Source organism: Cryobacterium sp. SO2, assembly GCF_026151165.2.
In the GTDB taxonomy this organism is placed as follows: domain Bacteria; phylum Actinomycetota; class Actinomycetes; order Actinomycetales; family Microbacteriaceae; genus Cryobacterium.
Window position 1 is genome coordinate 3,747,086 of the sequence record NZ_CP117849.1, and the last position, 54,261, is coordinate 3,801,346.

Annotated in this window: 54 protein-coding genes and 1 pseudogene (2 of these 55 only partly in view); 35 read left to right on the top strand and 20 right to left on the bottom strand. The window is 68.8% G+C overall.

The window, feature by feature from the left end; translation table 11 throughout:
• The 4 genes from BJQ94_RS17645 to BJQ94_RS17660 form a co-directional block, all read left to right on the top strand.
• Positions 1–102, top strand: partial view of a Clp protease N-terminal domain-containing protein gene (locus BJQ94_RS17645; RefSeq protein ID WP_265398321.1) — the end only. 372 nt of this gene lie to the left of the window's left edge; only the last 102 of its 474 coding nucleotides appear in the window; its start codon lies beyond the left edge, outside the window; it ends in the stop codon at positions 100–102.
• Positions 103–221: 119 nt separating this feature from the next.
• The gene (locus tag BJQ94_RS17650) at positions 222–1,244 is read left to right on the top strand and encodes an ATP-binding cassette domain-containing protein (RefSeq protein ID WP_265399049.1); all 1,023 of its coding nucleotides are present in this window, start codon (positions 222–224) and stop codon (positions 1,242–1,244) included.
• Entirely contained in the window at positions 1,241–2,071 is an 831-nt protein-coding gene (locus tag BJQ94_RS17655; protein ID WP_265399047.1) for an ABC transporter permease, read from the top strand. The genes BJQ94_RS17650 and BJQ94_RS17655 overlap by 4 nt, the downstream gene beginning before the upstream one ends.
• Positions 2,072–2,124: 53 nt before the next feature.
• Positions 2,125–3,774 (top strand): sodium:proton antiporter, encoded by a 1,650-nt coding sequence (locus tag BJQ94_RS17660; protein ID WP_265399048.1) that lies wholly within the window; start codon positions 2,125–2,127, stop codon positions 3,772–3,774.
• 151 nt (positions 3,775–3,925) lie between these two features.
• Here the strand turns inward: BJQ94_RS17660 and BJQ94_RS17665 are convergent, their stop codons facing one another.
• Positions 3,926–4,477 carry an isochorismatase family cysteine hydrolase gene (locus BJQ94_RS17665; RefSeq protein WP_265398322.1) on the bottom strand — a complete coding sequence of 184 codons (552 nt, stop codon included), beginning with the start codon at positions 4,475–4,477 and terminating at the stop codon, positions 3,926–3,928.
• Positions 4,474–4,872: a helix-turn-helix domain-containing protein gene (locus BJQ94_RS17670; RefSeq protein ID WP_265398323.1), complete on the bottom strand. Its 399-nt coding sequence runs from the start codon at positions 4,870–4,872 to the stop codon at positions 4,474–4,476. Before BJQ94_RS17670 ends, BJQ94_RS17665 begins: the two co-directional genes overlap by 4 nt.
• Positions 4,873–4,995: 123 nt before the next feature.
• On the opposite strand from BJQ94_RS17670, the gene BJQ94_RS17675 reads away from it, so the two are divergent.
• Genes BJQ94_RS17675 through BJQ94_RS17690 form a run of 4 tightly spaced genes read left to right on the top strand, consistent with a single transcriptional unit; the run spans position 4,996 to position 8,114 of the window.
• On the top strand, positions 4,996–5,400 hold the full coding sequence (locus BJQ94_RS17675; protein WP_265398324.1) for a TOBE domain-containing protein: 405 nt from the start codon (positions 4,996–4,998) through the stop codon (positions 5,398–5,400).
• Between the two features lie 2 nt (positions 5,401–5,402).
• Positions 5,403–6,200, top strand: a complete 798-nt coding sequence (gene modA, locus BJQ94_RS17680) for a molybdate ABC transporter substrate-binding protein (RefSeq protein WP_265398325.1) — start codon at positions 5,403–5,405, stop codon at positions 6,198–6,200.
• A gap of 4 nt (positions 6,201–6,204) precedes the next feature.
• A complete protein-coding gene (locus BJQ94_RS17685) occupies positions 6,205–7,023 on the top strand; it encodes an ABC transporter permease (protein WP_265398326.1) in 819 nt (272 codons plus the stop codon).
• Positions 7,020–8,114 carry an ABC transporter ATP-binding protein gene (locus BJQ94_RS17690; RefSeq protein WP_265398327.1) on the top strand — a complete coding sequence of 365 codons (1,095 nt, stop codon included), beginning with the start codon at positions 7,020–7,022 and terminating at the stop codon, positions 8,112–8,114. The genes BJQ94_RS17685 and BJQ94_RS17690 overlap by 4 nt, the downstream gene beginning before the upstream one ends.
• Positions 8,115–8,131: 17 nt before the next feature.
• On the opposite strand, the gene BJQ94_RS17695 is transcribed toward BJQ94_RS17690, so the two are convergent.
• The 3 genes from BJQ94_RS17695 to BJQ94_RS17705 form a co-directional block, all read right to left on the bottom strand.
• Positions 8,132–9,205, bottom strand: a complete 1,074-nt coding sequence (locus BJQ94_RS17695; protein ID WP_265398328.1) for an EAL domain-containing protein — start codon at positions 9,203–9,205, stop codon at positions 8,132–8,134.
• A 32-nt stretch (positions 9,206–9,237) separates the two neighbouring features.
• Positions 9,238–9,414, bottom strand: a complete 177-nt coding sequence (locus BJQ94_RS17700; RefSeq protein WP_265398329.1) for a DUF1059 domain-containing protein — start codon at positions 9,412–9,414, stop codon at positions 9,238–9,240.
• Between the two features lie 88 nt (positions 9,415–9,502).
• Positions 9,503–11,140 carry a peptide chain release factor 3 gene (locus tag BJQ94_RS17705; protein WP_265398330.1) on the bottom strand — a complete coding sequence of 546 codons (1,638 nt, stop codon included), beginning with the start codon at positions 11,138–11,140 and terminating at the stop codon, positions 9,503–9,505.
• Positions 11,141–11,319: 179 nt separating this feature from the next.
• On the opposite strand from BJQ94_RS17705, the gene BJQ94_RS17710 reads away from it, so the two are divergent.
• The 4 genes from BJQ94_RS17710 to BJQ94_RS17725 all read left to right on the top strand — a co-directional run bounded on the left by BJQ94_RS17710 (position 11,320) and on the right by BJQ94_RS17725 (position 15,297).
• A complete protein-coding gene (locus tag BJQ94_RS17710; protein WP_265398331.1) occupies positions 11,320–11,688 on the top strand; it encodes a hypothetical protein in 369 nt (122 codons plus the stop codon).
• Between the two features lie 353 nt (positions 11,689–12,041).
• Positions 12,042–12,944: an HAD family hydrolase gene (locus tag BJQ94_RS17715; RefSeq protein WP_265398332.1), complete on the top strand. Its 903-nt coding sequence runs from the start codon at positions 12,042–12,044 to the stop codon at positions 12,942–12,944.
• Positions 12,941–13,732 (top strand): aquaporin, encoded by a 792-nt coding sequence (locus BJQ94_RS17720; RefSeq protein WP_265398333.1) that lies wholly within the window; start codon positions 12,941–12,943, stop codon positions 13,730–13,732. Before BJQ94_RS17715 ends, BJQ94_RS17720 begins: the two co-directional genes overlap by 4 nt.
• 644 nt (positions 13,733–14,376) lie before the next feature.
• Positions 14,377–15,297 (top strand): aminoglycoside phosphotransferase family protein, encoded by a 921-nt coding sequence (locus tag BJQ94_RS17725; protein ID WP_265398334.1) that lies wholly within the window; start codon positions 14,377–14,379, stop codon positions 15,295–15,297.
• A gap of 54 nt (positions 15,298–15,351) precedes the next feature.
• Here the strand turns inward: BJQ94_RS17725 and BJQ94_RS17730 are convergent, their stop codons facing one another.
• The 3 genes from BJQ94_RS17730 to BJQ94_RS17740 all read right to left on the bottom strand — a co-directional run bounded on the left by BJQ94_RS17730 (position 15,352) and on the right by BJQ94_RS17740 (position 17,691).
• Positions 15,352–16,110, bottom strand: a complete 759-nt coding sequence (locus BJQ94_RS17730) for a DNA alkylation repair protein (RefSeq protein WP_265398335.1) — start codon at positions 16,108–16,110, stop codon at positions 15,352–15,354.
• A gap of 21 nt (positions 16,111–16,131) precedes the next feature.
• Entirely contained in the window at positions 16,132–16,884 is a 753-nt protein-coding gene (locus BJQ94_RS17735) for a hypothetical protein (protein ID WP_265398336.1), read from the bottom strand.
• Between the two features lie 153 nt (positions 16,885–17,037).
• A complete protein-coding gene (locus BJQ94_RS17740) occupies positions 17,038–17,691 on the bottom strand; it encodes a nucleoside/nucleotide kinase family protein (RefSeq protein WP_265398337.1) in 654 nt (217 codons plus the stop codon).
• A gap of 262 nt (positions 17,692–17,953) precedes the next feature.
• Here BJQ94_RS17740 and BJQ94_RS17745 point away from each other — a divergent pair, with 262 nt between their 5' ends.
• From BJQ94_RS17745 to BJQ94_RS17760, 4 genes and pseudogenes are all read left to right on the top strand, one after another.
• Positions 17,954–19,336: a DUF6421 family protein gene (locus BJQ94_RS17745; protein ID WP_265398338.1), complete on the top strand. Its 1,383-nt coding sequence runs from the start codon at positions 17,954–17,956 to the stop codon at positions 19,334–19,336.
• Positions 19,329–20,006 (top strand): SDR family NAD(P)-dependent oxidoreductase, encoded by a 678-nt coding sequence (locus BJQ94_RS17750; RefSeq protein WP_265398339.1) that lies wholly within the window; start codon positions 19,329–19,331, stop codon positions 20,004–20,006. Before BJQ94_RS17745 ends, BJQ94_RS17750 begins: the two co-directional genes overlap by 8 nt.
• A gap of 67 nt (positions 20,007–20,073) precedes the next feature.
• Positions 20,074–20,190 (top strand): annotated as a pseudogene (locus BJQ94_RS17755) (transcriptional regulator); the annotation flags it as partial.
• A 17-nt stretch (positions 20,191–20,207) separates the two neighbouring features.
• Positions 20,208–20,369 (top strand): hypothetical protein, encoded by a 162-nt coding sequence (locus BJQ94_RS17760; RefSeq protein WP_265398340.1) that lies wholly within the window; start codon positions 20,208–20,210, stop codon positions 20,367–20,369.
• A gap of 24 nt (positions 20,370–20,393) precedes the next feature.
• Here BJQ94_RS17760 and BJQ94_RS17765 read toward each other — a convergent pair whose 3' ends face one another.
• The 3 genes from BJQ94_RS17765 to BJQ94_RS17775 form a co-directional block, all read right to left on the bottom strand.
• Complete coding sequence (locus BJQ94_RS17765; protein ID WP_265398341.1) at positions 20,394–21,374, bottom strand: squalene cyclase; 981 nt, start codon at positions 21,372–21,374, stop codon at positions 20,394–20,396.
• Positions 21,375–21,469: 95 nt separating this feature from the next.
• Positions 21,470–24,004: an MMPL family transporter gene (locus tag BJQ94_RS17770; protein WP_265398342.1), complete on the bottom strand. Its 2,535-nt coding sequence runs from the start codon at positions 24,002–24,004 to the stop codon at positions 21,470–21,472.
• Positions 24,005–24,110: 106 nt separating this feature from the next.
• On the bottom strand, positions 24,111–24,752 hold the full coding sequence (locus tag BJQ94_RS17775) for a TetR/AcrR family transcriptional regulator (protein ID WP_265398343.1): 642 nt from the start codon (positions 24,750–24,752) through the stop codon (positions 24,111–24,113).
• Between the two features lie 126 nt (positions 24,753–24,878).
• Here BJQ94_RS17775 and BJQ94_RS17780 point away from each other — a divergent pair, with 126 nt between their 5' ends.
• The 9 genes from BJQ94_RS17780 to BJQ94_RS17820 all read left to right on the top strand — a co-directional run bounded on the left by BJQ94_RS17780 (position 24,879) and on the right by BJQ94_RS17820 (position 34,787).
• Positions 24,879–26,282: a sensor histidine kinase gene (locus BJQ94_RS17780; protein ID WP_265398344.1), complete on the top strand. Its 1,404-nt coding sequence runs from the start codon at positions 24,879–24,881 to the stop codon at positions 26,280–26,282.
• The gene (locus BJQ94_RS17785) at positions 26,279–26,992 is read left to right on the top strand and encodes a response regulator transcription factor (RefSeq protein ID WP_265398345.1); all 714 of its coding nucleotides are present in this window, start codon (positions 26,279–26,281) and stop codon (positions 26,990–26,992) included. The genes BJQ94_RS17780 and BJQ94_RS17785 overlap by 4 nt, the downstream gene beginning before the upstream one ends.
• A 128-nt stretch (positions 26,993–27,120) precedes the next feature.
• Positions 27,121–28,458 (top strand): HNH endonuclease signature motif containing protein, encoded by a 1,338-nt coding sequence (locus BJQ94_RS17790; RefSeq protein ID WP_275875522.1) that lies wholly within the window; start codon positions 27,121–27,123, stop codon positions 28,456–28,458.
• Between the two features lie 109 nt (positions 28,459–28,567).
• Positions 28,568–29,074: a universal stress protein gene (locus BJQ94_RS17795; RefSeq protein WP_265397757.1), complete on the top strand. Its 507-nt coding sequence runs from the start codon at positions 28,568–28,570 to the stop codon at positions 29,072–29,074.
• A 121-nt stretch (positions 29,075–29,195) separates the two neighbouring features.
• Complete coding sequence (locus BJQ94_RS17800) at positions 29,196–30,080, top strand: ATP-binding cassette domain-containing protein (protein WP_265397758.1); 885 nt, start codon at positions 29,196–29,198, stop codon at positions 30,078–30,080.
• A complete protein-coding gene (locus BJQ94_RS17805; RefSeq protein ID WP_265397759.1) occupies positions 30,077–31,186 on the top strand; it encodes an ABC transporter permease in 1,110 nt (369 codons plus the stop codon). The genes BJQ94_RS17800 and BJQ94_RS17805 overlap by 4 nt, the downstream gene beginning before the upstream one ends.
• Positions 31,187–31,298: 112 nt before the next feature.
• Entirely contained in the window at positions 31,299–32,369 is a 1,071-nt protein-coding gene (locus BJQ94_RS17810; RefSeq protein ID WP_265397760.1) for a low specificity L-threonine aldolase, read from the top strand.
• Positions 32,366–34,090 carry a long-chain-fatty-acid--CoA ligase gene (locus tag BJQ94_RS17815; protein WP_265397761.1) on the top strand — a complete coding sequence of 575 codons (1,725 nt, stop codon included), beginning with the start codon at positions 32,366–32,368 and terminating at the stop codon, positions 34,088–34,090. The genes BJQ94_RS17810 and BJQ94_RS17815 overlap by 4 nt, the downstream gene beginning before the upstream one ends.
• Positions 34,091–34,211: 121 nt before the next feature.
• Entirely contained in the window at positions 34,212–34,787 is a 576-nt protein-coding gene (locus BJQ94_RS17820; protein ID WP_265397762.1) for a nitroreductase family protein, read from the top strand.
• An 83-nt stretch (positions 34,788–34,870) separates the two neighbouring features.
• On the opposite strand, the gene BJQ94_RS17825 is transcribed toward BJQ94_RS17820, so the two are convergent.
• A complete protein-coding gene (locus tag BJQ94_RS17825; protein WP_265397763.1) occupies positions 34,871–35,920 on the bottom strand; it encodes a zinc-dependent alcohol dehydrogenase family protein in 1,050 nt (349 codons plus the stop codon).
• Between the two features lie 107 nt (positions 35,921–36,027).
• Positions 36,028–37,425 carry an LLM class flavin-dependent oxidoreductase gene (locus tag BJQ94_RS17830; RefSeq protein ID WP_265397764.1) on the bottom strand — a complete coding sequence of 466 codons (1,398 nt, stop codon included), beginning with the start codon at positions 37,423–37,425 and terminating at the stop codon, positions 36,028–36,030.
• A 77-nt stretch (positions 37,426–37,502) separates the two neighbouring features.
• Here BJQ94_RS17830 and BJQ94_RS17835 point away from each other — a divergent pair, with 77 nt between their 5' ends.
• The 8 genes from BJQ94_RS17835 to BJQ94_RS17870 are packed head-to-tail and all read left to right on the top strand — an operon-like array spanning position 37,503 to position 44,368.
• The gene (locus BJQ94_RS17835) at positions 37,503–38,546 is read left to right on the top strand and encodes an LLM class flavin-dependent oxidoreductase (RefSeq protein WP_265397765.1); all 1,044 of its coding nucleotides are present in this window, start codon (positions 37,503–37,505) and stop codon (positions 38,544–38,546) included.
• A 28-nt stretch (positions 38,547–38,574) separates the two neighbouring features.
• Entirely contained in the window at positions 38,575–39,618 is a 1,044-nt protein-coding gene (locus tag BJQ94_RS17840; RefSeq protein ID WP_265397766.1) for an LLM class flavin-dependent oxidoreductase, read from the top strand.
• Positions 39,619–39,675: 57 nt separating this feature from the next.
• Entirely contained in the window at positions 39,676–40,518 is an 843-nt protein-coding gene (locus BJQ94_RS17845; protein ID WP_265397767.1) for a hypothetical protein, read from the top strand.
• Positions 40,515–42,143 carry an AAA family ATPase gene (locus BJQ94_RS17850; RefSeq protein WP_265397768.1) on the top strand — a complete coding sequence of 543 codons (1,629 nt, stop codon included), beginning with the start codon at positions 40,515–40,517 and terminating at the stop codon, positions 42,141–42,143. Before BJQ94_RS17845 ends, BJQ94_RS17850 begins: the two co-directional genes overlap by 4 nt.
• Positions 42,144–42,167: 24 nt before the next feature.
• Complete coding sequence (locus BJQ94_RS17855; protein WP_265397769.1) at positions 42,168–42,380, top strand: DUF2997 domain-containing protein; 213 nt, start codon at positions 42,168–42,170, stop codon at positions 42,378–42,380.
• Complete coding sequence (locus tag BJQ94_RS17860) at positions 42,377–43,087, top strand: 4Fe-4S single cluster domain-containing protein (protein ID WP_265397770.1); 711 nt, start codon at positions 42,377–42,379, stop codon at positions 43,085–43,087. Before BJQ94_RS17855 ends, BJQ94_RS17860 begins: the two co-directional genes overlap by 4 nt.
• Positions 43,084–43,587, top strand: a complete 504-nt coding sequence (locus tag BJQ94_RS17865; RefSeq protein WP_265397771.1) for a hypothetical protein — start codon at positions 43,084–43,086, stop codon at positions 43,585–43,587. The genes BJQ94_RS17860 and BJQ94_RS17865 overlap by 4 nt, the downstream gene beginning before the upstream one ends.
• Positions 43,588–43,594: 7 nt before the next feature.
• The gene (locus BJQ94_RS17870; protein WP_265397772.1) at positions 43,595–44,368 is read left to right on the top strand and encodes a helix-hairpin-helix domain-containing protein; all 774 of its coding nucleotides are present in this window, start codon (positions 43,595–43,597) and stop codon (positions 44,366–44,368) included.
• 29 nt (positions 44,369–44,397) lie between these two features.
• Here BJQ94_RS17870 and BJQ94_RS17875 read toward each other — a convergent pair whose 3' ends face one another.
• The 3 genes from BJQ94_RS17875 to BJQ94_RS17885 form a co-directional block, all read right to left on the bottom strand.
• Positions 44,398–46,080 carry a HAMP domain-containing sensor histidine kinase gene (locus BJQ94_RS17875; RefSeq protein WP_265397773.1) on the bottom strand — a complete coding sequence of 561 codons (1,683 nt, stop codon included), beginning with the start codon at positions 46,078–46,080 and terminating at the stop codon, positions 44,398–44,400.
• Between the two features lie 114 nt (positions 46,081–46,194).
• Positions 46,195–48,357: an AAA family ATPase gene (locus tag BJQ94_RS17880; RefSeq protein ID WP_275875523.1), complete on the bottom strand. Its 2,163-nt coding sequence runs from the start codon at positions 48,355–48,357 to the stop codon at positions 46,195–46,197.
• A gap of 85 nt (positions 48,358–48,442) precedes the next feature.
• Complete coding sequence (locus BJQ94_RS17885; protein WP_265397802.1) at positions 48,443–49,423, bottom strand: aldo/keto reductase; 981 nt, start codon at positions 49,421–49,423, stop codon at positions 48,443–48,445.
• Positions 49,424–49,527: 104 nt separating this feature from the next.
• Between BJQ94_RS17885 and BJQ94_RS17890 the strand changes: the two genes are divergently transcribed.
• Positions 49,528–50,412, top strand: coding sequence for a helix-turn-helix transcriptional regulator (locus tag BJQ94_RS17890; protein WP_265397775.1), 885 nt, complete (start codon positions 49,528–49,530; stop codon positions 50,410–50,412).
• A gap of 141 nt (positions 50,413–50,553) precedes the next feature.
• Here the strand turns inward: BJQ94_RS17890 and BJQ94_RS17895 are convergent, their stop codons facing one another.
• The 4 genes from BJQ94_RS17895 to BJQ94_RS17910 are packed head-to-tail and all read right to left on the bottom strand — an operon-like array spanning position 50,554 to position 53,631.
• Complete coding sequence (locus BJQ94_RS17895) at positions 50,554–51,000, bottom strand: DUF1232 domain-containing protein (RefSeq protein WP_265397776.1); 447 nt, start codon at positions 50,998–51,000, stop codon at positions 50,554–50,556.
• A gap of 20 nt (positions 51,001–51,020) precedes the next feature.
• On the bottom strand, positions 51,021–52,073 hold the full coding sequence (locus BJQ94_RS17900; RefSeq protein WP_265397777.1) for an LLM class flavin-dependent oxidoreductase: 1,053 nt from the start codon (positions 52,071–52,073) through the stop codon (positions 51,021–51,023).
• Positions 52,070–52,720, bottom strand: a complete 651-nt coding sequence (locus BJQ94_RS17905; protein WP_265397778.1) for a phospholipase — start codon at positions 52,718–52,720, stop codon at positions 52,070–52,072. The genes BJQ94_RS17900 and BJQ94_RS17905 overlap by 4 nt, the downstream gene beginning before the upstream one ends.
• The gene (locus tag BJQ94_RS17910; RefSeq protein ID WP_265397779.1) at positions 52,717–53,631 is read right to left on the bottom strand and encodes a VOC family protein; all 915 of its coding nucleotides are present in this window, start codon (positions 53,629–53,631) and stop codon (positions 52,717–52,719) included. Before BJQ94_RS17910 ends, BJQ94_RS17905 begins: the two co-directional genes overlap by 4 nt.
• A gap of 180 nt (positions 53,632–53,811) precedes the next feature.
• Between BJQ94_RS17910 and BJQ94_RS17915 the strand changes: the two genes are divergently transcribed.
• A protein-coding gene (locus tag BJQ94_RS17915) for an SDR family oxidoreductase (RefSeq protein ID WP_265397803.1) crosses the window boundary here: on the top strand, positions 53,812–54,261 show its 5' portion. 306 nt of this gene lie beyond the right edge of the window; only the first 450 of its 756 coding nucleotides appear in the window; it begins with the start codon at positions 53,812–53,814; the stop codon falls past the right edge of the window.

Here is a 54,261-nt window from a genome sequence, read left to right on the forward strand (position 1 = left end):
TTCGTCGCGATCTTGCGCACCGAGCTCGGCACGGTGCCCAGGGCTCTCGACCTGGCCGGCATTGACCGGGCCGCGCTGATCACCCGGCTGAGCCAGGCCTAACCCGCGCGGCCGGCCGGCCGCGCCCGCCACCGCCGACAGACACCCCTGTCGCCGGGCTATTCGTCGCGCCCGCAGACCGGCCGCGTCGCCCCTCCCCACCACTCCCGAAAGGAATCCCCATGACCACCCCCTCCCCCGCCAGGCCCCGCACCGACTGGGCCATCGAAGCCACCGGCCTCGTCAAGACCTTCGGCGCCAATCGCGCCGTCGACGGTGTCGACCTCCGTGTGCGCACCGGCACCGTCTACGGCGTGCTCGGCCCCAACGGCGCCGGCAAGTCCACCACCATCAGCATGCTCGCCACCCTGCTGCGCCCCGACGGCGGCGAGGCCCGCATCTTCGGCCACGACGTGGTGAAGGAAGCGCAGATCGTGCGCCAACTCATCGGCGTGACCGCGCAGTTCGCCTCGGTCGACGAAAGCCTCAGTGCCACCGAGAACCTGGTGATCTTCGGCCGCCTGCTCGGGCTGAACCGTCGGGAAGCCGCCGCCAAGGCCACCGCGCTGCTCGAGGAATTCAACCTCACCGAGGCGGCCCGCCGGCCACTCAAACGGTTCTCCGGCGGCATGCGCCGCAGGCTCGACCTCGCCGCCAGCCTCATCGCCCAGCCACCGCTGATCTTCCTCGACGAACCCACCACCGGGCTCGACCCGCGCACCCGCACCCAGATGTGGGAGACCGTGCGCCGGCTGGTCGCCAACGGGTCGACCGTGCTGCTCACGACCCAGATGCTCGACGAGGCCGACCAGCTCGCCGACCGCATCGCCGTGATCGACCGTGGCCGGGTCGTCGCCGAGGGCACCGCCGATGAGCTCAAGGCCTCGGTGGGCACAGCATCCCTTCAGCTGCGTCTGGAAAACCCGGCAGACACCAGCGACGCTCTCCGCGCCATCCAGTCCGTGCTCGGCCACCCGGGCACCGCGGCACCGCAGGCCGGGCGCATCACCGTGCCGATGACGGATGTCGACAGGGTCACCGACCTGCTCCTCACCCTGCGCGACGCCGGCGTGCACCTCACCGAGATGAGCGTTCAGAAGCCCACCCTCGACGAGGTCTTCCTCACCATCACCGGGCGCGGCGTCGATGACGCGGCCTCGACCACCTCGACCACCCCCGACCACGAAGTGAGCGCCGCCGCATGAGCATCTCCACTGTCAGCACCTCAAGCATCACCCCCGGCCTCGACCGGCCCCTGAAAAACCGCAACAGCATCCGCCAGACCGTGAGCAACTCGCTCACCATGGCCTACCGCGGGCTGCTCAAGATCAAACGGACGCCGGAGCAACTCGTCGACGTGACCGTGCAGCCCATCCTGTTCACGGTGATGTTCACCGTGCTGTTCGGCGGCGCCATCTCCGGCGACATGGCCAGCTACCTGCCGCTGCTCATTCCCGGCATCCTGGTGCAGACCGTGCTCACCACCTCCGTCGTCACTGGCGTGCAGCTGCGCGAAGACATGGACAAGGGCGTCTTCGACAGGTTCAAATCGCTGCCCATCGCCCGCATCTCCCCACTGGTGGGAGCGCTTCTGGCCGACACCGTGCGCTACGCGATCGCGACCACCATCACCTGGATCGTCGGGTACGCCCTGGGCTACTGGCCCGAAGCCGGTCTCGGCTACGTCGTGCTCGCCTCGCTGCTGGTCATCGCCTGCGCCTGGTCGATCAGCTGGATCTTCGCGTTCTTCGGTGTGATCGCCCGCAGCGCTTCGAGCGTGCAGGGCATCTCGATGAGCGTCCTGTTCCCGCTCACCTTCCTCTCCAATGCGTTCGTGCCCATCGACACCCTGCCCGGCTGGCTGCAGCCGCTGGTGAGCCTGAACCCGATCTCGCACCTGATCACCGCGGTGCGCGGACTGGCCGACACCGGAACCGTCGGCATCGATGTGGTCCTCGCCCTCGTCGGCGCCGCCGTGATGGTACTGATCTTCGCCCCGCTCACCGTGCGCGCCTACATGCGCAAGGCCTGAGCATCCCGATAGGGAAGACTGGCACGACACCGATTTCGACAAAGGCAGGCACCATGGACGTCCAGCTGCTCCTCGTGATGACCGGCGCGTTGATCATTGCCGCCTTCGCCCACTTGCGCGGGCTGCAGGCCGGCATCGTCACGGTCACGCTGGCGGCGGCGATCTCGTTCATCCCCGGCCTGCCCCGGCTGGACCTCGACCCCGAGCTGATCCTCGGGGTCGTGATCCCGCCGCTGCTCTACTCGGCCACGCTCAACTTCTCCTTCTTCGCGTTCGTCAAGAACCTGCGCAGCATCCTCGGCCTCGGCGTGGGTCTGGTGGTCTTCACCACCGTGGTGGTCGGCTTCCTCACCTCGTGGATCGCCCCCGAGCTGGGGCTGGCCGGCGCGCTCGTGCTCGCCGCCGTGGTCTCTCCGCCTGACTCGGTCACCACGGTGAGCCACGGCCGGGAGATCGGCCTGCCCCGGCGCACGATCTCGATCCTCACCGGGGAGAGCCTCGTCAACGACGCGGCCGCCCTCACCCTGTTCGCGGTGGCGGTGGCCGCCGTCACCGGCGACAGCGAGTTCATCGAGAACCCGTTCCTGCTCTTCGGCTGGGAAGCCCTGATCGGGCTGGTCCTCGGTGTGGTCATCGGCAGGGTCGTCATCGCCGTTCGCAGCAAGGTGGGCAATCCCACCATCGAGAGCGGCCTCAACCTCCTGGTGCCGTTCCTGGCCTACTTCGCCGCCGAACAACTGCACGCCTCGGGCATCATCGCCGTCGTCGCGGCCGGTTTCACGGTGAGCATGTCGCATTTCCACACCCGGGTATCCGCCGTGCCGTCCACCACATACCGCACCCGGCTGCAGGAGGCCGCACTCTGGCCGGTCGTGGACCTCATCCTCGAGGCATTCGTCTTCGCCTACATGGGGCTGCAGTTCAGATTTGTGCTCGAAGACCTCGCCGAGTCGAGCACGCCCACCTGGTCCACCATCGGCCTGGGCCTGATCGTGCTCCTGGCGGTCATTCTCTGCCGGTTCGCCTGGGTCTACTTCAGCTACAGCCGCGCCCAACTCGCCCTGCTGATCTACGCGAAGCGGATGGCCGCCACCCTCGACCCCACCGCCCGACGCCGGCAACGCCGCCGCGGCGGGCCGGGCCGCCCCCTCGAGGGCCGATCGGACGGGCCGGACAACCCGGGCCGGCGGGTCGGCGGCCGTAATGGCCGCCCCGGGCCGCTCGGCCGGCAGGGCGGGCGCGATCGCGGCCACGTCACCGTGCTCAGCGCCCCTGAGAGCCTGCTCGTCTCCTGGACCGGCATGCGCGGCATCATCACGCTGGCCGCCGCCGGTGGCATCCCGCTCACCATCGCCTCTGGGGCGCCGTTCCCCGGCCGCACCATCATCCAGACGGTGGCGTTCATCGTGGCCATCGGCACCCTGTTGCTGCAGGGCTCGACCCTGCCGTGGCTGGCCAAGACGCTCAAGATCGACACGACCGCAGAGGACGCCGAGATCGAGGAGGGCCGGACGGAGGCCCGAACGGTGGCCGCCGCCGCGGTGACCGGACGCGCCGACAGCACCAGCGGCGAGTACTTCGACCTTCAGCGGGCCGCCCTGACCGATGCCGTGCTGGCACGGCAGATCCTGCCGAGCAGTGCCGGCGACGTGCGCCACGAGATCGACTCTCTGCAGGCCGGGGTCACGCCGCTTCTCGACTAGCGGATGCGCCTGCCGCCCCCGCGCACCCGGCCCGCCCCGCAGCCCGCTCAGCCACCCCGACTTCGCCCAAAGACCCCCTTCAGCCACCCCCATGGGGATGTTTGCGGCAAGTCGGCGCACACTCATCCGCCACCCAGGGCGACCAAACGGGTCAACCGAGCAGCGCGATGACCTCGGCCGCCGACCCGGTCTGGCCCAGGGCCGGGAAGACCCGGGCGACACTGGCGTCGTGGGCATCCGCGCTGCGGTCGGTGATCGCGTCGATCGCAAGCGCCACGCTGTAGCCGCGGTCGTAGGCGTCCCTGGCGGTGGACTCGACCCCGAAGCTGGTGGCGATGCCCGCGAGCACGATCTGGGTGATGCCGCGCTCGGTGAGGATGGCGTCCAGGTCGGTGCCGGCGAAGGCGCTCCAGGTGGCACGGGTGAGGGTGACATCGCCGGGCTGCTGACCGAGTTCGGGCACGAGGGCGCTGAAGGCTGCCGGGAACTCGCGCGCGCCCTCGCCGTACTGGGTGCGACCGGCCGGGGTGCCGTCGACGTTCGCGAGCACGACGAGGCGTCCCTGCGCGCGGAAGGCGGCGAGCAGCTCGGCGGCGCGGGCAACGATCTCCCCGGCCGGATGGGCGGTGGGGCCGCCGAGGGTGCCTGCCTGCAGGTCGATCACGATCAGGGCCGTCGTGCTGTCGAGCGTGGTGATGGTCACAGAGATTCTCCTTGGGCTGGTGGTACCGGGCGGTCCTGGTGGTGCGCGATGATGCCGGGTAGTTGAGCATGAATGGTGTCGATCAGGTCGCGCACGCTCCGGGCGATGGGGCGACCGAGGTCGGTGAGCGCATAGTCCACCCGCAGCGGCACCGTCGGGTGCGGCGTGCGGGAGATCAGGCCGTGCGCCTCGAGTCGCTGCAGCGTCTGGGCCAGCATCCGGTCGGAGATGCCGCGCACGGCCCGGCCCAGCTCGGCGAACCGCAACGGCCCGTCGACCAGCGCCACGAGGGTCAGGGCGCCCCAGCGGCCGGTGGAGTGCTCGAGCACCTCTCGCGAGGTGCCCTGAGGGTCGAGTCCGGTCGACTGCCCGGGCGGGCCGAACGCTGTCGTCATGGCTACAGGGTAGGTCGAATTCGATGCTTACGCAAAGTAAGCACTTGACTTGCCGATTCCCAATTCGCGAATGCGGACACAAGGGATGGCCGACTCCGCGAGATCGGTAATAGAGTTTCTTCCATGCCTCAAATACGGATAAAGGACGCGGCAGCGTTCCTGAGCGTCAGTGACGACACCGTGCGCCGCTGGATCGACAACGGAATGCTCCCCAGTTCCAAGGACGCCTCCTCCCGCACCGTCGTGGACGGCCTGGCGCTGGCGCAGCTGGCCCGCAAGAACGCGGTGTTGCCCGACGATCCGTCCGGCATCGGGCGCTCCGCTCGCAACCGGTTCGTGGGCCTCGTGATCGGCATCACCATGGACACCGTCATGGCCCAGGTCGAGATCCAGTGCGGCCCCCACCGGGTGGTGTCCCTGATGAGCAGCGAAGCCGTGCGCGAACTCGGCCTCGAACTGGGCTCCGTTGCCATCGCCCTGGTCAAAGCCACCACGGTGATGGTCGAAACCCCGCTCGGAAAGGTCTGACGATGACGCGCACGCCCCGCACCCGCCCCCTCCTCGCCGCGGCCGGCCTGGTGATCTTCGCGCTGGCCGGATGCGCCCAGGCGACGCCGGCCGCATCCACCCCCACCTCCTCGGCGGCCGCCCTCGACGGCGACATCACGGTCTTCGCCGCCGCGTCCCTCAAGGCCACGTTCACCGAGCTGGCTGCCTCCTTCGAGGCCGAGAACCCCGGCACCACCGTGGCCCTGAACTTCGCCGGGTCATCGGACCTCGTCACCCAGATCGTTGAGGGCGCCCCGGCCGATGTATTCGCTTCGGCCGACACCAAGAACATGACCAAGCTCACGGATGCCGGCCTCGCTGACGGCGAGCCGGTCGACTTCGCGACCAATGTGCTCGAGATCGCCGTGCCGCCGGGCAACCCCGCGGGCATCACCGACTTCGCCAGCCTGGCCGGCCCCGACGTGAAGCTCGTCGTCTGCGCCCCCGAGGTACCTTGCGGCTCGGCGACGGTGGCCGTGGAAACGGCCGCCGGCATCACGCTCTCACCGGTGAGCGAAGAATCGTCGGTCACCGACGTGCTCGGCAAGGTCACCTCGGATGAAGCGGATGCGGGCCTCGTCTACGTCACCGACGTCACCGCCGCCGGCGACGCGGTCGAGGGCATCGAATTCGACGAATCCGCCGAGGCCGTGAACACCTACCCGATCGTGGCGCTGAAGGATTCGGCATCCGCCGCTGTGGCCCAGGCTTTCGTCGACTACATCGCCAGCAGCGCCGGCGAAGACGTGCTCCAGGCCGCGGGCTTCGGGGCGCCCTAATCGCATGAGAGCACTGTCGGCCGGCTACTCGGGTGTGCCCCGCTGGGTGATCGCCCTGGCCGCCATCGGCGCCGCCTTTGTGCTGTTGCCGTTGGCGGCAATGGTGCTGCGGGTGAACTGGGCCGAGTTCGTGCCGCTGATCACGTCGGAGTCGTCGGTCGCCGCCCTGCTACTCAGCCTGCGGACGTCGCTCGCGGCCACGGCGCTGTGTGTGGTGTTCGGGGTGCCGATGGCGCTGGTTCTGGCCCGCACCGATTTCTGGGGCCAGAAGGTCCTCCGGTCCCTGGTGCTGCTGCCGCTGGTGCTGCCCCCGGTGGTCGGCGGCATCGCCCTGCTCTACACCTTCGGCCGGCGCGGGCTGCTCGGGCAGACCTTTGAGGCCTTCGGCATCACCATCGCCTTCTCCACCACGGCCGTCGTGATCGCCCAGACTTTCGTCGCCCTGCCGTTCCTGGTGCTCAGCCTGGAGGGCGCCCTGCGCACGGTGGGCAGCCGGTACGAGGCGATCGGCGCCACCCTCGGCGCCAGCCCCACCACGGTGTTGCGCCGAATCACCCTGCCCCTGGTGCTGCCGGCTGTGGTGTCGGGCGCTGTGCTGTCGTTCGCCAGGGCGCTGGGTGAGTTCGGGGCCACCCTTACCTTCGCGGGCAGCCTGCAGGGCACCACGCGCACCCTGCCGCTGGAGATCTACCTGCAGCGCGAGACCGACCCCGACACCGCCGTGGCCCTGTCGTTGGTGCTCGTGGTCGTCGCCGTCGTGATCGTGAGCCTCGCCCACCGCACCGGCGGAACCTCGCGGCGGCGCCCGGGGGTCACCTCGTGACCTTCTCCCTCAGCATGCGGGTCGCCGAGCGCGACGTGGACCTGCGCCTCGACGTTGCGGCCGGCGAGACCGTCGCCATTCTCGGACCCAACGGGGCAGGCAAGTCCACCCTGCTCACCGCGATCGCGGGGCTGCTCCGGCCCGATCACGGACACTGCGAGTTGAATGGCAGCGTGCTGTTCGACATTCCGGCTTCGGGGCGAACCGCCACGGTCTGGCGGCCGCCGCACCGGCGCGGTGTCTCCCTCCTCGCCCAGGAGGCCCTGCTCTTCCCGCACCTGACCGTGCTCGAGAACGTCGCTTTCGGGCCGCGCAGCGCCGGCATCCCGGCGAAGCAGGCGCGCGAGACCGCGCTGCACTGGCTGCGCGAAGTGGATGCGGAGCCGCTCGCGCCACGCCGCCCGGCCGAGCTCTCCGGCGGGCAGGCCCAGCGCATCGCGGTGGCGCGGGCGCTCGCATCCGACCCCGGTCTGCTGCTGCTGGACGAACCGATGGCCGCCCTGGATGTCTCGGTGGCGCCGGCGATGCGGCGGATGCTGCGGCGGGTGCTGGCCGGTCGCAGTGCGGTGATCGTGACCCACGATGTGCTCGACGCCTATACCCTCGCCGACCGGGTGGTGATCGTCGAAGAGGGCAGAGTCGTCGATGAGGGCACCCCCGCCGAGGTCTTCGACCGTCCCCGGAGCGCCTTCGCGGCCGGCCTGGCCGGCGTGAACCTGCTCACCGGCATCCGCAGGGGCGACACCCTCGAGGTGGCCGAGCCGGCGGCCACGATTTCCGTCGACACCCGGTTGCTCGGCACCGAAGCTGCCGACGGCGCGCCGATCTCACTCGCGGTGCGCCCGGCCGCCGTGTCGGTCGCCGTCGAGGCTCCGGCCGACCCAGCGCTCACCAGCGTGCGCGCCGAGATGATCGACCTCGAGCCCAGGGGCGATTATGTGCGGGTGCGCAGCGCTCTCCTCTCGGCCGATGTGAGCCCGAAGCTGGCCGCAGAGCTCGATTCCGCCGTGGGCTCGTCGGTCTGGTTCTCGTTCTCGCCGAACGCGGCCACCGTGTACCCGAGTGTGCGAGCCGCCCGACTTCCCGGGTGATCACGGCCGCCGGATGGTCACCGCACGGCAGTGGTGATGAGCCGTTCCAGTCGCACGATGCCGGCGTAGCGGCCGGCGTTGTCGGTGACGATCAGCGGGTCGTAGCGGTGCGTGCTGTCGCGGGTGATCGCGCGCAGCAGGGCATCCCGCACCGGGGTGTCGAGGTTCACCCGCACGGCATCGGACGCGATGCCGAGGTGGGCGCTCTCGCTGTCCAGAACCGAGACGGGTCGACCGTGGTGGTCGATGAGCACCACGGTGCGCACCTCCCCGTGTTCGGTGAAGATCCTCGCGGCGGCCGGCACCGACTCCACGGCGGGCACGACGTCCAGCAGATCGCGCACGATGGGAGAATTCGGCTGCGCGGCCGGCAGTGCACTCGGCAGCACCAGCCTGCCCAGGGTGGGCCACGCCGGTCCGGGCCGGGCGAGGTGGTAGCCCTGGGCGAGTGGCACCCCGAGGGCGGTGATGGTGTCGTATTCGGCGGCCGTTTCTATGCCCTCGGCCAACACCCAGGAGTCGATGCGGCTGGCGAAGGTGCCGATCATCTCCACCAGCGCCCGTTTCGCTTCGTCGGTGTCGATGCCCTGGATGAGTTCCCGGTCGAGTTTGATCATCGCCGGCTTGAGCGCGAGCAGGCGGCTGAGGCCGGCGTAGCCAGAGCCGAGGTCGTCGACCGCGATGAGGGCGCCGGCCGCACGGATGCCGTCGAGCTCCGGCTCGAGGTCCGTGGCGGAGTCGATGGCGGACTGTTCGGTGAGCTCCACGAAGACGCCCTGCAGGTCGGGATGGTCTCGCCACACCGCTCGGATCCTGTCCTCCCGGAGCACGTGCGGCGACACATTCACGGTGAGGAAGCAGTTAGCCGGGATCGAGGCGCGGTCAGCCAGGACCACGCGCAGGCAGCGTGCCTCGACCTCAGCGGACCGGTGCGTGGCGCGGGCCTGGGCGAACAGGTCCTCCACGCTGATCCCGGTGGGCATCTCGAATCGGGCCAGGCCCTCGTAGCCCACCACGGTTCCGCGGGCGGTATCCACGATCGGCTGGTACGCGGCGGAGACGCCGGTTCCGGCACTGACCGCGTCGAGCAAATCGCTCCACTGTGCAGCCGAGAGCGGCGTCGTCAGGAGACGACCACGATCCGGTCCGTGATGCTCTGGGCCATCTCGGGGCTGACGGTGTCGAGGCCGTGCACCGTGCTGGCGTGCCGGGCGACGAGAACGAGGATCTCGTCATCGGTGGAACTGACCCAGCTCGCGGTGCAACCCGGCACCACATCTCCGCATGCGAAAGACTTCACGACACTCTCCCCCTGCTGCCGGTAGGCAACTCCATGATCTCGTCTGGTTCCGAGTGTAGTTCGGCGGCGAGGCCGTCCCGGATTGGCGCTAGTACCGCACTTCGTCGACGGGGCCGCCGCCGGCGAGATCTTCGAGCAACAGTTCGGGGTGGTCGCGCACGGTGTTGCGCAGCCGCCACGGGGTGCTGAACAGGGCAAGCAGCGTGCCGTCGCTGCGGCGGAGCACCTCCACCTGGCGGTCGTGGCCGAGGATCAGAGCGCTCTCCTTGTCGGTGCGGCGGGCCAACTGGTAGGGCAGCACGTCGCTGCGGATGGCGGCGCCGAAGTCGTGCGACATCCGCTCTTCGACGACCTCGAACTGCATCGGGCCGACGGCGCCGAGCACCGGAGCCTGGTCGCCGCGGAGGTCGGAGCGCATCACCTGGATGACGCCCTCGTGGTCGAGCTGGTCGATGCCACGGCGGAACTGCTTGTGCTTGCTGGTGTCGGCGGGCCGCACGGCACGGAAGTGCGCGGGGGCGAACATCGGCAACGGCGGGAAGGTGACCGCGGGCGCGCCCTCGTGGATCGAGTCGCCCACGCGCAGCGCGGAGGCGTTGACCAGGCCGACGATGTCGCCGGGCCAGGCTTCCTCGGCCACTTCGCGGTCCTTGCCGAACAGCTGCTGGGCGTACTTGGTGGCGAACGGCCGGCCGGTGGCGGAGTGGGTGACCACCATGCCGCGGCGGAACTGGCCGGAGCAGACCCGCACGAAGGCGACGTAGTCGCGGTGCGAGGAGTTCATGCCGGACTGCACCTTGAAGACGAAGCCGGAGAACGGGCTGGTCACGGGGCGGTGGCCGCCCTCGGCGTCCAGGCGTGCCTCGGCGGGCGGGGCGAAGTCCACCAGGGTGTCGAGGATGTGCTGCACGCCGAAGTTGAGCACGGCGGCGGAGAACAGCACCGGGGTGGTGATGCCCCCGAGGAAGGACTCCTCGTCGTGGTTCTGGCCTTCCTCGGCGAGCAGCTCGGATTCCTCGGCGGCGGCGACCCAGGCGTCGCCCTCTGCGGCGGCGGCTTCTTCGGCGGTGGTGCGCTCGGAGTCGGCGCGGGTGGCGCCGCCGGCGGTACGGTTGAAGCGGATGAAGTCGCTGCTGTCGCGCTCGATCACACCACGGAAATCGCCCGCGATGCCGACCGGCCAGGTGAGCGGGGTGGGGATCAGGCCGGTGCGGGTGCGGATCTCGTCCATCAGGTCGAGCGCGGCGGAGCCGGGCCGGTCCCACTTGTTGATGACGGTGATCACGGGCAGTCCGCGCTGCTTGCAGACCTCGAAGAGCTTCATGGTCTGCACCTCGAGGCCCTTGCTGGCGTCGACGAGCATCACGGCGGCATCCACCGCGGAGAGCACCCGGAAGGTGTCCTCGGAGAAGTCGGCGTGGCCGGGGGTGTCGACCAGGTTGATCACGCTGTCGCGGTATTCGAACTGGATGGCGGCGGAGGTGATCGAGATACCGCGCTCCTGCTCCATCGTCATCCAGTCGGAGACGGTGCCGCGGCGGCCGGCCTTGCCGTGCGTGGCGCCGGCGGTGGTGATGGCGTGCGCGTGCAGCAGCAGCGCCTCGGTGAGCGTGGACTTGCCGGCGTCGGGGTGCGAGATGACGGCGAAGGTGCGCCGGCGGAGGGCCTGGGCTTCGACCTCTTTCGGGGACACTTCGGTGCCCGGGGTCACGGTTGCTTCAGCCACTTGCGATTCCTACTTCTATTTGTCCGTCCATGCGCACGCTCGCGCATGCGCCCTTCAAACCTATCCTGCGCGGCTGTGCGCCTGCTCCCTCGGCCACGTCGCTGCCCTCCATTCGGGGTCGAGCGGAATCGGCTGCGATCTGCCAGCCTCTAGCCAGGCCCCCAACTACGACCAGCTCTGTGATTGTCGAGGTGGTCCCTTCGACGTTGAACTCTGGAAGCACGACCGCTGTTGTGGTGCCATCTCAGCGGGTGATTCTTGACGGAGACCTCTCGCAAGACGTTGCGGAGCGCCTGATCGCTGAACAGAATGGCGACCGTTTTTACAACGCGTTGGAGCAATTGACTGTCTCGGATTCCGGCGTCTCCGCGATCGCCCTTGCGGGAGCGTCGTCACAGGATGCTGACGAGCTATGCGAGGCCCTGTACTCGGCTGCCAAAAGCGTGTCGGACGAATTCGACGAGGTTGACGTCTCGTCTGACGTCGCAATGATGTCCCGTCGAAGCGACGAAGCCGGCGATAGTGCGTGCGCCCTCCCGCACCCGTAGCTTCGCCTTGGTGCCGGTTGTCGCAGCTCTGAAGGATCCGCGGTTAAATCTCGGCTGGGTAGCCCCATTCATCGAATCGACCGCAGTGCTTCGTTAGCTATCGACTGACTTTCGATACCCTCGGGAATTCCGTTTGGAACGCCATCGGCGTGCGGAGCCCTCGTCGCGACTGTGATGCTGGCTCGCAGCTGACTTCTAAACAGGCGGCAACTCAATTGACATGATCGTTGACGGAAGACCTTCCCCAACGGTCACCTTTCATCCTGGGCGGGTGATGCGCGGCCGCTTCCACGCCGACATGATGTCGGCTGGCTCGGTCTGAGGGCCAACGGGACGCATTGAGGAGTGCCTCTATGGCTGGATCTGTGTTGCCAAGTTGGAACGAGGGCCCTGCGAAGCAGGCCATTGTGGACTTCGTCGCTGGGGCGATCACGCCGGGTGACGATTTCGTCGAGGTCGCCGACCGGATCGCGGCGTTCGACAACGATGGCACATTGTGGTCGGAGCAGCCGCTGCCGCCGCAGTTCGACTTCGTGTTCCGTAAGTGGGGCGAAGAGGTCAAGGCGAATCCTGCTCTCGCCCAGGTCGAGCCGTACAAGGGTCTGCTGGCCCACGACATGAGCTTCCTGGCCGGCGTCGCCACCCAAGACCCCGAGGCGATCTCGACCCTGTTCGCCGCCTTCAGCCGGTCGTGGGCGGGAACAACTCCTGAGGTATTCGACGCTGAGGTGCGCGTCTGGCTCCAGACGGTGAAGCAGCCCAAGTTCGGCGTTCCCTACATCGACTTGATCTACAAGCCCATGCTGGAACTCATCGAGTACCTCACCGCGAACAAGTTCCGGGTTTTTGTCTGCTCGGGCGGCGGCCGGGACTTCATGCGCGCCTTCGCCGAAGAAGCGTGGGGCATCAATAAAGAGAACGTGATCGGTACCGCCGCCGAGTACACCTACGTCGATGGCGGCATCGTGCGGGGTGAACAGGTGCTCGGCGGACTCGACATCGGACCGGGCAAGCCGGAGCACATCTTCGCGCAGACCGGCCGGCTTCCGATCATCGCGGGCGGCAACGCGGATGTCGACATCGAGATGCTCGAGTCCGCCCGGTTCGCGGTCATCATCCAGCACGACGACGACACCCGCGAGTTCGAATACACAGCCGGCGCGGAACGCGCCTTTACCAGGGCTGCCGAGTTGGGTTGGACCGTTGTCAGCGTGAAGAACGACTGGAACGTCGTCTACGGCAAGGGACTCGCATGAATACCACCGTCGGGGAGGTGGTCCCTGAGAGCGTCCTGGACCGCATCCAGAACTTCTCCGATCCCAAACAGGAGTGGCGCCGGCTGTTCTCGGAGCTGTACGGCACTTTCCTGCTCGTCATCGTCGCCGCTGGGGGCGGCATGATGAGCGAGGCGTTCCCCGGCGTGATCAGCCGGCAGGCGGCCGTCGTGGCGCCAGGACTGATGGTGCTGGGCGTCATCCTGTTCATGGGCAAGGTCTCGGGCGCCCACCTGAACCCGGCCGTCAGCATCGCGTTCGCGCTGCGCGGCGACTTCCCGTGGCGCCGCGTTCCGGGCTACATCGTCGTCCAGCTCATCGGCGCGACGCTCGCCAGCCTGCTCCTGACCGCCGTCATCGGCGTGTCGTCGCGCTACGGCTCGAACTACCCGGCCGCGAACTACTCCGCCGGAGCGGCGTTCTGGATGGAGGCCCTGCTGACGCTCGGCCTCGTCAGCGTCATCCTCGGCACCGCCTCCGGCGCCCAGAACGTGGGCCTGTTCGGCGCGTTCGGAGTGGGCGCCTACATCGCCCTCGCCGGACTATGGGGCAGCCCCATCTCGGGAACGTCGATGAACCCGGCCCGCACGTTCGGCCCTGACCTCGCCAGCGGCAACTTCACCGACTTCTGGGTCTACGCAGCCGGCCCGATCGTCGGCGCCATCGTGGCGGTCGGCGCGGCCTTCGTGCTGCGCGGCAAGGGCGGCGGGGCATCCGGTTCCGGCGCTGCCCAGGGTGCCCTGTTCACTGAGGTCAGCAAGACCGACTAGCTTGTCCGACCCGGGAGTCACCGGGGTCGCCACATCCATGATCAGCCGTGACTCGGCGTGTCTGTCCCGGCCGAGGCTGACTCTGACTTCTCGTTCGAGGCGATTCGCCTGACGCGATGCACATGGGGGTGGAGATTCCCAGCCCATGCACCAACACCAACCGTTCGATGCGAGACAGGTCGGAGCAGTCGCAGGCCTTAGCGGCGGATTCAGACTGAGTATCGAGACGCAGTGTGTCCTACGGAGGGGATCCCGTCAACCGGTCAGGTAGAACGACCGATCATCTACCGATGCGACTCCCCTGCGGGTCCTATCGAGAATGCGACAAGGCCCCTGTGTTCTGATTGAACGTTGAGGATCAATTAAGGGCAACGCAGTTTCTCACTGTCATCCTCATCGTTGCCAACGTGGCCACGGGAGGCGCTCTCGTTCCGTGGGTGTATTTCGTCGCCATGATTCTGCTCGCTCTTGCGGGACTAGCAATTGTGATGATCGTCCGGCATAACTCTCGGCTCTAGCCTTACGCTGCCCCGGCGGGCCGTGAGCAGTGCCGATGCTGGGGGTGTCCGATGAACAGATAGGGCAAACAACGCGCAAGAAATCGCAGATCTGGGCAGACGCGGTCTGGGTCCTAGTCTGGGTTGATGGACGAACGGACTCTCACCATTTTGCGTGGGCGCGGCTGGACGCCCGGCGAGACGCTGGGCACAGGCATGGAAGGAACCGTCGTCGCCCTTTCTTCTGATGTAGTCGCGAAGGTGTGGCACGGCCGTGACCGCGCCGATCTCCTCAGCCTCGTGCGTTTTGGCGCTGCTCTTGGACGGTCGTCTGTCCCGTTTCGCACATCGCGGGCCCTTGAATTGTTAGAGGGTGAGGGCCAACCGGTGACTATCGAGCACAGGGTTCACGGCAGGCCGGTGCGCCTCGACAATCTCGTCGATCCTCCGATTGTCAGCGACAAAGAAGCGCGCCTGATGGGGGATGCGTTGGCAGGCTTGGCCCGAGGTATTGAACCTGGCCTCGTGGTATTACCAATCCTTCCCGGCGAGCCATCGTTCGAGAACGATTCCTCGTTCGCGGTCAACCTGGCGGACCTCACCCAATGGCGGTTGGACGCTCACTCAGCGCTCTTGCGTCAGAAGATCGGTGACATCGATGAGCTGGTGGGTGCCCTTCTTGTTCGGCTGCGGGCGCTTCCAACGGTGAGTCCGGCAAGTCTCATTCATGGTGATTTGATTCCGGCCAACATTCTCGTGGAGGATGACGAAGTGACAGGAGTCGTCGATTTCGGTTTCATGACCACGTTGGGCGACCCCGCATTTGATGCAGCGATAACGGCGAGCATTTTCGACATGTACGGAACTAATGGGCGTGAATCCGAGCGCATTCTCAGTTCGGTATTTCTTCTCAGATTTGGTCATGACCCGATGAGGTATGGCCTCTATCGTGCGGCCTACGCAGTCATCACAAATTCACTCTTTGGTGTCGACGATTCCGATGGTCATTTTCTGTGGTGCGCAGCCATGCTTGAGCGCGAAGATGTGCGCAACGCGATCCTAGACTGACCCGCTGGAGGAGGTGGCGGCGAGGGGCGATCGCGAGCCCTCGCAAGCGGACGGTCAGCGAGGCAGCGCCCGGTAGTGCGCACGCAGTTCCGGCGTCAAGTGCTCGGTGGCGTAGCTGAGCATCGTGCGCGGCATCCGCCCGGCGTGCTCGTCGAGGAATCCGATGAGCAGGTCACGGTCGACGCGCGCGCCCACCTCGCGCAGCATCCAGCCCACGGCATTGTGCATCAGCGGTTCCGGGTCTGCCAGCAGTCGCGCGGCCAAGTGGAAGGTGGTCGACGCATCGCCGCGACGGATGAAGGCCTGGGTGGCGATCACCGCCACGCGTCGCTGCCAGAGGATGTCGCTGGCGGCGAGTCCGTCGAGCAGCCCGTGGGGCCGGTCGAACAGGTACTCGCCGAGCAGGCCCGGCGCGGACGAGTCGACGAGGTCCCAGTTGTTCACCCGGCCGGCCCGCACCTGCGCGAGGTAGAACTCGGCCAGCGCCCGCCGCTCCGGCTCATCCCGGGTGCGTGGGGCGCTGGCGCGGCCGAACTGGGCCACGAGGATGAGCAGCGCAGCGAGGCGGTGCTCGTGCACTGGACTGGCCACAAGCAGCTCGGTATCGCTCAGCGGCAGGGCCGGGAACCGCCTGACCACGGCTCGGGTCTGCGGCACCGTGACTCCGACGAAGACATCACCCTCGGCGTATTGCCCCGGCCCGGTCTGGAAGTAGCGGGCAGCCCCGGCGGCGCGCTCGAGGTCGGCCACAGCGGCGAGCGCCGACCGCACCTCCTCCGCGGTGTGGCTGGTACGGGGCACGGCATCCGACATGGCTGCAGGTTAGCCGGTGGGCTAACGAGGCAACAGGTACTCCGCCGTCGGGTCGCCGAGCGGTCCGGAGATTGTGCAGGTCGCGGTCTGCTCGGTGGAGGCGGCCGACCCGAGGATGTAGACCGTGAAGGTGCCGTCGGTGTCGACGACGAACCTCGGGTCGTAGTCATTCGTCGCGGTGCCGGTTTGGCCCTCGAGGTCCAGGGGCATCCCGCGTTCGAACCCCTTGCACATCGCCCAGGCCGTGAGCGCGTCGATCGGTGTGCCCTCGGTGCGCTCGCCCGCGGCCGGGGCGACGGCGGTGAAGGGGGCACTGGGCGAGACGTCCACGGGTTCGGCCAGCAGCAGGTGGAACGTCGCCTGCGGGTCGCCGAAGGTTCCGGAGACCTCGCACCACGAATCGGTGGCGCTGCGGGCGCCCACGTCGCCGATGAGCTGCACGGTGAACCCTCCGTCGGCCGCGACGATGTTGCCGGGCTCGTAGAGCCTGGTCATCTGGTGCAGACTCTGGCCGCCATCGTCGCCGAGTCCCTTGCACATCGCCCAAGCGGCAAGGGCGTCGATGGGAGTGTCAGCGGTGAGAGCGGTGGGTGTCGCGGTCGGGGTTGGGGTCGCCGCGACGGATGCCGTGGGCACCGTCGGTGACGGTGTCTGGGCCGGTGACGCCGAGGAGGCGGCGCATCCGGTGAGAACGAGCGCGGACACCGCGAGTGCCGCCGCAAACGTGAGGCGGCGGAACCGGTCGCGTCGACCGTGTGAACCTGAACTCATCATGACTGTTCCCCCCGAACATCGGCCGTCTAGACAGTCACAGGGTATTCCTCCGCGAGCCTGCCTCGCAGCCCTCTTTTGGGGCTGGCCTACGCGGCGAAGTCGATCACGAGCGAACCGGATGCGTGGCATCGAGGTCGTCCGGCGGGTGCGCCGTTAGGCCCCGGTCGGAGCCGCCCCGGAGACGATCAGGTCAGCGCGCGGCCTGGTCGCCTGGATGAGGATGGCGTTCGCGCCGTCCACCGAACTCGCCCAGGCGTGGGCGTCCTCCGGGCTGCGTCCGTGCCGGGTGTGCCGGTCGACCAGGCGGGTGAGCCGTTCATCGGCCGCGGTCTCGCAGAACCACGCCTCGGCGAGCAGGCCCGGGATCCGGTTCCACGGTTCCTGGTCCACGAGCAGGTAGTTGCCCTCCACGACCACGATCTCGGCCTCTGGCGGAATCGCGACCTCCCCGGCGATGCCCTCGTCGACGGTGCGCTCGAAGCTCGGCGCGTACACCGGGTGGCCCCGTTCGGCGAGCACCCGGTTTAGCAGGGCGACGAAGCCCCAGCCGTCGAAGGTATCGATGGCACCCTTGCGATCGTGGATGCCGAGGCGGTCGAGGGTGGCGTTGGCGAGGTGGAAACCGTCCATCGGCAGGTACACCGCCCGGCCGCCGGTGCCATCGTTGAGGTGATCCACCAGCTCCTTCGCCAGGGTGGTCTTCCCCGCCCCCGGGCTGCCCGTGATGCCCACGATGATGCGACCGTTCTCGCCGAGCAGGCCGAGAGCCCGCTGCGCCAGGTCCTCCAGATCGTGTTCGATGTCCATGTGACAACTATCCAGGTGGATGAGCCCCTTCGCGAGTTGCCGCAAAAGTCCCCATCACGAGCGCTGAAGGGGCATTTTGCGGCAAGTGGGCGAACTCGGCGCGCCGGCGACGCTATCCGGCGCGAAACCGGCCGAACACGGCGATTCAGTGCGGAATCCCGCATGAAAACGCCGTCGAGCCCCGGATACGCTGGTGGCGGCGCACATCGGTGTGCGCTCTAGCCCGCCGCGCTCGCGGCATTCACGAGGACGGGAGGTTCCCATGTCGAATTACATTGCAGATGCACTGGTCGGTGAGCCCGAGGTTCTCGAAGACGTCACCCTGGTCGCCTCCCCCGCGTGGCTGCGGCTCAAGCATGCCGCCGCCGCGCTGCAGGCCGCGCAGGCGCAGGACGGCTCGATCCCCGAGCCGGGCGCGCACGCGGATGCCCGCACCTCCGTCACCGAGATCACCTCAGCCATCAGCGAGCTCGCCAAGCACTTCCCGCACGACGCCGCCTACCTGGCCGCCGCCGTGGTCGACTTCGACCGCTGGGTGGCCGAGGGGTTCGGCGTGCCCGACTTCTACGACTCGCTGCTGGCCTTCCAGCCTCAGCAGCACCGGGTCGACGGCATCCGGCACCTCGTGGTGTTCCCGATGTACACGCAGAACGGCAGCGCCAACCGGCTGGTCGAGGCCGTGCTGATCGAGGTGATCTGGCCGGAGTTCGTGGCCGAGCTGGAACTGGAGTACACGAACAAGCTGTTCGTGCCCATCCGTTTTCTCGACTTCACGGCCGGCTACGACACCAATTCGGCGGTGCTGTTCCCCGAGACCGTGGCGATGCGGCAGATCCCCACGTTCACCTGGGGCGCGATCTTCGCCGACCGCGAGGCCGCCAGGTTCCGCCGGGTGGTGCGCGCCGCCGCCGAGATCACCCGGCTCGAGCTGCCGGCGGAGGCCGCCGCGCTGCTGGACGACCAGCACCTCACCGAAGAGACCTTCGTGATGTGGGACCTCATCCACGACCGCACCCACATGCGCGGCGACCTGCCGTTCGACCCGTTCATGATCAAGCAGCGGATGCCGTTCTTCCTCTACTCGCTCGAGGAACTGCGCTGCGACCTCACGGCGTTCCGCGAATCGGTGAAGATCGAACGCGACGCCGCCGCCAGCCCGGAGGCGCGCCGGCACGCGAAGCTTGTGCAGTACGCCGTGATCTTCGACCGCATCTTCAGGTTCTCGATCACCGGCACGAGGGTGCGGAACTACGACGGCCTGGGCGGGCAGCTGCTGTTCGCCTGGCTGCACCAGCACCACGTGCTGCACTGGACGGACACGGCGCTCTCGTTCGACTGGGACGCGGTGCCCGAGGCGGTCATCGCGCTCGGCGCCACGATCGACGAGCTCTACTGGGCGTCGATCGACCGGCCGAAGAAGGCGCACTGGCTGGCCGCCTACGAGATGCTCACCCACACCCTTACGCCCAATCCGGCGTCCACCTGGGCGCGCGGGCTGCCGCTGGAGGTGCTCGCCGGGGCGCCGAAGGGCTACACCGACCTCGTCCTCGACGACGAGTTCCCGCTCTCAATGTTCTTCGAGGCGCTCGACAAGAAGATGAAGCCGGTCATCGAGTCGACCGTGGGCATCACGGCGGATGCCTGAGCCAGTGGCGGCCGCACCCGGCGTCGCCGGGCACACCGTGCTCATCGCCGGGGCCACCAGCCCTGCCGGGGTGGCCGTCGCGGCCGCCCTGGCGGGTGCGGGTGCCCGGGTGCTGGCCGTCGGGTCCAATCCGGAGCACCTGCGGCGGGTGCTTCAGGTGGCGCCGGACGCATCCGTGTACGTCTGCGACCTGGCCGACTTCGCCCAGGTGACCGCCCTGGCCGCGGCGGTGCACGCCGAGCACGGGCCCATCGACGGCCTGGTGCACCTGGTGGGCGGCTGGCGCGGCGGCGGCGGGCTCGACGGCCAGACCGACGAGGACTGGGCGTTCCTGCACAAACGGGTGATCGGCACGCTGCGCAACACCACCCGGGCGTTCAACGCCGACCTGCTGGCCTCCCTCAACGGCCGGCTGGCGATCGTGTCGTCGGTGTCGGTGGATGCGCCCACACCCGGCGGCGCCAACTATGCCAGCGCCAAGGCCGCGGCCGAGACCTGGACCAGGGCGGTGGGGCACGGCTTCGCCAAGGCCGGCGACACCGCCGCCGCGGTGATCTTCGCGGTGCGCGCCCTCGACGGGCTCGAGCCCCGCCTGGCCGCGGAGGTCGTGGCCCTCTGGGACTCCCCCGCGCCCGAGCTCAACCGCACCCGCCGCATCCTTACCCCCTAGCCCCGCTCGGCTGGGCAGGTACTGGCAGGGCCTCTCATCCGGCCGGGCCGCCGCGTAGATTAAACGGGTGAGCACTCAGAGCGACATCCGTGAATTCCTGGCCAGTCGGCGGGCGAGGATCACGCCGGAGCAGGCGGGCCTGCCGGCCTACGGCGGCAACCGCCGCGTCGCCGGCCTCCGGCGCACCTCACCTTCGAGTCGATGGACCTGCCCGCCGACCCTGGCCTCGCGCTGATCGTCTACGGCACCGAGCCCGGCTCGGCCAGCCACGATGCCCTGAGCATGTTCGCCAGCTGGGCCGCCACCCAGGAGCAATCCGCTCAGGCGCACGCGCAGGATGCGGCGTTGCCGGGCGAAGCCTGACCTCGCCGGTGTCCTTCCGCGTCGTCAGCCGGGCGCAGCGGTGTCCCACCACGCCAGCACACGGGTGGCATACAGGGTGAGCCATTTCGACGGTTCGCCGGGCGGCACATCCACCTCGAAGTAGACCCGGCCGGGGTGGCGACGTTCCTGCAGCCAGGTGCCGTCGGGGCGGCGCGCCGCCCGGATCACCGCCATCGGTTCGGCCAGGCGGGAGTCGGGCGGCGTCCCGTCGTGCAGCGCCGCCGCGCGAAAGTAGTCGGCGGCGTTGAGGGCGCTGTAGAGCCACCGGAACGGGTAGGCGAATCGGGTGGCCCACGGCCCCACGGGTTCGCCCGTGGAGAGGGTGCGCAGCAGCCGGCGCCGGAGCAGGTAGTCCTCGCCGCTGCGCCGGGCGGCACGGAGGGCATCGGAGCCGCCGGTGGCAGCATCGTACTCCAGCAGACCTCGGAGCGTGTTGAGCGTGGAATGGAACGAGGACCGGGTCGATCCGGCCTCCCACTCGCAGTTCCAGCCGCCGTCGTCCATCCGGTGGTCGAGGAACCACTGGCCCAGCGCCGAGACGTCCGCGCCCAGCCAGACCCCGTTGGCCAGGGTGTACGCATTGATACAGCAGTCCACCTCGCCGCCCCAGTAGGGCAGGTCTTTGTACTCCCAGCGGCTGTTGGCGGCGAGCAGGTCGGCGGTTCCCGCAAGCACGGCGGCGTCCAGGCCCCAGTCGCGCAGGGTGTTCAGCGACCAGGTGGTCGCGGTCCACGGCTGGCCCGCATCGTCGGCGGCCTCCGGGCCGGTGAAGTCGAAGTCGCCGGGAAAGAACGCGCCCCCGGCCCACTGCCCGTCTGCATCCTGCAGGGCCAACAGCCTGGCGCCGAACCCTTCGGTGGCGATCCGGTTCCGGGTGGCCCGCCAGACTCGCTCCGGCGCATCCGCGAGGTCACGCTCGACCTGCCAGCGGAGCGCCGGATCGGCGTCGAGCAGCCAGGTCAGCAGCACCGGGTCGAGCGTCATGGACGGCAGCCTAGCCGCAGCAGACGCAGAACGCGGCCCAGCCCCGGGGAGGGACTGGGCCGCGTGTCGGCCGTTGGCGGTGAGGCCGTTGGCGGTTAGACCGTGGGCGCCGTGACGGGCTCAGACTCGGGCTCGGCCACCGGGTGCATCGGGTGCGTGCGTTCGAGCGACGCTCCCTCCACATCCACGTTGGGCAGGATGCGGTCGAGCCACTTCGGCAGCCACCAGGCCGCGTCACCGAGCAGGTGCATCACGGCCGGGATGATCAGCAGCCGCACGACGAACGCATCCAGCAGCACGCCGACGCCGAGACCGAAGCCGATCGACTGGATCATCACCGAGTTCGAGAAGACGAAGCCGGAGAAGACCGAGGCCATAATCAGCGCGGCCGCGATGACCACGGTGCGCCCGGCGTGGAAACCGCGCTGCACGGCCAGCCGCGCCGGAGCGCCGTGGGCGTACGCTTCGCGCATCCCGCTGACCAGGAACAGCTGGTAGTCCATCGCCAGTCCGAACAGCACACCGACCACCAGGATCGGCAGGAAGCTCAGGATGGGGCCCGGATCGTGGATGCCGAACAGGAAGCCGAGCCAGCCCCATTGGAAGACCGCCGTGATGGCGCCGAACGCGGCGAACAGTGACAGCACGAAGCCCAGTGTGGCCGTGAGCGGCACCAGGATCGAGCGGAACACGAAGATCAGGATGACCAACGAGAGTCCGACCACAACGAGCAGGTACAGCGGCAGGGCGGCGGCGAGTTTCTCGCTCACATCGATGTTGCCGGATGCGTTGCCGGCGACGCCGAGGGAGCTGACGCCGTCGATGTCGAGGCCGCGCAGGTCGCGCACGAGCTGCTCGGTGGATTCGCTGGTCGGCCCCTCCTCGGGGATGACCTGGAAGGCCAGCAGCATGTCATCGTCGGAGGCGCCGATCGGGGCGACAGCGACGACGTCGTTCTCCGCCTTGAGCAGGGTGCCGATGCGCACCTGTTCGGCGATGAGATCGTCGTCGGTGATGGCGGTGTCGAGGTCGGCGACCACGAGCAGTGGGCCGTTGACGCCGGCGCCGAACTTGTCGTCGACGAGCTTGTAGGCCCGGTATGCGCTCGAGTCGAGCGGCTCGGACGAGCCGGCGGGGAGCCCAAGGCGCATGGTCAGCGCGGGGAGCGCAACCACCAGCAGCACAGCGATGCCCGCGATCACGGTCACGACGGCGCGCACAGTGTTCATGGGCTTGTCGGGTGCCACGACCTTGCCAGAGGGGGTGCCGATGCGGGCGCGCGCCTTCTTGGTGAGGATCTTGGTGCCGACCAGGCCCAGCAGGGCCGGGGTCATGGTGGTCGCGATCAGGATCGCCACGAACACGCAGACGGCGCCGACGGTACCCATCAGCCCGAGGAACGGGACGCCGGTGAGGTTGAGGGCGAGCAGGGCGATCAGCACGGTGGCGCCGGCGAACACGACGGCGTTGCCCGAGGTGCCGTTGGCCAGCCCGATCGATTCCTGCAGGGCCACGCCGTTGCGCAGCTGGGTGCGGTGCCGGTTGAGGATGAAGAGCGAGTAGTCGATGCCGACCGCGAGGCCGAGCATCACGCCAAGCACCGGGGTGACGGAGAGCATCTCAACGGTTCCGGAGAGCGCGAGCGAGGCGAGCACGCCGACGCCGACGCCGACGAGCGCGTTGAGCAGCGGGAGTCCAGCACCGATCAGGGTGCCGAGCATGATGAACAGCACGATTGCCGCGACGATCACACCGCCGACCTCGCCCGGGCCGAGGATCTCGGGGATGCTGGCGGCGATGTCGTTGGACACCTCAGCGGTGACGCCGTCGATCCCGGCGCTCTCCATCTCGTCGACGACAGCTTCCTTCGACTCGGCGGGCACCTGGTTGAGCGAGGTGTCGAACTGCAGGCTCGCGACGGCGGTGGTCTCGTCTGTCGACACCTGGCGGATGCCTGCGGCCAGGTCGAGCAGGTCTGAGCCGTCTTCGAGCGTGGTGCTCTGCGTCGCCAGTTCGGTGCGGCTTGCATCCAGCGTGGCCTGCTGCTCGGCGAGCGTCGCGCGGCCGGCGTCGATCTGGGCCTGCTGCGCGTCGAGGGTCGCCTGTGCGGCGGCGAGTTGCCCGGCCGCGTCGGCCTGGCTGGTGGCGGCGTCGAGCTGGGCCTGGCCGGCGTCGAGCTGCGCGGTGGCCGCGTCGATCTGCGCCTGGCCGGCATCGATCTGCGCGGTGGCGTCCACGATCTGCTGGCGGCCGTCGACGATCTTCTGGGCCTGATCGTCGATCTGGGCCTGCGTGTCGAACGGGTTCGTCGAGGACTTCACGTTGTCGAGGCCGACAGCGCCGGTGAGCAGCTCACCGATCGCGGTCTTCTGCTCGGCGGTGAACGCGGAGTCGTCTGTGGTGGTGAAGACGACGGTGCCCCGTCCTCCGCTGGCGGCGGGGAACTTCTCGGCCAGCTCATCGCTGACCTTCTGGGTTGCGGTGCCCGGGATACTGACGGACGAGGTGAGTGTTCCGCCGAAGAGGGCGAACGCGCCGCCGGCGAGGCCGAGGATGACCACCCAGGCGACGATGACCAGCCACGCTCGGCGGGCGGAGAACCGACCGAGTCGGTAGAGAAGGGATGCCATATTCCTTAGATTCTTTCGTGATGTCTCGTGCAGTCGGGTTATCGGAGGGCTCGCATCGCGTCATCGGGAAGAGAGAGGGTGGAGAGAGGTTCGAGCGTAAGTCGGGTCAGGCTGTGGAGTAACCGGCCCGGATGGAGCCGATGGCCCGGTCGAGCAGCTCGTCCCACACGATTCGGGACGAGTCGTCGAGTGTGCCGCCGGTGCGGGCGATCCAGTGACCCGACACCACCGCGACGCCATTCATCACCGAGCTGACCAGGATCGCAACCTCAAGATCGTCGATCGCGTGGTTACGGTCGGCGATTTCGACGGAGAGTTGCTCGGTGGCGCGCGTGAAGACATCGCCGAGAGCGTGCGGCGTGCGGGCACTCTCGGCGTCGGCGGCGAGCACTCCCCACAGGTAGGCAACCACGGTGGGCAGGTCGATTGCGCGAACGGCGGAGGTGATCTCGTTGAAGAGGGCCACCAGAGTGCCGTCTCCCGCCGGGGTCGCCGTCGTCGCCGCGCGGAACTCGTTGACGACGACGTTGAGCAACCGCGTGCAGGTGGTCATGATCACGTCGTCGAGGGAGGCGAAATGATTGAAGACGGTGCGCCGTGAGACATCGGCACGCTCGGCCAGCTCGTCGACGCTGAACTGCGGCTTGCCGCGCTCGCGGATGAGCGAGTCGGCGGCATCCAGAATCGCTTCGCGGTGCCGCGCTTTAAGCTCGGCGCGGCGATCGGGAGCGATAGTAATGGACCTCACCTGCTTACACTAAGTGCAACGACGCACCCAGTGCAAGTGAAAATCGGGTGACCATCGCTGGATTAACAGCACTGCCTCCCCCTCCGGGCTGAGGTGCCGCAAACGACGCGGCGCTAGCGTGGGGGCATGACTATCGACGCCCGGCCGACAGGGGCCGCCGACCCTCTGGCCGACGGATGGCGACGACCGCGCGGCCCTCGCCTCGGCTACCGGGTGGATGCCTGGGTGGCGTTGGGGCTGGCCGGCGGTACCGCGCTGAGCCTCACCCTCACCCGCAGCGCCGGCATCATGGACGACTCGCCCTGGTGGCTCGCCGCCCTCTGGGTGGCTCTGATCGCTCTGCCGCTGGCGGCCCGGCGGCGATTCCCCGAAATCGTCGCCCTGTTGGTGTCGATCGTGTTCGGCGTCTTCGGGTCGATCGGCGTCACCGACGCCCTGTTCTCGAGCATCTGCCTCTATGTGGCCATTTATTCGGTGGGCGCCTGGAGCCACAACCGCATCCTGGCCCGCTGGTCGCGCCTGGGCATCATCACCGGCATGTTCATCTGGCTCTTCTGGACCCTGATCGATCACGCCAACCAGGCCACCAGCATTCCCGAGCTGTCCAGGGAGGGCTTCTTCTCCCCCTACGCCGCCTACGGGTTGCTACAGGTGCTGCTCAACCTGGTCTACTTCTGGGCCGCCTACCATTTCGGTGACGCCGCGTGGCATGCCGCCCGCCGGTCTGCCGCTCTCGAGGCCCGCACGCTGGAGCTCGCCGCCGAGCGCGAACGCACCGCCAGCCAGGCCGTCACCCTCGAGCGGGTGCGCATCGCCAGGGAACTCCATGACGTGGTGGCGCATCACGTGTCATTGATGGGCGTGCAGGCCGGAGCCGCGCGGCGCATCCTGGACCGAGACCCGGCCGCCGCCGCCCGAGCCATCAGCGTGATCGAGGAGAGCGCCCGCACCGCCGTCGACGAACTGCACACCATGCTCGGCGCCCTCCGCGCCGACGATGTCGACTGCGACGGCGCGCAGCCGGCCCACCAGAGCACCAGCACCCGCGGGGTGGACCAGCTCGCCGAACTCGCCCAGGAGAATGCCGATGCCGGTCTGAGCGTGCGGATGCAGGTGATCGGCGACCCTCGCCCAGTGCCGGGCACCATCGGGTTGAGCCTGTACCGCATCGCCCAGGAGGCCCTCACGAACACTCGCAAGCACGCCGGTGCCGGCGCGACGGCCGAGCTGCGGCTGCGCTACGAGACGGATGCGATTGAACTTGAGGTCACAGACACCGGCCGGGGATCGCACCCGCCGGCCGCGCCTACCTCCGGCGAGCCGGCGCCCGGCGCTGCAGGCGGGCTCGGCCAGCGGGGCATGCGCGAGCGCGTCGCGGCCGTCGGCGGGACCCTCGAGCTGGCCAACCGGCCGCGCGGCGGCTATCTGGTGCGCGCCAGGGTGCCCCTCGCCGGCGCATCGCCCGCACCGGCCGCAGAGGCGCTCACACCCGCCGATCTGTTGGTGCCGACCAGGCCGGTCGCCGAATGAGCGCGCCGATCCGCGTGCTCCTGGTCGACGACCAGGCCCTCGTGCGGGCGGGGTTCCGCATCATCCTCGAGTCCGAACCGGGCATCGTCGTGGTCGGGGAGGCCGCTGACGGCGCCGCCGCGATCCGGCAGGCCTCCCTGCTGCAGCCCGATGTGATCTGCATGGACGTGCAGATGCCGGGCATGGACGGGCTCACCGCCACCCGCGCGATCGTGGCCGACCCCGCCAGCCGGGCCGCCGTGCTGGTGCTCACCACCTTCGACCGGGAGGACTACCTGTTCGCCGCGCTGCAGCACGGTGCCAGTGGGTTCCTGCTCAAGAATTCCTCGCCGGAGGACCTCGTCGCGGCCGTGCAGGTGCTCGCGCGCGGTGACGCCCTGCTCTCCCCCGAGATCACCCGCCGGGTCATCTCCAGGTTCGCAAGCGGTGCCCTCTCCGGCCCCGCGGATGCTGTGCCGACACCCGATGTACTCCGGCCGGAGCCGCCCGCAGTGCGCGCGCTCACCGACCGGGAGCGGGAGGTCTTCGAGCTGATCGCGCTGGGCCTGGCCAACGCCGAGATCGCCGCGCGGCTCTACCTCGGCGAGGCGACGGTGAAGACCCACGTGTCCAAGGTGCTGCAGAAGCTCGACCTGCGCGACCGCATCCAGGCCGTTGTCTACGCGTACGAACACGGCATCGTCGTGCCGGGGTCCGCGCAGCAGCGCTGACCCGAAATTCCGGGTTCGGACGCCGTTGTCGAAGGCTAGCCCCTCCTCCACAGGGCGCTGTTTTACAACCTTTCCCCTCCTGGGTTTTCGGGCCTGTGAGTGTGGGTGGTGGGTGGTTCACTGTCCGTATGGCCACCTCAGATGCCACACCCGCAGAAGCGATCAGAGCTGTCATCGACCCGCTGATCGAGAACGAGAAGGTGATCGCCGCCGGGTACGCCGAGCGTGCCCGGCTCCTCGCCGAACTGGACCGACTCGGCCACCAGCCCCGCATCATCCGCGGACTCTGCGGTGACCCGGTCGAGTCCGGCCGGGACGACCCCGACACGCAAGCGCACGGGCCGTCCTGGAACGACGAGGAACTCGCCCACCGCTGCATGGCCGCCGAAGCCGCCGGGGTGCTGCGCGTCACCAGCACCACGGCGGGCAGCATGGTCTTCAACGCCGCCCGCCTCACCGACGACCTCCCCCGATTCCACTCCGCGCTCAGCCGGGGCAGCATCACCTGGGGCCACGCGATGAAGATGCTCGACCTCACCGAGGGTCTGCCCGAGGAGATCCTGCCCGTCTTCGAAGCGACGGTGCTGCCCGCAGCGGAGACGCTCACCTCCACCCAGTTCGTGCGGGTCGCCGGCCGCATCCTCGACCGCATGCACCCGGCGCCCCTGCAGGAACGCGCGAACGCCGGCTTCGTGAAGCGTCGCGTGGTGATGAAGCCCGACGTCGACGGCATGGCCTGGCTGAACGCGTACCTCAAGGCCGACGACGCTCAGGCGATCTACGACCGGCTGACCCTCATCGCCACAGAGGTCACAGACGACGCCGATACCGACCCGGCGACGGGCACCGACGCGAACGCTCCTGGTCGCACGAAGGACCAGCGCCGCGCGGACGCCTACCGCGACCTGCTCCTGGACGGCGTCGGCCCCACCGGGCTCGGCCACGGCATCCGCGGAACCGTGCGCCTCACGGTGCCGGCGCTGACGCTGCTGGACCGGAGCGACGAACCGGCGATTCTCGAGGGCTACGGACCCATCGACCCCGAGACCGCGCGGCAGATCGCGGGCACCGCGACCAGCTGGACGAGGGTCCTCACCCACCCCGAGACCGGCTGCCGCCTCAGCGTGGGCCGCGAGCAGTACGCACCGCCGGCGGACATGCGCCGCTACCTTCAGATCCGCGACCAAACCTGCCAAGGAATCGGCTGCAGCCGACGGGCCACGCTCAGCGAGATCGACCATACCCAGCCGTGGAACACGGGCGGCGCGACCAGCGTGGACAACCTCGTGCACCTCTGCAAGCCCTGCCACCGGTTGAAACACCAGTCCAGCTTCAGCACCAGCCAGGGCCCCGGCGGCGCCCTCACCTGGACCACCCCCGGCGGCAAGAAATACACCTCGGCACCCGCGAAAACCGACTCCACCAGCTACGCGAGCCCGGCGCACGGCGAGCCCCCGCCGTTCTAGCCGATCGTCTCCCGACCGAGACGGCGACAGGGTTTGCCCGCTAGGGTCGCAGTGAAGAGCCCGGCACCGGGGGACCGGCGCCGGAGGCCTCCGTCGCGAAGGAGCAACCATGGTGCGCACACCCCCGCCCGTCGTCGTCGGCGTCACGTCGGGCCAACCGGATGCCGTGGTGCTGGCCGCGGCGGAGTTCGCCACCAGATTCGGCGCTGAGCTGATCTGCGCCGCGGTGGACCCGAGCCGCTACGTGCTGGAGGAACGGCCCGACGGCAGCATGACGAGCGCGTCGTTCGACCCGGACTCGCTCGAACAGGCCGCCGCCGAATTCGACCCCGGCCTGCGCGACCAGATCGAGCGAGTGCTGCACGGCCGACCGGTGACCTGGTCCACCAGGGCTCTGGCCGGCGACCCGGCCAGAGCACTCGGCCGCCTCGCCGGCACAGTGCGGGCCGTGATGATCATCGTCGGCTCCCGCGAACCCACCATCCGGCACGGCTTCCGCTCGTTCTTCACGGGATCGATCGCGGTGCGTCTCGCACACGGGCAGCACCGCCCGGTGGTCATCATCCCGCTCAACCCGGTGCCGTTCGGCGAAGAGTTGCCCTGGGACGAGGGCTGACGGTCGCCGGTCGAGCCACGTCCGCCTCACCCTCTCGGCTGAGGTTTACACTCACCCCGCAGGCGGATGCGGCCACGGGCGGGCATCCCTAGCGTTGGAATCACGCGACGAAAGGGCAGACATGCTCGAGATCAGGGACATCAACAAGCACTACGGAACCCATCAGGTGCTCACCGATGTGAGCTTCACGGTGGGTGCCGGCCGCATGACCGGCTTCGTCGGCGCCAACGGCGCCGGCAAGACCACGTCGATGCGCATCATCCTCGGTGTGCTCTCGGCGGACTCCGGCACCGTGCTGCTCGACGGCGTGCCGCTCACCGACGGGGACCGGCGCCGGTTCGGCTATATGCCGGAGGAACGCGGCCTGTACCCGAAGATGAAGGTGGCCGAACAGCTGGTCTATCTGGCCAGGCTGCACGGGCTCGGCACCACCGAGGCCAAGCGCAACACGAGCCAGCTACTTGAGCGGCTGGGCCTCGGCGAGCGCGCCAACGACCTGGTGGAGGCGCTGTCGCTGGGCAACCAGCAGCGCGCCCAGATCGCGGCGGCCCTCGTGCACGATCCCGAGTTCCTGGTGCTCGACGAACCGTTCTCCGGTCTCGACCCGATCGCCGTCGAGGTGGTGCTCACAGTGCTCAAGGAGCGTGCCGCGCTGGGCGCGCCTGTGCTGTTCTCCTCGCACCAGCTGGACCTCGTCGAACGGCTCTGCGACGACCTGGTCATCATCGCCGGCGGCCAGATCCGCGCCAACGGCTCCCGCGAACGCCTGCGCGACCAGTTCAGCTCGCCCCGGTACGAGATCCACACGGATGCCGATGCCGGCTGGATCCGCGGCGTCGCCGGCATCACCGTGATCGACTTCGACGGCGGTGAGGCCGTCTTCGAAGCCGACTCCGACGCCGCCAGCCAGCAGGTCCTCCGGGAGGCCCTCAGCCGCGGCGCGGTGCACTCCTTCGGTCATCTCCGGCCATCCCTGTCCGCCATCTTCAAGGAGGTCGTGCAATGAGCACGCAGCACGCACCGAGCACTCCGCACACAGCACCCAGCTTCTGGGCCAGCGTCTGGCTGGTCTCCACCCGGGAGATCGTGGCCCGCCTGCGCAGCAAGGCCTTCCTCATCTCCACCGGCATCCTGCTGCTGATCGCGGTCGGCTCCGTCGTGGCCGGCGGACTGCTGAGCGCGAACCCGTCCACCACCCAGGTGGCCGTGGTCGGCACGGCCGCCGCCGTGGTCGGCGAATCCCCCGGGCTCACCGCGGTGCCCGCCGACGATGTCGCCGCCGCAGAGGCCCTGGTCCGCGACGGCACTGTCGCGGCAGCCGTGGTGCCGGATGACTCCCTGCTCGGCGTCGGCGTGATCGCGCTGGACTCCCCGCCCAGCGATGTCATGAGCGCGCTCAGCGTCTCCCCCGCGGTCGAGCTGCTCGACCCGGCCGAACAGGGCGGCTTCCTCGTCTACATCGTGGCTCTCGGCTTCGGCCTGGTGTTCTTCATGTCGGCGCTCACCTTCGGCTCCACCATCGCGCAGAGCGTCGTCGAAGAGAAGCAGACCCGGGTGGTGGAGATCCTGATGTCCACGATCCCGGTGCGGGCGCTCCTGGCGGGCAAGGTCGTGGGCAACTCCATCATGGCGTTGGGCCAGATCGTGGCGATAACCCTGCTCGTGGGCATCGGTATGACACTCACGGGCCAACGGGTGCTGCTGGCCGACCTGGGGCCGGCCATCGGCTGGTTCGCGGTGTTCTTCGCCTTCGGCTTCGTGATGATCGCTGCGCTCTTCGCCGCGACGGCATCGATGGTGTCGAGGCAGGAAGACGTGGGGGCTACCACCGCACCCGTCACGTACCTGGTGATGATCCCCTACTTCCTGGTGATCTTCTTCAACGACAACCCGCTGGTGATGACGATCATGTCGTATGTGCCGTTCTCCGCTCCGGTCGGGATGCCCGTGCGCGTCTTCCTGGGCACGGCCGAGTGGTGGGAGCCGGTGCTGTCGCTGGCGGTCCTCGCGCTCACCACGGCCGGGGTGATAATCCTGGGCTCCCGCATCTACCGCAACTCCCTGCTGCGGATGGGCGGCCGGGTCAGCTACAAGCAGGCCCTGCGCGGCTGACCGGCGCGCGCGACTGGAACCGGGTCTGCCCCGGGCTGCCGACACACGATCCGTGCGGCACCCCGGGGCAGACGCACAGATTCGCTGCGAGTGTTTGCGCCAAGATGGAGGGGTGACCTCCCTCCATGACCTACTCTCCCGCGGCTTCGCGTCCGACAACTATTCGGGCATCCACCCGGAGATTCTCGACGCGATAGCGCGAGCAAACGGCGCCCATCAGATCGCCTACGGCGACGACGTCTACACCGCAGAGTTGCAGCGTGTTTTCGCCCGCCACTTCGGCGAGGGCGTCGAGGCGTTCCCGGTGTTCAACGGCACCGGCGCGAACGTCACCGGGCTGCAGTCGATGCTGCCCAGGTGGGGTGCGGTGATCTGCGCGAGCACCGCGCACATCAACACCGACGAGGGCGGCGCCCCCGAACGCGTCGGCGGGCTCAAGCTGCTGCCGATCGAGACGCCAGACGGCAAGCTCACCCCCGAACTGATCGACCAGGAGGCCTGGGGCTGGGGCGACGAGCACCGCGCGCAGCCGCTCGTGGTGTCGATCACCCAGACCACCGAACTCGGCACCCTCTACACGCCGGCCGAGGTGCGCGCCATCGCCGAGCACGCACACGCCAAGGGCATGCTGCTGCACATGGACGGCGCCCGCATCTCCAATGCCGCCGCCGCCCTGGGCGTACCGTTCCGGGAGTTCACCACCGACGCCGGCGTGGACGTGCTCAGCTTCGGTGGCACCAAGAACGGCATGATGCTGGGCGAGTGCATCGTGGTGCTCAACCCCGACGCATCCGCCGGTCTGAAGTACTTGCGCAAGCTCAACATGCAGCTCTCGTCGAAGATGCGGTTCATCTCGGCCCAGCTGATCGCGCTGCTCGACGGCGACCTGTGGTTGCGCAACGCCGACCACGCCAACGCCATGGCCGCGCGACTGCGCGGCGCCCTCGAGGAGGCACTGGCGGATGGCTCGGTCGCCGGGCTCTCGTTCAGCCAGCCCACCCAGGCCAACGCGATCTTCGCCGTGCTGCCCGCCGGCGTGGCCGACAAGGTGCGCGAGTTCTACAGGTTCTACGACTGGAACCCGGCTACTGGCGAAGTGCGCTGGATGTGCGGTTTCGACACCACCCCCGACGACGTCGACGATTTTGTCGCCGCCCTGAAGAAGGAACTGGTCAGCGCATGAACGTCTTCTCGAACAAGCCCTGGCTGAGCTCGTACGCCGCGGGCGTGCCGAACGCCATCGAGGACCCGACCGAGACCCTGGTCGACATGATCGAGGGCTCGGCCCGCCGGTTTGCCGACAAAGTGGCGCTGGACTTCTTCGGCGGCACCATGACCTACGCACAACTGGGCGACGAGATCTCCCGGGTCGCCAACGGCCTGCGCCGCCTCGGTGTGAAGCCGGGCGACCGGGTGGCCCTCGTGCTGCCGAACTGCCCGCAGCACATCGTGGCGTTCTACGCGGTGCTGCGCCTCGGCGCCATCGTCGTGGAGCACAACCCGCTCTACACCGAGCGCGAGCTCCGCCATCAGTTCGAAGACCACGGCGCGAGCGTCGCCATCGTCTGGGACAAGGTCTACTCCAGGGTCCGCGGATTCCCGCGCGACATGGGCCTGCACACCGTCGTGGCCGTGGACATCACCCGGTCGATGCCCCTGGCCACCCGGCTGGCGCTGCGCCTGCCGATCCCCAAGTCCCGCACCGCCCGCGCCGCCCTCACCGTGGCCCAGCCGCTCAAGGACGCCATCGAGTGGAGCGCCCTGGTCGGGTCGCGCCGCCTGCGCACCGCGCATCCGCGCCCGCTGCTCGGCGACACCGCGGTGTTGCAGTACACCAGCGGCACCACCGGATCGCCCAAGGGCGCCGTGCTCTCGCACTTCAACCTGCAGGCCAACGCCAAGCAGAGCGAGGCCTGGGTGCCGGGGCTCGAGCGCGGCAACGAGGTCTTCTACGGTGTCCTGCCGATGTTCCACGCCTACGGCCTCACCCTCTGCCTCACCGTCGCGATGTCGATCGGCGCCCGCCTGGTGCTGTTCCCCAAGTTCGACGTCGGCCTGGTGCTCAACGCCGTCAAGCGCACCCCGCCCACCTTCCTGCCCGCGGTGCCGCCCATCTACGACAAGCTCGTGAAGGCCGCCGCCGCGGCGAACATCAGCCTGCGCGGCACCAAGTACGCCATCTCAGGGGCGATGAGCCTGCCCCTGGCCACCGTCGAACTGTGGGAATCCGCCACCGGCGGGCTCCTCGTCGAGGGTTACGGCATGACCGAGTGCTCCCCCATCGCCGTGGGCAACCCGATCGGCCCGAGCCGGCGTCCGGGTACCGTCGGTGTGCCGTTCCCCAGCACCGAGATCCGCGTGGTCGACCCCAAGGACCCCACGGTGGACCGCGGCTTCGACGAGGAGGGCGAACTGCTCGTGCGCGGCCCCCAGGTCTTCTCCGGCTACTGGGACCGCCCCACCGAGACCGCCCAGACACTGCTGCCGGACGGCTGGCTGCGCACGGGCGACATCGTCACGGTGTCGCCGGACGGCTTCGTCACCATCGTCGACCGCATCAAGGAACTGATCATCACGGGTGGGTTCAACGTGTCGCCGTCGGAGGTGGAGGCGGCGCTGCTGTCGCACCCCGACATCGCCGATGCCGCCGTGGTGGGACTCAAGGCCTCCACCGGGGGCGAAGACGTCGTTGCCGTGGTCGTGCTCATCGCCGGCGCCACCCTCGACGTGGCCGGGCTGCGGGAGTACTGCCGCACCCGCATCTCCGCCTACAAGGTGCCTCGCCGCATCATCGAGGTCGACGACCTGCCCCGCTCGCTGATCGGCAAGGTCATGCGCCGCCAGGTGCGTGACAACCTCGTCGCCGCGGATGCCGCCGCCTCAGGTTCCGCCTCCGCCTCCTAACGTCCTACCGCAAAAAGATGCGGATGCATGGAATACCTGCGTGCGTCCGGCGTTGACATGACTGGGACGATGATGCCCCGCATCCGATTCACCTTGATGGTTCTACAGAAAGCCGGGCATCATGACCCTCATCACCGACACCCACAGCCGCGCCGCCGACACGACAGCGCCGATCCTCCCCGCGATGGCCGAGCGTTGGAGCCCGCGCGGCTTCGACCCCACCGCCGTCATCGACGAGGACACCCTCACCACGGTTCTCGAGGCCGCCCGTTGGGCGCCGTCCGGCAACAACAACCAGCCGGCCCGCTTCATCGTCGCCCGCCGCGGCTCCGCGAGCTTCACCAAGATCCACCAGCACCTGATGGGCTTCAACCAGGCCTGGGCCGACAAGGCCTCGGTGCTGATCCTCAACATCGCCGAGGGTGACAACCCCTGGGCCCAGTACGACCTCGGCCAGGCCGTCGCGCACCTCACCATCCAGGCCCAGCACGAGGGCCTGTTCAGCCACCAGCTCGGCGGCATCGACCGCAAGGGCCTGGCCGACGCGTTCCACCTCAAGCCCGGCCAGGACGCCGTCACCGTGACCGTGCTCGGTGTGCTCGGCGACGCAGGCGACCTCACCCCCGAGCTGCTCGAGCGCGAGATCGCCCCGCGCACCCGCAAGCCGCTCACCGAGATCCTGCTCGTCAACGACTAAGCACCCCTCGCCGCCTGAACGCAGCAGACAGAGAACGCCCCCTCGCATCGAGCGAGGGGGCGTTCTTGTGTGACGGCTACCGGCTACGGGCGCAGCAGCACCTTGATGGCGCGGCGCTCGTCCATGGCGGCGTAGGCCTCGGCCACCTCGGTGAGGGGCAGCTGCAGGTCGAACACCCGGCCGGGGTTGATCGCTCCCGAGAGCACCTCGGGCAGAAGTTCTTCCACGTACGCGCGCACGGATGCGACACCGCCGTTCACGCCCACGTTGCGGCCGAACAGGGCCTTGATCGGCAGCTCGGCGCCGCCGTTCGGCACGCCGACGTAGCCGACCATGCCGCCGGGACGGGCAGAGCGGATCGCCTGGTCCATCGACTCCTGCGTGCCGACGCACTCGAGCACGCAATCCGCGCCGACGCCGTCGAACATCTCGTGGATTCGCTCGACGCCCGCATCGCCGCGCTCCTCTACGATGTCGGTGGCGCCGAACTCCCGAGCGACGGCCTGACGGTCGGCGTGCCGGGACATGGCCACGATGCGGGAGGCGCCGAGGCGCTTGGCGGCGATGATCGCGCAGAGGCCGACGGCCCCGTCGCCGACCACCACAACGGTGCTGCCGGTGGTGACGCCGGCCGAGACGGCGGCGTGGTGTCCGGTGCCCATCACATCGGCCAGGGTGAGGAGGCCGGGGACCTGGGCATCCGTGGGCTGCACGGGGGTGGCCACGAGCGAACCGTCGGCGTGCGGAACCCGCACCCGCTCACCCTGGGCGCCGTCGGCGAAGCCGCCGAGCTGGTCGTTCGAGCCCCACCAGCCGCCGTTCAGGCAGGAGGTGCTGACGCCGTTCTGACAGTTGACGCAGGTGTTGTCGCAGTCGTAGAACGGCGCGATGACGAAGTCGCCGACCTTGACGGTGGAGACGTCCGGACCGATCTCGTCGACGATGCCGACGAATTCGTGGCCGATCCGGTGCGGTTCGTTCGTGGGCGTCACGCCGCGGTACGGCCAGAGGTCCGACCCGCACACGCAGGCCGCCACGACCCGCACAATGGCGTCGCCGCCGGTGGAGAGGACAGGGTTGGGAACTTCATCGAGTCGGACATCCCGCTCGCCATAAATAACTGTTGCACGCATCCCAGAAGCCTAACCCCGCCTCGCTGGCCGCCCCCTGGGTGAGCCGCCCTCGCGGTTCCGCGAGCCGTGAGTTAGGCCCCAAAAACGCCCGGGTTTCGGGGCTTAACTCACGGTTCGCGCGAGGGGGTTCGGGCGAGGTTCGCGCCACCGCGGTAGCGGGTGGCCAGGTGCGGTTCCTGTAGGCGTGGCGACCCGCCGAAGATCCGCTCGCGCAGAGTCTCCCCGTCCACGTACGCGTCGCGCAGCCGGCCGCGGGCGCGCAGCTCGGGCACGACCAGTTCGATGAAATCCTGGGCCGTGCCGAAGGAGTGGTACTGGCGCAGGTTGATACCGTCGATGCCGACGTCGTCGAGCCAGGACTCGATGGCGTCGGCCACCGTGGTCGGGGTGCCGCAGACGAAGAACAGCTCATCCCAAGACTCCTCGATGTTGGCCAGGAACTCGCCGACGGTCTGGTCGAGGGGCAGGTAGGCAGCGCCGGGCACATCCTGCTTGCCCTCGGCGGCCAGCGCCTCGCGCACGGTGGTGCCGGGCTCGTGCGCCGTGGGGTCGAACGGCAGGCTGGCGTGGGCGAGGCGCCCCTCCACGCTGGCGAGTTCCCGGTAGGCGCGCAGTTTTTCCTCGGCCTCCTCCTCGGTGCGGCCCACCACGATGCCGGCCTGCACGATGAACTTGATGTCCTCTGCGCCGCGTCCGTTCCGCACCGCGGCCTCCCGCATCGCCTGGATGCCCCCGAGCACCTTCGCCGCCGTCGGCCCGCCGGTGAAGACGACCTCGGAGTGCCGGCCGGCGAAGTCGATGCCGGCCTTGGAGGCTGTCGCCTGGAAGAGCACCGGGGTGCGCTGGCGGGACGGTTCGGACAGGTGCGGCCCTGCCACGCTGAAATGCTCCCCGACGTGATTGATGTAACGCACCTTGCCCGGGTCGGAGTAGACGTTGTTCTCGGTGTCGCGGATCACCGCATCGTCGTCCCAGGAGCCCTCCCACAGCTTGTAGAGCACATCGAGGTACTCGTCGGCGATCTCGTAGCGCAGGTCATGCGGGATCTCACCGTCGAGCCCGAAGTTACGGGCCGCATTGGGCAGGTACGACGTGACGATGTTCCAGCCGACCCGGCCCTTGGTGAGGTGGTCGAGGGTGCTCATCCGCCGCGCGAAGGCGAACGGCGGTTCGTAACTGGTGGAGAAGGTCACCCCGAAACCGAGGTGCTTCGTGACGGCGGCCATGGCGGGAATGACCAGCAGCGGGTCATTGCTCGGAATCTGGAGTCCTTCTCGCAGGGCGGTCTCCGGCCCGTTGCGGAAGACGTCGTAGGCGCCGACCACATCGGCGAGGAACACGGCGTCGAACCCGCCGGCCTCGAGAAGCTTCGCAAGCTCGGTCCAGTACTCGATGTCGTTGAAGCGGTGCCGATTGTTGTCGGGCAGGCGCCAGAGGCCGTGCGTGATGTGGCTCACGCAGTTCATCTCGAACAGGTTGAGGATCAGCCGCTTCGGGGAGCTCATTGATACACGCTTTCATCGCGGTCGGAGCACCTATTCTGCCTATGGCTGCGCGAGGAGCGAACCGCTAGCGTAAAGAAATGACATCACGCCGACGTGAACTCGGTTTTCTGTCGTTCGTGCCGAACCCGTACGGCCCGGACCACGCCGCTCGTGCCCTCGACGACGGTCTGCGATTGTTCGAGCACGCTGAGCAGCTCGGCTTCGATATCGGCTGGATCCGGTCGCGGCACTTCGAGGAGTACCCGTCCAGTCCGCTCACGTTCCTGGCCGCCGCCAGCCAACGCACGCGCCGCATCCGCTTGGGCACCGGGGTCATCCCGATGCGCTACGAAGACCCGATCCGGCTGGCCGAGGATGCGGCGACAGTCGACCTGCTCAGCGGCGGCCGCCTGGAGCTGGGCGTGAGCAGCGGGATCCCCCAGTTCGCGCCCATCCTCGACCCGGTCTTCGGGGTGTCCGGCCGAGGATTCGCGAACGAGGCCCAGCACCGCCTGGGCCGCCTGCGCACCGCGCTGGCCGGCACCGCCGTTGCCCGCAGCGGGAACGGCTTCATGAGCATCCCGTCCGACACCGACCTCGCCGTGACCCCGCGCGCGGCCGGCCTGGCCAATCGAGTCTGGTACGGCCCCGGCACCCTCGCCGGCGCGACCCGCACGGGCGAACAGGGCCTGAACATCCAGGTCTCCACCCTCAACTCCGAGGAGACCGGGGCGTCGTTCGCGGGCGGCCAGGCCGCCCAGCTGCGGGCGTACAAACGGTCGTTCGCTCGCGCGACGGCGGGCTCGGGGCGCACTCCGCGGCTGGCCGCCGGCCGGATCATCCTGCCGTTCTGTGATCCACGGGACGCCGACGCCTACGCTGAATTCATCCACGGCTACAACGCCAGGATGCAGGCGGACGGACGGCCGTACACCTCCTCGGTTCCGATGCGCTTCGATCGGGTGCACAGCGGGGAGCCTGCCCGGATCGTCGACGGCCTGCTGGCCGATGAGGCACTGAACGAGGTCACCGAGATCACAGTCACCCTGCCGTCGCCCGGCGGCCTGGACGCGCACCTGCGCACCCTCGACGCCGTGGCCGCGCACATCGCACCGGCTCTGGGCTGGACCCCGGCCGCCTGAGACGTCGGCAGGGCACTAGCGTGAATGCATGTCATCGCACCGCCTCGAGCTCGGTTTCCTGTCATTTGTTCCCAATCCGTATGGCCCGGACCAGGCCGCGCGGGCCCTCGAGGACGGGCTGCGATTGTTCGAGCACGCCGAGCAGCTCGGCTTCGACATCGGCTGGATCCGGGTGCGGCATTTCGAGGAGTTCCCGTCCAGCCCGCTCACCTTCCTGTCGGCCGCGAGCCAGCGCACCAAGCGAATCCGCCTGGGCACCGGCGTCATCCCGATGCGCTACGAAGACCCGATCCGCCTGGCCGAGGACGCGGCCACCGTGGACCTGCTCAGCGGCGGGCGCCTGGAGCTCGGTGTGAGCAGCGGCATCCCGCAGTTCGCGCCGATCCTCGACTCCGTCTTCGGCGAATCCGACCGCGGCTTCTCCGCCGAGTCGCAGCACCGGTTGGGCCGGTTGCGCCAGGCTTTGGCCGGCACCCCGGTCGCCCACAGTGGCGCGGGTTTCATGAGCATCCCCGCGGATGCCGACCTCACGGTGACGCCGGCGTCGGCTGGTCTGGGAGACCGGCTCTGGTACGGCCCCGGCACCCTGGCGAGCGCCATCCGCACCGGCGAGCAGGGCCTGGACATCCACGTATCCACCCTCAACGCCGAGGAGACCGGGGCCAGCTTCGCGGCCGGCCAGGCCGCCCAGTTGCGCGCCTATAAGGAGGCCTTCGCCCGCGCCACCGCCGGCACCGGCCGGGCGCCGCGGCTGGCGGCCGGGCGCATCATCCTGCCGTTCATCGATCCCCGCGACGCCGACGACTATGCCGGGTTCACCACCGGGTACGCCTCGCGGATGCACGCCGACGGCCGTCCGCACGACCCGTCGGTCAACATCCGCTTCGATAGGGTGCACAGCGGCGAACCGGCCCGCATCATCGACGGCTTGCTCGCCGACGAGGCCCTGGCCGAGGTGACCGAGCTCACCCTCACCCTGCCGGCGCCGGGCGGGATCGACGCGCACCTGCGCACGCTGGATGCCGTGGCGGAGCACATCGCGCCCGCCCTCGGCTGGACACCGGTGGGCTGACGAGTCTGCCCCAGTAGTCTGAGCAGTGCGCCGCGCACACCCGGGGGGAGGGAACGCATGAGCATGAATGTGACCGTGTCGAGCACCGCTCGACGACGCATCCGCGCGTTCTCGGTGTGGGTCTGGGTGCTCGGCGGCCTGGTCCTCGGCGTCGGCGCACTGAACACCTACGCGGATGTCGGGGTCGGCGACGGCGGATTCGCGCTCCTCGACGCCGGCGCCAACCCGTGGGACATCGACGAGCCGCCCGTCTTCGAGGCGGTGGGCAGCACGTACTCCGGCGAAGGCAGCGGACTGATCCGCATCCCGCTCGAGGAACACAGCCAGGAGCCGTACCTGGTGCACTTCGTCTCCGACGGCTACGTCGACATCTTCGTCACCAGGGCCGAGGATCTGGGCCGGCCCGCCGACGACCGCGGCTACCCGGACAGCGTCGCGTACCTCTACAGTCCGGGCGACGAGGCCCTCGTGCTCCCGGCCGAGGCCGACCTCGAACTGTGGGTGCGCAGCGACGACCCCTGGGAGTTCACCCTGCAGAAGGCCGACGTCGCCGAAATCACCGATGGATTCGCCAGCGGCACCGACAACAACATCCTTGTCTACCGCGGCGACGCGGTCAGCGCCCGCTTCGTGCACAAGGGCGACGGGGTCTTCTTCGTGACCATCCAAACCACCGGCGGCGACTCCGACCAGCCCATCATCGAATCCGGCGACGTCGACCAACGCCAGTCCTGGGACCCCACCGACGCCGTCTACTTCACGATCGAGGCCGACGACGGGCGCGGCGCCTGGTCGATCGACATCGACGAACTGGCCACAGAGGCCCCGGCCGAACCGGACCCGGACACCGCCTCCCCCGAACCTGCAGCACTCACCACGAGAGGAAACACACTTCGATGAGTTTCGCCCAGACGCTCGACCAGGCCTTCAAGGCCAGACTGCCGCTGCTGTACATCGAAACGAGCGAGGAAGAACGCGCCCTCGAAGAGATCACCCGCGCCGCCCAGGCGCTCCGCCGCCCCCGCGAGGTGTGGACGTGGACCAGCGCCACCGGACTCATCGGCCCCGACGGCAAGGGCATCACCAACACGACCACACCCGCCAGAGCGCTCGACCACATCGTCGGCATCCCCGAGAACGCGATCTTCGTCTTCTGCGACCTGCACGCCTACTTCGGCACCGAACAGCGGCCGGGCGACCCGGTCATCATCCGCAAGGTGCGCGAGACCGTGCTCGAACTGCGCCACGCGGATGCCGCCAGAGCGCTCATCGTGACGGCGCCGGTTCGCAACATTCCGCCCGAGCTCGACAAGCTCGCGCACCTGCTCGAGTTCCCGCTGCCGGACACGACCGAACTGCGCGCGATGCTCACCACGATGATCGAGAACAACTCCTCAGGCAGCGGCCGGATCGAGGTGAAGGCCAACGAGCTGAGCCTCGAGGCCCTCGTGCAGGCCGCCCGTGGGCTCACCATGTCGGAGGCCGAGAACGCCTTCGCTCGCGCCATGGTCGACGACGGAGAGCTCACCTCGAACGACATCCACGTGGTGCTCGACGAGAAACGCCAGATCGTCAGCAAGTCCGGCCTGCTCGACTTCGTCACCAAGACCCTCGACCTGGACTCCGTGGGCGGCCTGAACAATCTCAAGCGCTGGTTGTCCCGGCGCGACGGCTCCTGGCTGGCCGAAGCCGAGGAGTTCGGCCTGCCGGCCCCGAAGGGCGTGCTCATCACGGGCGTTCCCGGCTGTGGAAAGTCGCTCACCGCGAAGGCGATGGCGGCGTCCTGGGGGCTTCCGCTGCTGCGCCTCGACATCGGCCGGATCTTCTCCGGGCTCGTCGGCTCGTCAGAGCAGAACCTCCGCACCGCCCTCGCCACCGCCGAGGCCGTTGCCCCGTGCATCCTCTGGGTGGACGAGATCGAAAAGGGCTTCTCCAACACCACCGGCAGCGGCGACTCCGGCACGACGGCCAGGGTCTTCGGCTACTTCCTCACCTGGATGCAGGAGAAGAAGCACCCGGTCTTCGTCGTCGCCACCGCCAACAACATCCAGTCGCTGCCGCCGGAGTTCATGCGCAAGGGCCGGTTCGACGAGATCTTCTTCGTCGACCTGCCCACCGCGGTGGAGCGCCGCGCCATCTGGACCATCCAGCTGGCCTCCAACGCCACCGCCGGCAACGGGCTCGCCAACGCCGGGCCATCCGTCGTCGACGAGCTCGTCACCGTGAGCGAGAACTACTCGGGCGCGGAGATCGAGCAAGCCGTGATCGTGGCGCTCTACGAGGCCTTCGCCGAGCGCCGGAAGGTCACCATCGGCGACCTCACCCAGGCGATCACCAACATGATCCCGCTGGCCGTGACCCAGTCCGAAGAGGTGCAGGCCATCCGCGCCTGGGCCGAGGTGCGCGCCGTGCGCGCGACGGGCAGCGAAGACATCGATCCGGACGAAGACGCTCTGGTCGGCGCCGTCGCCGGCGACAGCGCGGCGCTGTCCAACCGCCGCGGCGGTCGCACGGTCGACTTCTAAACACGTCGATTCCTAGGGAGAACCATGACAGACAAGCAGCTCATCGTGCAGGTGCGCCCCGACGGCACCGTGCACGCCGAAACTCTCGGCATGCACGGCAAGGAATGCCTCGACTACATTGCTGTGCTGGAGAACATGCTCGACGCGGAGACGACCGAGTCGTCCTTCACCGACGCGTACGCCCAGGTCGCCGCCGAGCAGGAGACCACGGCGCAGAACTGGGATAGCACCCAGTGAACCTCGGAACCGTCGAGCCCGCCGCGAAGCCGGGCGATTCCCTCCGCTGGTCGCGGTTCCTGCCCGCGACGGCCGCTGAGGGCCCTGGCCTGCGCTCGGCACTGTGGGTGCAGGGCTGCAGCGTGCACTGCCCCGGCTGCTTCAATCCGCAGCTCTGGGCGGAGATCGGCGGCAGGCTGGAGGACACGGCCGCTCTCGCCGACAGTTTTGTGGCGGATGCGCAGGCCGCCGGTGTCGAGGGCGTCACGCTGCTCGGCGGCGAACCCTTCGACCAGGCCGCGGCGCTCGCGTCGGTCGCTGAGGCCTTCAGCGCAGCCGGACTGACCGTGATGACCTTCTCCGGGTACCCCCTCGACCTGCTCACCGCCTGGTCGGCGACCCGCCCTGACATCGCCAGGCTGCTCGCCGCCACCGATCTTCTCATCGACGGGCCGTACCTGCGCGACCAGCCCGACGCCGTGCGCCCGTGGCTCGGGTCGACCAACCAGGGCATTCGCGCGCTCACGCCGGCCTATGCCGACGAGGTCGCCCGCATCGAACGGGGCGGCGGGCTCGACCGGCTGGAGATCCGCATCCACCCCGACGGTCAGATCGACGTGAACGGCTGGGCGGATTCCGCCGCCCTCGAAGACCTCCTGCACGACCTCGGCCGCCGGCACGACCGGCCCCTCCCTGAACGACCGCGCACGAAAGCGAAACTCGCATGAGCGTCACCCTAATCCTCCTTCCTATCGCCCTGGCCGCGGCGGCAGCGGCGGGCGGCGTCGGCGCGCTCGGTGCGGCCCTGACCGCGCACGGCCATGACGGAGCCACGGGATCCGGCCAGGCCCCCCAGGTTCGGGTGCGAACCCGCATGAAGGACAGCACGCTGCTCACCGCCGCTCTGACGAACCTCGGGGCCACGGCCATCGATGTGTCGCGCACGCGCGTCACCGCCGAGGTCGACGGTGCCCTGCTGACGATGACGCTCACCGAGAATGCGGTCTGGGAGGCCCACGTGGAGAGCCTGGACGGCCGCGATGTCACCGTCGTGAGTGCGACGGAGCTGCTGCAGCGCCTCGACGGCGAGTATGCCGTGATGGTGCAGCAGGCGGTCGCCGAGAAGATCCGGCAGCGCGCCGGGAGCTCGGGCTTCGACCTCGTCTCGGAGACCCGTGAGGCGGATGACACCGTAACCATGGTGCTCAACGTGCGCGCCCAGGCGTAGTGAACCGATGACAACCGCCTCATCCGCTCGCACGACAGGACCGTCGATCTTCTGGCGCCTCGTGGCGAGCTCGTGGCTGCTGCTCCTGCTCGTACCGGCCGGCGGTTTGGCCTGGCTCGCGTTCGGGGTGCTCGCCCTGGTGGCGAGGCGCCGCGCCTGGGGTATCGTCGCCGCGGTATACGGAGTGGCCGCGATCGTCGTGCAACTGCCCGCAGACCCCGTGGGCCACATCCTGCAGGGCACGCTCTTCCTCGTGGTGGTGTTGCACGGCCTGATCCTCAACCAGGCCTGGCTTCTGCTGCTCTGGGGCAGACGCGAGAGTGGCCTCACGGTTTTCGGAAACCCAGCCGGTGGGCGGCCGCGTGCCGCCGCACGCTCTCGCCCGCGCTCCCAAGCACGAGTTCAGGCGGCGGCGATCCCGAAGGAAGCGGAGCAGCTCCTCGGCGCCGGCGGCACCTCGCGCTCCGACTACCTCGACGACTCGGCCGCCGCCGCTCCTGCTCCTCGCCGGCGGGCGACACGCGCCCCCGCAGCCCCGGCCGCACTCGTCGACGTGAATACCGCGAATCAGCGCACCCTCGCCAAGCTCACCGGCATGGACCGTGCGCTGGCCAAGGCTGCGGTCACCGAGCGCACGAAACGGGGCGGCTTCGCCTCCCTCGATGACTTCGCCGCCACGGCGGGACTCCAGCCGCACGAAATGGTGCGTCTGGGCAGCGAGGCCTTCTGCTCATCGCGCCCGCGCACCAAGCGCAGCTTCGGTCGCCGCGTCGACTACTGACCGCTCACCCCGGTCCTCGCCCGAACCGTCTACGGTGCCGCGACGAGCTCGGACACCGGCGGCTCGGCGGCAGGCACAGCCCCCGCCGCGCGCAGCGGCAGCCGCACGGTGAACGTGGTGCCTTCGCCGAGCACGCTGTTCACCTCCACCGTGCCCTGGTGCGCCTTCACGAACGCCCGCACGATGGCCAGTCCCAGGCCCATGCCGGGGATCGCGAGCTCGGTGGAGTTCCGGGCCCTGAAGAACCTGTCGAACACCTGGCGCTGGTCTTCCAGGCTGAGCCCGATGCCGTCGTCGGTCACCCGCAGCACGGCGTCCTCGCCCTCCTGGTCGACGCTCAGGGTGACGGTGCCGTGCTCCCGGGCGAACTTGATCGCATTGGTGAGCAGGTTGTCGATGACCTGCTCGATCGCCACCGGGTCGACCTCGGCACGCACCAGCGCGTCGTCCCTGGCGCTGATGGTGACACCGGCGGTCTGTGCGCGCGGCATCGCGGTGTCCAGGCAGGAGCGCAGGATCTGGCCGAGGTCGGCATCGACCCGGTGGATCGGCGGCTGTCCGTCGGTGGCGCTGAGCAGGTGCGCGATCACCGACAACAGGCGTTCAGCGTTCCGTTCGATCACGGCGACCTCCATGGTGATGCCCAGCGCCTCGGCGTCGATGAGGCCGAGGTAGCCGATGATGGAGGTCAGCGGGGTACGCAATTCGTGCGACACCGTGGCGAGGAAGTCGTCGCGCACGGCGATGGCCTCCACCAGGGGGGTGACGTCGGTGGCCACCACCACGGTGCCCAGCGGGTATCCGGATTCCCGTTCCACCACGCCGGCCGAGGCCATGATGGCGCTCTGGTCGTCGTCGCCGCCGACCCAGTAGATCCGGCTGGCCACGAGGTCGCCGCGTAGCGCGCGGGCCGCGATCTGGTCGTCGAGGGCCACGAGGGTGGTGCGGTCCACGTCGAAGACCAGGGAGGCGTCCCGGCCGTATGCGCCAGTGGCCGAGTCGGTGCGCAGGGCCAGGGCGCGGGCGGCGGCGTTGCTCAGCACCACTTCGCCCTGCGGGCTGTACAACTCGATGCCGGCGTCGACGGTCTCCATCACGGCTTCGAAGAGGGCCTGCCGGTCGGTCGTCTCGAGCAGTGCGGCCCGCAGTTCGGCGGAGACCACCACCAACCGGCGTTGTTGGGCGCGCAGGCTGTTGGCCGCGATGCGGGTGGTGATGGCGATGACCGTGATGATGATGGGGGTGAGCAGCGCGCTTCCCCAGCCCACGGCATCCGTGGGCCAGGTGCCGGTCTGGATCAACGGGAAGGCGCCCACGAAGATGGCCCCGACCATGGCCAGGCCGAGTGCCCACCAGGCGAACCCGTAGGCCAGCCACAACACCGGCAGCACCAGGAGCAGGCTGACGGCGGGGAAGACGTCGCGCACGCCGTCACGGAAGAAGGCGACCACGATAACGTCGATGAGCGGCACAATGACCAGCCAGGCGTAGCCGTGGCGCTCCCAGGGCACAAACAGGCCCATCAGGGTGGCCAGCACGGTGAGGCCAAGGCCCACCTGGAACCCCACCTCGAAGAACGTGGCGGGGGCTCCGGCCAGAACGAAGCCGAGCAGCACCAGGACGGCGGCCAGGAACGGTACGTGCAGGACGATGACCTCACGCTGCCGCGATTCCACGACCCCAGGCACTGGCCACTCCGGCTGCTGCGTCACTCGAACGTCCTCAGGCTAGCGAGGCATCTTTCGGCCGTTGCGCCCGTTCCTCTCCTGCATTCAAGCAGGTCCGGGCGCATATGTCCCCCTTCTTGGGGACATTGAGTGCGCCGCTCAGGCGTGCCCGAGCGGTGTCGAGCCCACAGTGAGCGATTCGCCATCCTCGTTGATGTCCACCAGCACGGTTTCGCCGTCGCGGATTCGGCCGCCGAGCAGCGCCGTCGCCAGCCTGTCGTCGATCTCGGTCTGCATCAGCCGCCGCAACGGCCGGGCCCCGTAGATCGGGTCGTAGCCCCGTTCGGCCAGCCAGGCGCGGGCATCCGGGGTCACCGCCAGCTCGAGCCGGCGTTCACCGAGGCGGCGCTGCAGTCGGTCGACGTAAAGCTCCACGATCTGGGCGAGGTCGTCGGTGGAGAGCGCCGAGAACACCACGATGTCGTCGAGCCGGTTGACGAACTCGGGTTTGAACGCCTGCCGCACCATCTGCTGCACGGCCTGCTCCTTCTCCTCCCAGCTGAGGGTGGGGTCCACCAGGTACTGCGAGCCGAGGTTGGAGGTGAGCACCAGGATGGTGTTGCGGAAGTCGACGGTGCGACCCTGGCCGTCGGTGAGGCGGCCGTCGTCGAGCACCTGCAGAAGTACGTCGAACACCTCGGGGTGCGCCTTCTCCACCTCGTCGAAGAGGATCACCGAGTAGGGCCGGCGGCGCACCGCCTCGGTGAGCTGGCCGCCCTGCTCGTAGCCGATGTAGCCGGGAGGGGCGCCGACGAGGCGGGAGACGGAGAATTTCTCGCCGTACTCGCTCATGTCGATGCGCACCATGGCCTTCTCGTCGTCGAAGAGGAACTCGGCGAGCGCCTTGGCCAGCTCGGTCTTGCCAACGCCGGTGGGTCCGAGGAACAGGAACGAGCCGGTGGGCCGGTCGGGGTCGGAGATGCCGGCGCGGGACCGGCGAACGGCGTCGGCTACGGCACGCACGGCTTGCTTCTGGCCGATCAGCCGGTGGCCTAGCTCCCCTTCGAGGTTGAGCAGCTTCTCGGTCTCGCCCTGCAGCAGCCGGCCCACCGGGATGCCCGTCCAGGCGGCGACGACGGCGGCGATGTCTTCGGCGGTGACCTGGTCGCCGACCATCCGGGCCCCCTCCTGCTCGGTCTGCTCGGCCTCGGCCAGCTCGCGCTGGATCACCGGGATGTCACCGTAGAGCAGCCGGGAGGCCTTCTCCAGGTCGCCGCGACGTTCGGCCACCTCGGCCTGGCTGCGGGCTGCATCCAGGCGCTTCCGCAGGTCACCGACCCGGTTGAGCGAGGCGCGTTCCTTGTCCCAGCGGGTCTGCAGCTCACCGAGTTTCTCCTGCCGTTCGGCGAGGTCGTCTCGCAGCTTCGTCAGGCGGGCCTTGGAGGCGTCGTCCTTCTCCTTTTTGAGCGCGAGTTCCTCGAGCTTGAGCCTGTCGACGCTGCGGCGCAGTTCGTCGATCTCCACCGGGGACGAGTCGATCTCCATCCGCAGCCGACTGGCGGCCTCGTCGATGAGGTCGATCGCCTTGTCCGGCAGCTGCCGGGCGGTGATGTAGCGGTTCGAGAGCGAGGCCGCGGCCACCAGGGCGGCATCCGCGATCGAGACCTTGTGGTGTGCCTCGTAGCGTTCCTTGAGCCCGCGGAGGATCGCGACGGTGTCTTCGACGCTGGGTTCGTCCACCAGCACCGGCTGGAAGCGGCGCTCGAGCGCGGCATCCTTCTCGATGAATTCGCGGTACTCGTTGAGGGTGGTGGCGCCGATCAGGCGCAATTCACCGCGGGCGAGCATGGGCTTGAGCATGTTGGATGCCGCGACAGAGCCTTCGCCGCCTCCGGCGCCCATGAGGGTGTGCAGTTCGTCGACGAAGGTGATGATCTGTCCGTCGGCGTCGTTGATCTCCTTGAGCACGGCCTTGAGCCGCTCCTCGAACTCGCCGCGGTATTTCGCCCCGGCCACGAGCGCGGCCAGGTCGAGCGAGACGAGCTGCTTGCCCTTGAGCGAGTCGGCCACGTCGCCGGCGACGATGCGCTGCGCCAGGCCCTCCACCACGGCGGTCTTGCCCACGCCGGGTTCACCGATCAGCACCGGGTTGTTCTTGGTGCGCCGGGTGAGCACCTGGCTCACCCGGCGGATCTCGGCGTCACGGCCGATCACGGGATCGAGCTTGCCGCTCTTGGCGATCTCGGTGAGGTTTACGCCGTACTGTTCCAGCGCGGTCTTCTGCTTCTCGTCGGTTGCGGGGGCACCCTGCATGTTGGCCATCAAAAACATCCTTCGCAAATACTTGAGTGGACTCGACTCAAGTTTAGACCGTGCCGAATGGATGCGCTACAGGGCGTCCAACGGGTCAGCGGTCGATGCGGGCCATATTGGCCTCGTCGTGGCGTTCGCCGGCCGCGGGGGTGAGGGTGTTCAAGCGGTCCAGCTGCCCTTCGGTGAGCTGGATCCCATCGGCGGCGGTGTTCTCCTCGACCCGGGAGACCCGGCGGGTACCGGGGATGGGCGCGATGTCGTCACCCTGGGTGAGCAGCCAGGCGAGGGCGGTCTGCGCGGGTGTCGCCCCGATCTCGGCACCGATCGAGCGCACCTCGTCGACGATCGCCACGTTTCGCACGAAGTTCTCTCCGGTGAACCGCGGGTTGGTCTTACGCCAGTCGTCGTCGGCGAAGTCGGCAACGCTGCGGATCTGGCCGGTGAGCAGTCCGTGGCCGAGTGGCGAGTACGGCACCAGCCCGATACCGAGCTCACGCAGCAGCGGCAGGATTTCGGCCTCGACGTCACGGGTCCAGAGCGAGTACTCGGTCTGCAGTGCGGCCAGGGGCTGCACGGCGTGGGCGCGGCGGATGGTGGCCGGTGAGGCCTCGGAGAGGCCGAAGTGCAGCACCTTGCCGGCGGCGATGAGGTCGGCAACGGCGCCCGCGGTCTCTTCGATGGGCGTGTTCGGGTCGACGCGGTGCTGGTAGTACAGGTCGATGTGATCGGTGCCGAGGCGCCGCAGCGATCCTTCGACGGCGGCCTTCACGTTCGCGGCGGAGCTGTCCACGATGCCGGGGCCGCCGCCGGAGTGGGAGACGAGGCCGAACTTCGTGGCGATGACAACGGCATCCCGGCGATGGTTGATGGCCCGGCCGACGATCTCTTCGCTCAGGAAGGGCCCGTAGATCTCGGCGGTGTCGATGTGGGTCACGCCGAGGTCGAGGGCGCGGTGGATGGTGCGGATCGACTCGGCGTCGTCCAAGCCGCCCTCGGAGGTATATGTTCCGGCCATGGTCATGGCGCCGAGGCCGATGCGGGAGACGTTGAGGGATCCGAGATGTGCGTTTTTCATCATGTGTCGAGTCAAGCCGCAACGGCCGGAATATGCGTGGCCCCACCTAGAGGTTCCCTGACAGGACCCCTGTAACGGCGCCAGGGCCGCGTAGGTTCGAGTGCATGCACCCCTCCGACGACATCAGCGAATTCCTGGTCTCGCGGCGGGCCAAGCTGAGTTTGCAGCAGGCGGGCCTGCCGGACTTCGGCGGACGTCGGCGTGTTCCCGGCCTCCGCCGGGAGGAGGTCGCGCTCCTCGCCGGGATGAGTGCGGAGTACTACAAACGTCTCGAACGCGGCCAGACCACCGGAGTGTCCGAAGGTGTGCTCGACGGCATCAGCCGGGCCCTGCAGCTGGACGAGGCGGAGCACGCCCACCTCTACGACCTCGTTCGCGCGGCCAACGCGGGCGCGCGCCCGCAGCGGCGCCGGCCGACTCGCAAACTGCCGCTGAGTGCGGGCATGCAGCAGACCATCGACGCCATGTCCACGGTGCCGGTGTTCGTGCAGAACGGCCGCCTGGATGCCGTCGCGACGAACCGGCTCGGCCGGGCCCTGTTCTCCGTCATGTTCGACGACGCCCGCGCCCCGGTGAATGCCGCCAGGTTCATCTTCCTCGACACCCGCGCCCAGGAGTTCTACCGGGATTGGGAGGGCAACACCCGCCAGATCGTCGCCATCCTGCGCGCCGAGGCGGGCCGGTCCCCCTACGACCGCCAGCTGAGCGACCTGGTCGGCGAGCTCTCCACCCGAAGCGACCTGTTCCGCACGCTGTGGGGTGCACACGATGTGCGCGATCACCGCACCGGAACCAAGAGCATCCACCATCCCGTGGTCGGCGACCTCGACCTCACCTACCAGGGGATGGACCTCACCTCGGATCGGGGTCTGCAGATGCTCGTGTTCTCGGCCGAACCTGGCTCGCCGTCCCAGGACGGGCTGCAGTTACTCGCGAACTGGGCGGCCCTACGGGCGGATGCGACCAAGCCAGGCCTGCAGGTCGGCTAGCGCCTCAGTCGCTTCTTCGCCCTGCAGGCGGAGTGCCTGTCAGAACCCCTCCCGCCGGGACCAGCGCCCTCCCGCTTCCACTGGCGGTGGCTGGCCACAAAGGGTCAACGGTGATCGTCGCCGTGAACGGACTGCGTCTGCTCAGGAACCGGGCGTGGCGGTAGCACCGGCGTCCGGCGCCGGGATGCCCACGATCGATCGCAGGGCGTGCAGGCCCTGCGGCGTGCCGGGCCAGTGCCGGTCAATGGCGTCAGCACCAGCGTGCCGCGTCGCGAACCGAAGCACGAGGGCCACGATGATCGCGTCGTCGGCGTAGCCGATCACCGGGATGAAGTCCGGCACCAGATCGATCGGCGAGAGCAGGTAGACCAGCAGAACAATCAGCCAGGCCCGCACCCGCCATGACACCGTCCTGTCGGTGGCAAGTCGATGGGTGAGCCGCACCACATCCGGGCCCAGGCGCAGCGCGTCGATCAGCGTGAGCTTCTGGGCCTGTCCGCGTGAGACCCAGGCGAAGGCGATGATCAGCGCCGCCCAGAGGATCAGCACTCCAGCCACGACGCTCAGCGCCACCTGCCACCACTCCATAGGAGAAGGCTAGTCGAGCCCTATCGGCCGCCGTCGCCGTCGAGGTGGAGGGCTGCGCGCACGGCGGGCAGCACCTCGGTGGCGAGGAGCTCGATCGAACGCAGGGTGTCGGCCTGCGCGAGTCCACCCAGGCCGACCTGGGCGAGAAAGCGGGTGTGGCCGAGAATCTCGTGCTCCCAGAGGATCTTGTCGATGATCTCGGCCGGGCTGCCGGCGAACAGGGCACCGCGCGGGCTGGCCCAACTCTCAAAGGAGTCTCGGTCGAGCCGGCCGACGCGGGGCATGTTCTGGCCGATATACGAGGAGTAGTGCGGGAAGAACGTGTCCCGAGCTCCCTGCGACGTGGACTCGACGTAGAAATGCGACGTCACCCCGATCCGGCCCGGCGCACGACCGGCATCCGCTGCGGATCGGCGGTAGAGCTCGGCGAGCGGGGCGAAGCGAGCCGGGTCACCGAGGATCGCCAGATACAGGGAAAGGCCGAGGGAACCGGCGCGCACAACCGAGGCCGGCGTACCACCGACCGCGATCCAGATCGGCAGCTCGCTCTGCACCGGACGCGGCCAGACTCCGGCGTCCTGCAGCGGAGCACGGGTCGTGCCGCTCCAGGTGACGGGGTTCGTCTCGCGCACCCGCAACAGGAGGTCCAGTCGGTCCTCGAAGTACTCGTCGTACCGCTCGAGGGGTTGGCCGAACAGGGGGAAGGACTCCACATACGCGCCGCGACCGGCGGTCAGTTCGGCGCGGCCGCCGCTGATCAGGTCGAGGGTGGCGAAGTCCTCGAAGACCCGCACCGGATCGGCGCTGGAGAGTACGGTGACTGTGCTGGTGAGACGGATGCGGCTGGTTTGGGCCGCCACTGCCGCCAGCACGACCGGTGGCGACGAGACGGCGAAATCCGGCCGGTGGTGCTCGCCGACTCCGAAGACGTCGAGCCCGGCCTGGTCGGCCACTCGAGCCCATTCCAAGAGGTCGTCCAGGCGCTGCCGGGCGGGAATTTCCCGCCCGATCGCGTCCCGGGTGAGTTCCCCGAAGGTGAAGATCCCGATCTCGAAGGGGGTGGTCGAGCTCATCGGCCGTTGACGGATTCGGCACCGGCGTTCAACGCCAGGAACGAGCGCACATCATCGATCTCGGCGGCGTTGATCCCGTGCGCGAGACCCGGGTACGTCCGCTCGACCAGGGTTGAATGGGTGGGCAGGAAAGCCGTGGTGCGAGCAATCGCGGGCTCACCGATGACCCGGTCCTCGGTGCCTCGGCCCCAGAAGACGGGCGGACGGTTCGCGGACAGGGCCGCGTCGCCGGGCTGGTCAGCACCGAGCACGAACCCGCCGAGCACGATGGGCGCAAGCACCCGCGCGGGCCGGGTGCGCAGCAGTTGGCTGGCCATCAGGCCGCCCTGCGAGAAGCCGATGGGGATCACCGACGTGGTGGATGCCACATTGGCGTCCACCCAGGCCCAGATCGAGTCCGTGGCCACGGCGACGGGCTCCGCATCGGGGTTTCCGGGGGTCGTGATGGTGAACCATGCCGCGCCGCCGTTGCCCAACTCGAGCGGGGCGCGCAGGGAAGCCCACGGCAGGGTGAGCCCCAGCGCCGTCACGAGGCCGGCCAGGTCGTTCTCGTTCGAGCCGTAGCCGTGCAGCAGCAGCACCACGGCGGAGGTCTCGGCCACGCCTGCGGCCCATCCGGGCGAGCGGACGTCTGCGAGCGCGCTCATCGGGCGATCAACTCGTCGGTGGAGAGGTCGGGCAGCGAGACCGTGACCTGGGTGCCCCACGGGTCGGCGAGGGAGACGGAGCGGCCGTCTCCGGCGAACGGAATCGACCTGGCGGTCAGGCGCGCCGTGAGGGTCTCGAGATCCGCCGGGGCGGGCACGGTCACGGCCACGTCGCCGAGGCCGAGGCTGGCCGCACGTGGTCCGGAGCCACGGCTGTTCCACACGTTCATGGCGATGTGGTGGTGGTAGCCGCCCGCAGAGGCGAAGAGCGCTCCCGTGTATCCGCTCTGGGTCGCTTCGAAGCCGAGCGCGTCGACGTAGAACGCCCGGGCGGTCTGGAGATCGCCGACCTGCAGGTGCACATGCCCGACGGCGCCGGCCATCGAGGGGCCGGCATCCATCACCCTCTGATTCAGGTGGTTCTGCAGGTAGGCGTTTGGGTCGAGGTACTCGGTGGCCATCCGGATCTCCTCACCGTCGTGGATCCACACGGAGCGGTCACGGTCGGTGTAGAGCTCGACGCCGTTGCCTTCGGGGTCGGTGAAGTAGAAGGCCTCGCTCACGAGGTGGTCGCTCGATCCGACGAAGCGGCTGCGCGGGTCCTGCGCGGCGCGGTACACGGTGGCCGCGAGGCTCTCGGGGGTTTCGAAGAGGAAGGCAGTGTGGAACAGGCCGGCCTGGCGGGGGTCGACGCCGGGCAGGTCCGGGGTGTGGATGAGGCGAACGAGCGGCGTCGTTCCGCGGCCGAGCACCCGGTGCACCTCGCGAGCGCGACTGCGCTCCTCCAGGGGCTCCATCGCGAACGCTCGCGAGTAGTAGTCCGACATGGTCTCGAGGTCGCCGACCCGCAGGGTCACGGCACCCATAGACGTGTCGGCATTAAGGATCTGCTCGTCTGTGGTGACGCTCATGGCTGGCTCCCGGTGTTCGTTACTAAATGCTTGTACCGACAACTCTACATCATTTACTTGTAGCTGCAACCATTGTGACCAGAGGAATACTTTTCACCTACCAGTGGTTGGTTTTATGTGAACGCATGAAGTTCAGCAGTTTTTCGAATGTCTACAGATAACGGATAGGAAGTACTCGTCCTGGCCAGGTTCGACAACAACAAGGTAGCGATCGTCACCGGCGGCGGAAGCGGCATCGGCGCTGAGATTTCGCGGGAGCTCGCCGCGGAGGGCGCCTCGGTGGTGGTCACCGATATCAAGCTCGAGGCCGCGCAGACCGTCGTCGACGAGATCATCGCCGCCGGCGGAACCGCCGCCGCTTTCGCGCAGAACACCGCGAAGTGGGAAGACTCCGAAGCGGCCGTCGGATTCGCCCAGGAGACCTTCGGCGCCCTGCACCTGGCCGTGAACAACGCCGGCATCGGTGCCGCGCCGCAGATGATCGGCGACTACGACATCGCCGCCTGGGACCGCGTTCGCGCGGTGGACCTCGACGGCGTCTTCTACGGACTCAAGTTCCAGCTGCCCGCGATCGTCGCCGGCGGCGGCGGCGCCGTGGTGAACATGGCCTCGGTTCTCGGCTCGGTCGGC

What these genes read in the sequence shown, in the direction of transcription:
- BJQ94_RS17760 (WP_265398340.1), top strand. Translation starts at nt 20,208, where the DNA reads ATGGACCTGCCCGCCGACCCTGGCCTCGCGCTGATCGTCTACGGCACC.
- BJQ94_RS17790 (WP_275875522.1), top strand. Translation starts at nt 27,121, where the DNA reads ATGGCCACCTCAGATGCCACACCCGCAGAAGCGATCAGAGCTGTCATC.
- BJQ94_RS17895 (WP_265397776.1), bottom strand. Translation starts at nt 51,000, where the DNA reads ATGGAGTGGTGGCAGGTGGCGCTGAGCGTCGTGGCTGGAGTGCTGATC.
- BJQ94_RS17855 (WP_265397769.1), top strand. Translation starts at nt 42,168, where the DNA reads ATGACAGACAAGCAGCTCATCGTGCAGGTGCGCCCCGACGGCACCGTG.
- BJQ94_RS17735 (WP_265398336.1), bottom strand. Translation starts at nt 16,884, where the DNA reads ATGATGAGTTCAGGTTCACACGGTCGACGCGACCGGTTCCGCCGCCTC.
- BJQ94_RS17740 (WP_265398337.1), bottom strand. Translation starts at nt 17,691, where the DNA reads ATGGACATCGAACACGATCTGGAGGACCTGGCGCAGCGGGCTCTCGGC.
- BJQ94_RS17905 (WP_265397778.1), bottom strand. Translation starts at nt 52,720, where the DNA reads ATGAGCGCGCTCGCAGACGTCCGCTCGCCCGGATGGGCCGCAGGCGTG.
- modA (WP_265398325.1), top strand. Translation starts at nt 5,403, where the DNA reads ATGACGCGCACGCCCCGCACCCGCCCCCTCCTCGCCGCGGCCGGCCTG.
- BJQ94_RS17825 (WP_265397763.1), bottom strand. Translation starts at nt 35,920, where the DNA reads ATGCGTGCAACAGTTATTTATGGCGAGCGGGATGTCCGACTCGATGAA.
- BJQ94_RS17880 (WP_275875523.1), bottom strand. Translation starts at nt 48,357, where the DNA reads ATGGCCAACATGCAGGGTGCCCCCGCAACCGACGAGAAGCAGAAGACC.
- BJQ94_RS17835 (WP_265397765.1), top strand. Translation starts at nt 37,503, where the DNA reads ATGACATCACGCCGACGTGAACTCGGTTTTCTGTCGTTCGTGCCGAAC.
- BJQ94_RS17800 (WP_265397758.1), top strand. Translation starts at nt 29,196, where the DNA reads ATGCTCGAGATCAGGGACATCAACAAGCACTACGGAACCCATCAGGTG.
- BJQ94_RS17725 (WP_265398334.1), top strand. Translation starts at nt 14,377, where the DNA reads ATGGACGAACGGACTCTCACCATTTTGCGTGGGCGCGGCTGGACGCCC.
- BJQ94_RS17885 (WP_265397802.1), bottom strand. Translation starts at nt 49,423, where the DNA reads ATGAAAAACGCACATCTCGGATCCCTCAACGTCTCCCGCATCGGCCTC.
- BJQ94_RS17910 (WP_265397779.1), bottom strand. Translation starts at nt 53,631, where the DNA reads ATGAGCGTCACCACAGACGAGCAGATCCTTAATGCCGACACGTCTATG.
- BJQ94_RS17815 (WP_265397761.1), top strand. Translation starts at nt 32,366, where the DNA reads ATGAACGTCTTCTCGAACAAGCCCTGGCTGAGCTCGTACGCCGCGGGC.
- BJQ94_RS17820 (WP_265397762.1), top strand. Translation starts at nt 34,212, where the DNA reads ATGACCCTCATCACCGACACCCACAGCCGCGCCGCCGACACGACAGCG.
- BJQ94_RS17685 (WP_265398326.1), top strand. Translation starts at nt 6,205, where the DNA reads ATGAGAGCACTGTCGGCCGGCTACTCGGGTGTGCCCCGCTGGGTGATC.
- BJQ94_RS17670 (WP_265398323.1), bottom strand. Translation starts at nt 4,872, where the DNA reads ATGACGACAGCGTTCGGCCCGCCCGGGCAGTCGACCGGACTCGACCCT.
- BJQ94_RS17750 (WP_265398339.1), top strand. Translation starts at nt 19,329, where the DNA reads ATGCCTGAGCCAGTGGCGGCCGCACCCGGCGTCGCCGGGCACACCGTG.
- BJQ94_RS17745 (WP_265398338.1), top strand. Translation starts at nt 17,954, where the DNA reads ATGTCGAATTACATTGCAGATGCACTGGTCGGTGAGCCCGAGGTTCTC.
- BJQ94_RS17845 (WP_265397767.1), top strand. Translation starts at nt 39,676, where the DNA reads ATGAGCATGAATGTGACCGTGTCGAGCACCGCTCGACGACGCATCCGC.
- BJQ94_RS17675 (WP_265398324.1), top strand. Translation starts at nt 4,996, where the DNA reads ATGCCTCAAATACGGATAAAGGACGCGGCAGCGTTCCTGAGCGTCAGT.
- BJQ94_RS17900 (WP_265397777.1), bottom strand. Translation starts at nt 52,073, where the DNA reads ATGAGCTCGACCACCCCCTTCGAGATCGGGATCTTCACCTTCGGGGAA.
- BJQ94_RS17715 (WP_265398332.1), top strand. Translation starts at nt 12,042, where the DNA reads ATGGCTGGATCTGTGTTGCCAAGTTGGAACGAGGGCCCTGCGAAGCAG.
- BJQ94_RS17765 (WP_265398341.1), bottom strand. Translation starts at nt 21,374, where the DNA reads ATGACGCTCGACCCGGTGCTGCTGACCTGGCTGCTCGACGCCGATCCG.
- BJQ94_RS17840 (WP_265397766.1), top strand. Translation starts at nt 38,575, where the DNA reads ATGTCATCGCACCGCCTCGAGCTCGGTTTCCTGTCATTTGTTCCCAAT.
- BJQ94_RS17730 (WP_265398335.1), bottom strand. Translation starts at nt 16,110, where the DNA reads ATGTCGGATGCCGTGCCCCGTACCAGCCACACCGCGGAGGAGGTGCGG.
- BJQ94_RS17850 (WP_265397768.1), top strand. Translation starts at nt 40,515, where the DNA reads ATGAGTTTCGCCCAGACGCTCGACCAGGCCTTCAAGGCCAGACTGCCG.
- BJQ94_RS17795 (WP_265397757.1), top strand. Translation starts at nt 28,568, where the DNA reads ATGGTGCGCACACCCCCGCCCGTCGTCGTCGGCGTCACGTCGGGCCAA.
- BJQ94_RS17650 (WP_265399049.1), top strand. Translation starts at nt 222, where the DNA reads ATGACCACCCCCTCCCCCGCCAGGCCCCGCACCGACTGGGCCATCGAA.
- BJQ94_RS17785 (WP_265398345.1), top strand. Translation starts at nt 26,279, where the DNA reads ATGAGCGCGCCGATCCGCGTGCTCCTGGTCGACGACCAGGCCCTCGTG.
- BJQ94_RS17830 (WP_265397764.1), bottom strand. Translation starts at nt 37,425, where the DNA reads ATGAGCTCCCCGAAGCGGCTGATCCTCAACCTGTTCGAGATGAACTGC.
- BJQ94_RS17870 (WP_265397772.1), top strand. Translation starts at nt 43,595, where the DNA reads ATGACAACCGCCTCATCCGCTCGCACGACAGGACCGTCGATCTTCTGG.
- BJQ94_RS17805 (WP_265397759.1), top strand. Translation starts at nt 30,077, where the DNA reads ATGAGCACGCAGCACGCACCGAGCACTCCGCACACAGCACCCAGCTTC.
- BJQ94_RS17780 (WP_265398344.1), top strand. Translation starts at nt 24,879, where the DNA reads ATGACTATCGACGCCCGGCCGACAGGGGCCGCCGACCCTCTGGCCGAC.
- BJQ94_RS17770 (WP_265398342.1), bottom strand. Translation starts at nt 24,004, where the DNA reads ATGGCATCCCTTCTCTACCGACTCGGTCGGTTCTCCGCCCGCCGAGCG.
- BJQ94_RS17660 (WP_265399048.1), top strand. Translation starts at nt 2,125, where the DNA reads ATGGACGTCCAGCTGCTCCTCGTGATGACCGGCGCGTTGATCATTGCC.
- BJQ94_RS17655 (WP_265399047.1), top strand. Translation starts at nt 1,241, where the DNA reads ATGAGCATCTCCACTGTCAGCACCTCAAGCATCACCCCCGGCCTCGAC.
- BJQ94_RS17890 (WP_265397775.1), top strand. Translation starts at nt 49,528, where the DNA reads ATGCACCCCTCCGACGACATCAGCGAATTCCTGGTCTCGCGGCGGGCC.
- BJQ94_RS17720 (WP_265398333.1), top strand. Translation starts at nt 12,941, where the DNA reads ATGAATACCACCGTCGGGGAGGTGGTCCCTGAGAGCGTCCTGGACCGC.
- BJQ94_RS17865 (WP_265397771.1), top strand. Translation starts at nt 43,084, where the DNA reads ATGAGCGTCACCCTAATCCTCCTTCCTATCGCCCTGGCCGCGGCGGCA.